This is a genomic window from Roseovarius sp. (genome assembly GCF_048262375.1).
GTDB lineage: Bacteria > Pseudomonadota > Alphaproteobacteria > Rhodobacterales > Rhodobacteraceae > Roseovarius.
In genome coordinates this window covers 1-53,099 of record NZ_JBLXFE010000012.1, presented here as the reverse complement: position 1 = coordinate 53,099, position 53,099 = coordinate 1, and the positions used below count along the sequence as shown (strand labels likewise).

At 63.1% G+C, this 53,099-nt stretch carries 69 protein-coding genes (1 of these 69 running past the window's edge); 38 read left to right on the top strand and 31 right to left on the bottom strand.

The features are described from left to right. The 5 genes in view from ACN0SW_RS13720 to ACN0SW_RS13700 are tightly spaced (at most 12 nt apart) and all read left to right on the top strand, a layout consistent with a single transcriptional unit that may run on beyond the window. A protein-coding gene (locus ACN0SW_RS13720; protein WP_417728494.1) for an acyl-CoA dehydrogenase family protein crosses the window boundary here: on the top strand, window positions 1-373 show its 3' portion. It extends 806 nt beyond the left edge of the window; only the last 373 of its 1,179 coding nucleotides appear in the window; its start codon lies beyond the left edge, outside the window; its stop codon occupies window positions 371-373. Further along, entirely contained in the window at window positions 370-1,122 is a 753-nt protein-coding gene (locus ACN0SW_RS13715; RefSeq protein WP_417728493.1) for an SDR family NAD(P)-dependent oxidoreductase, read from the top strand. The genes ACN0SW_RS13720 and ACN0SW_RS13715 overlap by 4 nt, the downstream gene beginning before the upstream one ends. Beyond that, the gene (locus ACN0SW_RS13710; RefSeq protein WP_417728492.1) at window positions 1,119-2,309 is read left to right on the top strand and encodes a CaiB/BaiF CoA transferase family protein; all 1,191 of its coding nucleotides are present in this window, start codon (window positions 1,119-1,121) and stop codon (window positions 2,307-2,309) included. Before ACN0SW_RS13715 ends, ACN0SW_RS13710 begins: the two co-directional genes overlap by 4 nt. Window positions 2,310-2,321: 12 nt before the next feature. Beyond that, a complete protein-coding gene (locus tag ACN0SW_RS13705) occupies window positions 2,322-3,941 on the top strand; it encodes an acyl-CoA synthetase (protein ID WP_417728491.1) in 1,620 nt (539 codons plus the stop codon). After that, complete coding sequence (locus ACN0SW_RS13700) at window positions 3,938-4,675, top strand: FadR/GntR family transcriptional regulator (protein ID WP_417728490.1); 738 nt, start codon at window positions 3,938-3,940, stop codon at window positions 4,673-4,675. The genes ACN0SW_RS13705 and ACN0SW_RS13700 overlap by 4 nt, the downstream gene beginning before the upstream one ends. A gap of 9 nt (window positions 4,676-4,684) precedes the next feature. On the opposite strand, the gene ACN0SW_RS13695 is transcribed toward ACN0SW_RS13700, so the two are convergent. Further along, a complete protein-coding gene (locus ACN0SW_RS13695) occupies window positions 4,685-5,680 on the bottom strand; it encodes an AraC family transcriptional regulator (protein WP_417728489.1) in 996 nt (331 codons plus the stop codon). Window positions 5,681-5,784: 104 nt separating this feature from the next. On the opposite strand from ACN0SW_RS13695, the gene ACN0SW_RS13690 reads away from it, so the two are divergent. The 5 genes from ACN0SW_RS13690 to ACN0SW_RS13670 all read left to right on the top strand — a co-directional run bounded on the left by ACN0SW_RS13690 (window position 5,785) and on the right by ACN0SW_RS13670 (window position 9,520). Further along, a complete protein-coding gene (locus ACN0SW_RS13690) occupies window positions 5,785-6,552 on the top strand; it encodes an SDR family NAD(P)-dependent oxidoreductase (protein WP_417728488.1) in 768 nt (255 codons plus the stop codon). An 8-nt stretch (window positions 6,553-6,560) separates the two neighbouring features. Continuing rightward, window positions 6,561-7,787, top strand: a complete 1,227-nt coding sequence (locus ACN0SW_RS13685) for an acetyl-CoA C-acetyltransferase (protein WP_417728487.1) — start codon at window positions 6,561-6,563, stop codon at window positions 7,785-7,787. After that, complete coding sequence (locus ACN0SW_RS13680) at window positions 7,784-8,671, top strand: enoyl-CoA hydratase/isomerase family protein (RefSeq protein WP_417728486.1); 888 nt, start codon at window positions 7,784-7,786, stop codon at window positions 8,669-8,671. Before ACN0SW_RS13685 ends, ACN0SW_RS13680 begins: the two co-directional genes overlap by 4 nt. Before the next feature lie 364 nt (window positions 8,672-9,035). Then, window positions 9,036-9,257: a helix-turn-helix domain-containing protein gene (locus tag ACN0SW_RS13675; RefSeq protein WP_067264667.1), complete on the top strand. Its 222-nt coding sequence runs from the start codon at window positions 9,036-9,038 to the stop codon at window positions 9,255-9,257. Window positions 9,258-9,322: 65 nt separating this feature from the next. After that, entirely contained in the window at window positions 9,323-9,520 is a 198-nt protein-coding gene (locus ACN0SW_RS13670) for a hypothetical protein (protein ID WP_417728485.1), read from the top strand. Here ACN0SW_RS13670 and ACN0SW_RS13665 read toward each other — a convergent pair. After that, complete coding sequence (locus ACN0SW_RS13665; protein WP_417728484.1) at window positions 9,517-10,095, bottom strand: hypothetical protein; 579 nt, start codon at window positions 10,093-10,095, stop codon at window positions 9,517-9,519. The genes ACN0SW_RS13670 and ACN0SW_RS13665 overlap by 4 nt on opposite strands. A 132-nt stretch (window positions 10,096-10,227) precedes the next feature. Between ACN0SW_RS13665 and ACN0SW_RS13660 the strand changes: the two genes are divergently transcribed. The 14 genes from ACN0SW_RS13660 (at window position 10,228) to virB11 (ending at window position 21,511) form a co-directional block, all read left to right on the top strand. Next, a complete protein-coding gene (locus ACN0SW_RS13660; RefSeq protein ID WP_008335576.1) occupies window positions 10,228-10,542 on the top strand; it encodes a hypothetical protein in 315 nt (104 codons plus the stop codon). 103 nt (window positions 10,543-10,645) lie between these two features. Beyond that, window positions 10,646-11,179, top strand: coding sequence for a lytic transglycosylase domain-containing protein (locus tag ACN0SW_RS13655; RefSeq protein WP_417728483.1), 534 nt, complete (start codon window positions 10,646-10,648; stop codon window positions 11,177-11,179). A gap of 16 nt (window positions 11,180-11,195) precedes the next feature. Continuing rightward, on the top strand, window positions 11,196-11,477 hold the full coding sequence (locus ACN0SW_RS13650; protein ID WP_417728482.1) for a TrbC/VirB2 family protein: 282 nt from the start codon (window positions 11,196-11,198) through the stop codon (window positions 11,475-11,477). Between the two features lie 15 nt (window positions 11,478-11,492). After that, window positions 11,493-11,771, top strand: coding sequence for a type IV secretion system protein VirB3 (locus ACN0SW_RS13645; protein WP_417728481.1), 279 nt, complete (start codon window positions 11,493-11,495; stop codon window positions 11,769-11,771). Continuing rightward, on the top strand, window positions 11,710-14,139 hold the full coding sequence (locus ACN0SW_RS13640; protein WP_417728480.1) for a type IV secretion system protein B4: 2,430 nt from the start codon (window positions 11,710-11,712) through the stop codon (window positions 14,137-14,139). The genes ACN0SW_RS13645 and ACN0SW_RS13640 overlap by 62 nt, the downstream gene beginning before the upstream one ends. Further along, window positions 14,136-14,345, top strand: coding sequence for a hypothetical protein (locus tag ACN0SW_RS13635; RefSeq protein WP_417728479.1), 210 nt, complete (start codon window positions 14,136-14,138; stop codon window positions 14,343-14,345). Before ACN0SW_RS13640 ends, ACN0SW_RS13635 begins: the two co-directional genes overlap by 4 nt. After that, the gene (locus ACN0SW_RS13630; RefSeq protein ID WP_417728478.1) at window positions 14,342-15,454 is read left to right on the top strand and encodes a transglycosylase SLT domain-containing protein; all 1,113 of its coding nucleotides are present in this window, start codon (window positions 14,342-14,344) and stop codon (window positions 15,452-15,454) included. Before ACN0SW_RS13635 ends, ACN0SW_RS13630 begins: the two co-directional genes overlap by 4 nt. Beyond that, window positions 15,451-16,218: a type IV secretion system protein gene (locus ACN0SW_RS13625; protein WP_417728477.1), complete on the top strand. Its 768-nt coding sequence runs from the start codon at window positions 15,451-15,453 to the stop codon at window positions 16,216-16,218. The genes ACN0SW_RS13630 and ACN0SW_RS13625 overlap by 4 nt, the downstream gene beginning before the upstream one ends. Before the next feature lie 2 nt (window positions 16,219-16,220). Then, window positions 16,221-16,652: a hypothetical protein gene (locus ACN0SW_RS13620; RefSeq protein ID WP_417728476.1), complete on the top strand. Its 432-nt coding sequence runs from the start codon at window positions 16,221-16,223 to the stop codon at window positions 16,650-16,652. Then, complete coding sequence (locus ACN0SW_RS13615; RefSeq protein ID WP_417728475.1) at window positions 16,653-17,666, top strand: type IV secretion system protein; 1,014 nt, start codon at window positions 16,653-16,655, stop codon at window positions 17,664-17,666. A gap of 17 nt (window positions 17,667-17,683) precedes the next feature. Further along, window positions 17,684-18,364: a virB8 family protein gene (locus ACN0SW_RS13610; protein ID WP_417728474.1), complete on the top strand. Its 681-nt coding sequence runs from the start codon at window positions 17,684-17,686 to the stop codon at window positions 18,362-18,364. 5 nt (window positions 18,365-18,369) lie between these two features. Further along, window positions 18,370-19,104 (top strand): TrbG/VirB9 family P-type conjugative transfer protein, encoded by a 735-nt coding sequence (locus ACN0SW_RS13605; RefSeq protein WP_417728473.1) that lies wholly within the window; start codon window positions 18,370-18,372, stop codon window positions 19,102-19,104. A 2-nt stretch (window positions 19,105-19,106) separates the two neighbouring features. Continuing rightward, a complete protein-coding gene (locus ACN0SW_RS13600) occupies window positions 19,107-20,531 on the top strand; it encodes a TrbI/VirB10 family protein (protein ID WP_417728472.1) in 1,425 nt (474 codons plus the stop codon). Beyond that, complete coding sequence (gene virB11, locus ACN0SW_RS13595) at window positions 20,528-21,511, top strand: P-type DNA transfer ATPase VirB11 (protein WP_417728471.1); 984 nt, start codon at window positions 20,528-20,530, stop codon at window positions 21,509-21,511. Before ACN0SW_RS13600 ends, virB11 begins: the two co-directional genes overlap by 4 nt. A 296-nt stretch (window positions 21,512-21,807) precedes the next feature. Here virB11 and ACN0SW_RS13590 read toward each other — a convergent pair whose 3' ends face one another. Together ACN0SW_RS13590 and ACN0SW_RS13585 are read right to left on the bottom strand one after the other, a co-directional pair. Further along, a complete protein-coding gene (locus ACN0SW_RS13590) occupies window positions 21,808-22,149 on the bottom strand; it encodes a YnfA family protein (RefSeq protein WP_417728470.1) in 342 nt (113 codons plus the stop codon). Beyond that, window positions 22,146-22,586, bottom strand: a complete 441-nt coding sequence (locus ACN0SW_RS13585; RefSeq protein WP_417728469.1) for a MerR family transcriptional regulator — start codon at window positions 22,584-22,586, stop codon at window positions 22,146-22,148. Before ACN0SW_RS13585 ends, ACN0SW_RS13590 begins: the two co-directional genes overlap by 4 nt. Window positions 22,587-22,678: 92 nt before the next feature. On the opposite strand from ACN0SW_RS13585, the gene ACN0SW_RS13580 reads away from it, so the two are divergent. Next, window positions 22,679-24,910: a heavy metal translocating P-type ATPase gene (locus tag ACN0SW_RS13580; protein WP_417728468.1), complete on the top strand. Its 2,232-nt coding sequence runs from the start codon at window positions 22,679-22,681 to the stop codon at window positions 24,908-24,910. A gap of 27 nt (window positions 24,911-24,937) precedes the next feature. Here ACN0SW_RS13580 and ACN0SW_RS13575 read toward each other — a convergent pair whose 3' ends face one another. The 19 genes from ACN0SW_RS13575 to ACN0SW_RS13485 all read right to left on the bottom strand — a co-directional run bounded on the left by ACN0SW_RS13575 (window position 24,938) and on the right by ACN0SW_RS13485 (window position 35,892). Further along, window positions 24,938-25,666 carry a cytochrome c biogenesis CcdA family protein gene (locus ACN0SW_RS13575; protein WP_417728467.1) on the bottom strand — a complete coding sequence of 243 codons (729 nt, stop codon included), beginning with the start codon at window positions 25,664-25,666 and terminating at the stop codon, window positions 24,938-24,940. Further along, on the bottom strand, window positions 25,659-26,159 hold the full coding sequence (locus ACN0SW_RS13570; RefSeq protein ID WP_417728466.1) for a hypothetical protein: 501 nt from the start codon (window positions 26,157-26,159) through the stop codon (window positions 25,659-25,661). Before ACN0SW_RS13570 ends, ACN0SW_RS13575 begins: the two co-directional genes overlap by 8 nt. Next, a complete protein-coding gene (locus tag ACN0SW_RS13565; RefSeq protein ID WP_417728465.1) occupies window positions 26,156-26,770 on the bottom strand; it encodes a peroxiredoxin family protein in 615 nt (204 codons plus the stop codon). The genes ACN0SW_RS13570 and ACN0SW_RS13565 overlap by 4 nt, the downstream gene beginning before the upstream one ends. Beyond that, on the bottom strand, window positions 26,767-27,207 hold the full coding sequence (locus ACN0SW_RS13560) for a copper chaperone PCu(A)C (protein WP_417728464.1): 441 nt from the start codon (window positions 27,205-27,207) through the stop codon (window positions 26,767-26,769). The genes ACN0SW_RS13565 and ACN0SW_RS13560 overlap by 4 nt, the downstream gene beginning before the upstream one ends. Then, a complete protein-coding gene (locus ACN0SW_RS13555) occupies window positions 27,207-27,866 on the bottom strand; it encodes an SCO family protein (RefSeq protein WP_417728463.1) in 660 nt (219 codons plus the stop codon). Before ACN0SW_RS13555 ends, ACN0SW_RS13560 begins: the two co-directional genes overlap by 1 nt. Before the next feature lie 29 nt (window positions 27,867-27,895). Beyond that, entirely contained in the window at window positions 27,896-28,120 is a 225-nt protein-coding gene (locus ACN0SW_RS13550) for a hypothetical protein (RefSeq protein WP_417728462.1), read from the bottom strand. A 53-nt stretch (window positions 28,121-28,173) separates the two neighbouring features. Beyond that, window positions 28,174-28,695 (bottom strand): TlpA family protein disulfide reductase, encoded by a 522-nt coding sequence (locus ACN0SW_RS13545; RefSeq protein ID WP_417728461.1) that lies wholly within the window; start codon window positions 28,693-28,695, stop codon window positions 28,174-28,176. Then, window positions 28,692-29,264 carry a DsbE family thiol:disulfide interchange protein gene (locus tag ACN0SW_RS13540; RefSeq protein WP_417728460.1) on the bottom strand — a complete coding sequence of 191 codons (573 nt, stop codon included), beginning with the start codon at window positions 29,262-29,264 and terminating at the stop codon, window positions 28,692-28,694. The genes ACN0SW_RS13545 and ACN0SW_RS13540 overlap by 4 nt, the downstream gene beginning before the upstream one ends. Next, window positions 29,261-29,743, bottom strand: a complete 483-nt coding sequence (locus ACN0SW_RS13535) for a c-type cytochrome (RefSeq protein WP_417728459.1) — start codon at window positions 29,741-29,743, stop codon at window positions 29,261-29,263. The genes ACN0SW_RS13540 and ACN0SW_RS13535 overlap by 4 nt, the downstream gene beginning before the upstream one ends. Then, complete coding sequence (locus tag ACN0SW_RS13530; RefSeq protein WP_417728458.1) at window positions 29,740-29,904, bottom strand: hypothetical protein; 165 nt, start codon at window positions 29,902-29,904, stop codon at window positions 29,740-29,742. The genes ACN0SW_RS13535 and ACN0SW_RS13530 overlap by 4 nt, the downstream gene beginning before the upstream one ends. Next, window positions 29,901-30,023: a hypothetical protein gene (locus ACN0SW_RS13525; RefSeq protein WP_417728457.1), complete on the bottom strand. Its 123-nt coding sequence runs from the start codon at window positions 30,021-30,023 to the stop codon at window positions 29,901-29,903. Before ACN0SW_RS13525 ends, ACN0SW_RS13530 begins: the two co-directional genes overlap by 4 nt. A gap of 13 nt (window positions 30,024-30,036) precedes the next feature. Then, window positions 30,037-30,456 (bottom strand): DUF411 domain-containing protein, encoded by a 420-nt coding sequence (locus ACN0SW_RS13520; protein WP_417728456.1) that lies wholly within the window; start codon window positions 30,454-30,456, stop codon window positions 30,037-30,039. Window positions 30,457-30,467: 11 nt separating this feature from the next. Next, complete coding sequence (locus ACN0SW_RS13515; protein WP_417728455.1) at window positions 30,468-31,403, bottom strand: WD40/YVTN/BNR-like repeat-containing protein; 936 nt, start codon at window positions 31,401-31,403, stop codon at window positions 30,468-30,470. Between the two features lie 13 nt (window positions 31,404-31,416). After that, a complete protein-coding gene (locus ACN0SW_RS13510; RefSeq protein WP_417728454.1) occupies window positions 31,417-32,865 on the bottom strand; it encodes a multicopper oxidase family protein in 1,449 nt (482 codons plus the stop codon). 135 nt (window positions 32,866-33,000) lie between these two features. Next, window positions 33,001-33,375, bottom strand: a complete 375-nt coding sequence (locus ACN0SW_RS13505; RefSeq protein WP_417728453.1) for a hypothetical protein — start codon at window positions 33,373-33,375, stop codon at window positions 33,001-33,003. Window positions 33,376-33,433: 58 nt separating this feature from the next. After that, a complete protein-coding gene (gene merA / locus ACN0SW_RS13500) occupies window positions 33,434-34,858 on the bottom strand; it encodes a mercury(II) reductase (protein ID WP_417728452.1) in 1,425 nt (474 codons plus the stop codon). A gap of 4 nt (window positions 34,859-34,862) precedes the next feature. Further along, entirely contained in the window at window positions 34,863-35,096 is a 234-nt protein-coding gene (gene merF / locus ACN0SW_RS13495) for a mercury resistance system transport protein MerF (protein WP_417728451.1), read from the bottom strand. Between the two features lie 4 nt (window positions 35,097-35,100). Beyond that, window positions 35,101-35,406, bottom strand: coding sequence for a heavy-metal-associated domain-containing protein (locus ACN0SW_RS13490; protein ID WP_417728450.1), 306 nt, complete (start codon window positions 35,404-35,406; stop codon window positions 35,101-35,103). Window positions 35,407-35,424: 18 nt separating this feature from the next. After that, window positions 35,425-35,892 (bottom strand): mercuric transporter MerT family protein, encoded by a 468-nt coding sequence (locus tag ACN0SW_RS13485; RefSeq protein ID WP_417728449.1) that lies wholly within the window; start codon window positions 35,890-35,892, stop codon window positions 35,425-35,427. Between ACN0SW_RS13485 and ACN0SW_RS13480 the strand changes: the two genes are divergently transcribed. Then, a complete protein-coding gene (locus tag ACN0SW_RS13480) occupies window positions 35,891-36,307 on the top strand; it encodes a MerR family transcriptional regulator (RefSeq protein ID WP_417728448.1) in 417 nt (138 codons plus the stop codon). The two genes, ACN0SW_RS13485 and ACN0SW_RS13480, sit on opposite strands and share 2 nt — an antisense overlap. 107 nt (window positions 36,308-36,414) lie before the next feature. Here ACN0SW_RS13480 and ACN0SW_RS13475 read toward each other — a convergent pair whose 3' ends face one another. The 6 genes from ACN0SW_RS13475 to ACN0SW_RS13450 form a co-directional block, all read right to left on the bottom strand. Then, window positions 36,415-37,032, bottom strand: coding sequence for a uracil-DNA glycosylase family protein (locus ACN0SW_RS13475; protein ID WP_417728447.1), 618 nt, complete (start codon window positions 37,030-37,032; stop codon window positions 36,415-36,417). Next, complete coding sequence (locus ACN0SW_RS13470; RefSeq protein ID WP_040181290.1) at window positions 37,013-37,402, bottom strand: VOC family protein; 390 nt, start codon at window positions 37,400-37,402, stop codon at window positions 37,013-37,015. Before ACN0SW_RS13470 ends, ACN0SW_RS13475 begins: the two co-directional genes overlap by 20 nt. Beyond that, a complete protein-coding gene (locus ACN0SW_RS13465) occupies window positions 37,399-37,914 on the bottom strand; it encodes a GNAT family N-acetyltransferase (protein WP_417728446.1) in 516 nt (171 codons plus the stop codon). The genes ACN0SW_RS13470 and ACN0SW_RS13465 overlap by 4 nt, the downstream gene beginning before the upstream one ends. Further along, window positions 37,911-38,603 carry a glutathione S-transferase family protein gene (locus tag ACN0SW_RS13460; RefSeq protein ID WP_040181286.1) on the bottom strand — a complete coding sequence of 231 codons (693 nt, stop codon included), beginning with the start codon at window positions 38,601-38,603 and terminating at the stop codon, window positions 37,911-37,913. Before ACN0SW_RS13460 ends, ACN0SW_RS13465 begins: the two co-directional genes overlap by 4 nt. Before the next feature lie 65 nt (window positions 38,604-38,668). Next, window positions 38,669-39,037 (bottom strand): cupredoxin domain-containing protein, encoded by a 369-nt coding sequence (locus tag ACN0SW_RS13455; protein ID WP_052465692.1) that lies wholly within the window; start codon window positions 39,035-39,037, stop codon window positions 38,669-38,671. Further along, complete coding sequence (locus tag ACN0SW_RS13450; protein ID WP_417728445.1) at window positions 39,025-39,552, bottom strand: DUF4142 domain-containing protein; 528 nt, start codon at window positions 39,550-39,552, stop codon at window positions 39,025-39,027. The genes ACN0SW_RS13455 and ACN0SW_RS13450 overlap by 13 nt, the downstream gene beginning before the upstream one ends. A gap of 140 nt (window positions 39,553-39,692) precedes the next feature. Between ACN0SW_RS13450 and ACN0SW_RS13445 the strand changes: the two genes are divergently transcribed. The 12 genes from ACN0SW_RS13445 (at window position 39,693) to ACN0SW_RS13390 (ending at window position 51,592) form a co-directional block, all read left to right on the top strand. Then, complete coding sequence (locus ACN0SW_RS13445) at window positions 39,693-40,649, top strand: AraC family transcriptional regulator (protein ID WP_417728539.1); 957 nt, start codon at window positions 39,693-39,695, stop codon at window positions 40,647-40,649. A gap of 130 nt (window positions 40,650-40,779) precedes the next feature. Next, complete coding sequence (locus tag ACN0SW_RS13440) at window positions 40,780-41,148, top strand: hypothetical protein (protein WP_417728538.1); 369 nt, start codon at window positions 40,780-40,782, stop codon at window positions 41,146-41,148. A gap of 29 nt (window positions 41,149-41,177) precedes the next feature. Further along, a complete protein-coding gene (locus ACN0SW_RS13435) occupies window positions 41,178-41,342 on the top strand; it encodes a hypothetical protein (RefSeq protein ID WP_417728444.1) in 165 nt (54 codons plus the stop codon). Window positions 41,343-41,666: 324 nt separating this feature from the next. Then, window positions 41,667-42,494 (top strand): type IV toxin-antitoxin system AbiEi family antitoxin domain-containing protein, encoded by an 828-nt coding sequence (locus ACN0SW_RS13430; RefSeq protein WP_417728443.1) that lies wholly within the window; start codon window positions 41,667-41,669, stop codon window positions 42,492-42,494. Next, window positions 42,491-43,354 (top strand): nucleotidyl transferase AbiEii/AbiGii toxin family protein, encoded by an 864-nt coding sequence (locus ACN0SW_RS13425; protein ID WP_417728442.1) that lies wholly within the window; start codon window positions 42,491-42,493, stop codon window positions 43,352-43,354. Before ACN0SW_RS13430 ends, ACN0SW_RS13425 begins: the two co-directional genes overlap by 4 nt. A gap of 75 nt (window positions 43,355-43,429) precedes the next feature. After that, the gene (locus ACN0SW_RS13420) at window positions 43,430-44,233 is read left to right on the top strand and encodes a hypothetical protein (protein WP_417728537.1); all 804 of its coding nucleotides are present in this window, start codon (window positions 43,430-43,432) and stop codon (window positions 44,231-44,233) included. Further along, on the top strand, window positions 44,223-44,771 hold the full coding sequence (locus ACN0SW_RS13415; RefSeq protein WP_226561624.1) for a hypothetical protein: 549 nt from the start codon (window positions 44,223-44,225) through the stop codon (window positions 44,769-44,771). The genes ACN0SW_RS13420 and ACN0SW_RS13415 overlap by 11 nt, the downstream gene beginning before the upstream one ends. Before the next feature lie 163 nt (window positions 44,772-44,934). Next, a complete protein-coding gene (locus ACN0SW_RS13410; protein WP_417728441.1) occupies window positions 44,935-48,171 on the top strand; it encodes a UvrD-helicase domain-containing protein in 3,237 nt (1,078 codons plus the stop codon). Window positions 48,172-48,240: 69 nt separating this feature from the next. Further along, complete coding sequence (locus ACN0SW_RS13405) at window positions 48,241-49,095, top strand: multiubiquitin domain-containing protein (RefSeq protein ID WP_417728440.1); 855 nt, start codon at window positions 48,241-48,243, stop codon at window positions 49,093-49,095. Continuing rightward, complete coding sequence (locus ACN0SW_RS13400) at window positions 49,095-50,486, top strand: ThiF family adenylyltransferase (protein ID WP_417728536.1); 1,392 nt, start codon at window positions 49,095-49,097, stop codon at window positions 50,484-50,486. Before ACN0SW_RS13405 ends, ACN0SW_RS13400 begins: the two co-directional genes overlap by 1 nt. Window position 50,487: 1 nt before the next feature. Then, window positions 50,488-50,880 carry a DUF6527 family protein gene (locus tag ACN0SW_RS13395; protein WP_417728439.1) on the top strand — a complete coding sequence of 131 codons (393 nt, stop codon included), beginning with the start codon at window positions 50,488-50,490 and terminating at the stop codon, window positions 50,878-50,880. 10 nt (window positions 50,881-50,890) lie between these two features. Further along, window positions 50,891-51,592, top strand: a complete 702-nt coding sequence (locus ACN0SW_RS13390; RefSeq protein ID WP_417728438.1) for a competence protein CoiA — start codon at window positions 50,891-50,893, stop codon at window positions 51,590-51,592. Between the two features lie 36 nt (window positions 51,593-51,628). Here the strand turns inward: ACN0SW_RS13390 and scpB are convergent, their stop codons facing one another. Together scpB and ACN0SW_RS13380 are read right to left on the bottom strand one after the other, a co-directional pair. Continuing rightward, a complete protein-coding gene (gene scpB, locus ACN0SW_RS13385; RefSeq protein ID WP_417728437.1) occupies window positions 51,629-52,249 on the bottom strand; it encodes an SMC-Scp complex subunit ScpB in 621 nt (206 codons plus the stop codon). Then, window positions 52,246-52,965 (bottom strand): DUF1403 family protein, encoded by a 720-nt coding sequence (locus tag ACN0SW_RS13380; protein WP_417728436.1) that lies wholly within the window; start codon window positions 52,963-52,965, stop codon window positions 52,246-52,248. The genes scpB and ACN0SW_RS13380 overlap by 4 nt, the downstream gene beginning before the upstream one ends. Window positions 52,966-53,099 lie beyond the last annotated feature (134 nt).

Sequence of the window (53,099 nt, the reverse complement as noted above, 5' to 3'; positions counted from 1 at the left end):
GGCCCATGCCGCGACCCGGCAGGCATTTGGCAAACCGCTTGGCGCGCACGAGGGGATCGGCTTTATGCTGGCGGACAATGCGATCGAGATGCGGGCCGCGCGGCTGTCGCTGCAACAGGCCGCATGGGTGCTCGACACCGGCGGCAAGGGCATAACCGAAAGTTCGATGGCCAAGGTGCAATGTTCCGAGGCGATCTGGAATATCGCCGACCGGGCCATTCAGATCCTTGGCGGTCTGGGCATAACGCGCGATTCCCCGGTCGAGCGGATCTTTCGCGAAGTGCGCGGCTTTCGCATCTATGACGGGCCGTCCGAGGTGCATCGTTGGTCATTGGCCCGTAAGTTAATGAAATCAGTGGAGGCGCAGGCATGAACGTTTTCGATCTTACGGGCCGCAACGCCGTGGTCACCGGCGCCAGCCGAGGCATTGGCCTGGCAATCGCGCGCGGGCTGATGGTCGCCGGGGCGCGGGTTATGATTACCGGCCGGACCGAAGAGAGCGTGGCGAAGGGCATCGCCGATCTTGGTTCCGGCGCGCTGGGTCACGCGGCAGACGTTTCGCGCGAGTCGGATGTCGCGCGGCTGGCGGCAGAAGCCGAGGCGGCGATGGGACCGGTGGATATTCTGGTTAACAATGCAGGGGTCAATCCCCATTACAAGCGCACCGAAGACACTGCGCTGGAGGAATGGGAGGCGATCCTCGATGTCAATCTGACGGGCGTTTTCCTTTGTACACGCGCCTTTGGGCGGGGAATGCTGGCGCGGGGCAGGGGCAGCATCGTCAATATCACCTCTATCGCCGCGCATGCCGGGCTGGCGCGGACCGGCGCCTATTGCGCCGCCAAGGCCGGTGTCGAAGCACTCAGCCGGTCGCTGGCCATGGATTGGGCAGGGCAGGGCGTGCGGGTCAACAACGTGGCGCCCGGTTATGTCGCGACCGACCTGACCGCCGGGCTTTCCGCGAATGACACGCTGCGCGGCCGGATCGAGACGCGGACGCCCGCCGGGCGGCTGGCCGAAGCAGACGAGATGGCGGGGGCGGTCATCTTTCTAGCCTCTGACGCGGCCAGCTATGTCACCGGCGCGACCCTCGCCGCCGATGGCGGCTGGACGGCGACATGACGCCGCCCTCCGGCCGCGCGCTAGAGGGTTTGCGCATCCTCGATCTGACCCGGCTACTGCCTGGCTCCTTTTGCACCCAGCTTCTGGCCGATATGGGAGCCGAGGTGATCAAGATCGAGGAACCCGGTCGAGGCGACTACAACCGCGAATTCGAACCGATCAACGTGAAGGAAAGCGGGTCTTTCCTTCTGCTGAACCGCAACAAGAAGAGCGTGACGCTGAACCTCAAGACCGACGAGGGTAAGGCGATCTTCCGCGACCTCGCCGCCGAAGCAGATGTGCTGGTCGAAGGATTCCGGCCGGGGGTGATGGCGCGGCTTGGGCTCGATTACGAGACGCTGAGCGCGGTTAATCCGCGGCTGGTCTATTGCGCGATCTCCGGTTTCGGACAGGACGGGCCCTATCGTCTGATGCCGGGGCACGATCTGAACTACCTGGCGCTGGCCGGGGGGCTGCGGCTCTTTGCGGATCGCGAGGGGCGCCCGATCGTGCCCGGCCTGTCGATTGCCGATGTGGGCGGCGGGTCGCAGATGGCCGCGACCGGTATCCTCGGCGCGCTTCTGGCACGCAACCGCACCGGAGCCGGCCAGTTCGTCGATATCTCGATGACCGACGGCGCCTTTTCCTGGCTCGCCTATCACGGCGCGGACTGGCTGTTCGCAGGCATCAATCCGCGTGGCGGTACCCGGCCGTTCCTCGGGCAAGCGCCCTGCTACAACGTCTATGAATGCGGGGATGAACGCTGGGTCGCTCTGGGGATCATCGAGGCGCATTTCTGGGAGCGGTTCTGCCGGGCGGTGGGGCTTGGGGATCTGATCGCAGATCAATGGCCAGAAGGGGTCGCCGCAAAGGCGCAGTTCAGTCGGCTGAACGCTCTCTTCCGAACCCGCGACCGCGATCAGTGGGTGGCGGATCTGGCCGGTGCGGACGTGCCGTTTTCGGCAATCTACGATGTCGGCGAGGCATTCGACGACCCCCAGATCCGCGCCCGGAACATGGTGCTCGAGGTCGAGCATCCGATTGAGGGGCGGATTCCGCAGCTCGGCTTTCCGATCAAGCTCTCCGGCACACCCTGCGACATCCGCACGCCGCCGCCGCTGCTGGGGGAACATACCGACGAGGTGTTGCGCGAGGCGGGCTATGACGCGGCGCGCATCGCCGATCTGGCGCGGCGCAACGTGACCTGAGGAGGCAGGAAAATGACAGTGAAGGAAAAGGGCGCAGAGACACCATTCGCGGATTTCGATTGGCAGATACCGCATCGCTTCAACTTTGCGACGGATGTGGTGGACCGATGGGCGGAAGAACGGGACGGGCCCTGCCTGATCTGGGAGGATGCGTCCGGCGCGCGCCGGGACTTCAGCTATGACGACATGTCGCGGCTGACAAAACGGGTCGGCCATGCGCTTCAGGCCGCCGGGATCTCCAAGGGCGACCGGGTGCTGGTGGTTCTGCCCCGAATCCCGGAATGGCAGATCGCAATGGTTGCGGCGCTGAGGATCGGTGCGGTTCCGATCCCCTGTATCGAGATGCTGACTGCGGCCGAGATCCGTTATCGCGCCGATCATTCCGGCGCTCAGGCGGTGATCTGTCGCGCAGGGCACGCGGACCGGATCGAGGCCGGTCTGGGCAGGGTGCCGCTGCGCTTCAGTGTCGGGCCGCGCGACGGCTGGGACGACATCACGGCGTTCTACGATCGGCCGGACGAGGCCGAGGATGCGCTTGTCATGGCCGAGGATCCGGTGCTGCTCTATTACACCTCCGGCTCTACCGGCTATCCCAAGGGTGTGCTGCATGCCGCGCGGGGTCTTTATGCTTGGCGCTATTCGGCGCGGCACTGGCTGGATGTGCGGCCGGGGGATCGAATCTGGTGTACGGCCGATACAGGCTGGTCCAAGGCCGGCACCTCGGTCCTGTTCGGCCCCTGGTCCGAAGGCGGCTGCGCCTTCATGTATGACGGCCCGTTCGACCCGGCCGAGCGGCTGAGTCTTCTGGCCCGTCACAAGATCACGATCTACTGTGCCCCAGCGACCGAGCTAAATCGTGTGGTACAGGAGGACGTTGCCGCCTACGACCTGACGGCACTGCGCCGCACGGTTTCGGCCGGTGAGGCGATGAACCCCATTGTGGCCGAGCAATGGCGCGCCGTCTCCGGTCTGAACGTCGCCGAGGCCTATGGCCAAACCGAAACGCTGATGACGGCGCTGACAGTGACGGGGATCGAGCCGCGCATCGGCTCGATGGGAATCAGCGCGCCGGGATCGACCCTGAGCATCGTGGATGACGCCGGGACAGAGCTGCCACCTGGCGAGGTGGGCCATGTGGCGCTGAAACTGCCCAATCCGCAGTTCATGTTGGGATATTGGAACGCGCCCGGCGCATTGTCCGGCGCGATCGTCGATGGCCCCGCTGGCCGGTGGTTCCTGACCGGCGATCTCGGCAGCCGGGATGCCGAAGGCTATTTCTGGTATTCCAGCAGGTCCGACGATGTCATCAATTCGGCTGGTTACCGAATTGGCCCGACCGAGGTTGAAAACGCCGTTCTGGAGCATGGCGCCGTTCTGGAATGCGCCGTTGTCGCCGCGCCGGACCCGAAACGGGGCGAGGTGGTCAAGGCCTTCATTGTGCTGAAAGACGGTGTCCTGGGCGACGATACGCTGGTGAAAGCGATTCAGGATCACGTCAAGCTCGTCGCTTCGCCCTACAAGTATCCGCGTCTTGTGGACTTCTGTTCCGAGTTACCCAAAGGTCCGACGGGAAAGATACTGCGACGTGCGTTGCGCGAACGCGAATGGTCGCGTCAGGAGCCTCAGTCATGATTGACAAATCCGTGTTTCAGCCCGTTCAGACGGAACCTGCCTATCGGCTTGCAGCGCGACAGATGCGGCAACAGATCTTGAGCGGAGAAATCAAAGTGGGCGATGCGCTGCCTTCCGAGCTCGCGCTGGCGGATCTGTTGAAGGTCAACAGGTCGACTTTACGCGAGGCAATCCGCCTCCTTGAAGAAAACGGAATGGTCGCGCGCAAGCCCGGCGGCAAAAAGCTTTTTGTTTCGGTGCCTAGGACCGAGGATCTGTCCGACCGGATGACCGGGGCGATGATCCTGCAAAAGATCTCGCTAAGTGACCTGTACCGCACCATGCTGGTGCTGGAACCTGCAATCGCGGCAGAGGCCGCACACCATGCGAATGAAACGCATTTGGCGCAGCTTGCGGCCAATATAGAGGCCAGCCGGGTGCCCGATCTGGAGCATGCTCAACTTGCTCAGCTCGACACCGAGTTCCACGACCTGATCGTTCAAGCCTCCGGCAATCGCGCAATGCTTCTGTGCAGACAGCCTTTCGGTGGCCTGTTCTACCCGGCTTTCGAGGCCGTTATTCGGCGGCTGAACGCGGGCGAGCGGTTGCAGGCCGCGCACAATGCGATTTTCGAAGCCATTCGCGATCGCGACCCCGAGACAGCCGAGTCCTGGATGCGCAAACATATTCAGGATTTTCGTCGCGGTTATGAGCTGGCCAATCTCGATATCGAAATGCCGATCTCAAACCTTTGATCCCGCCCGTCATGCACAGGCTGGCCGCTGTTCGGCCCGATATGCGGCAGGAGCTTTGCCCGTCCAGGCCCGAAAGGCACGAAAGAATGCTCTTGGTTCGGCGTAACCCAGATCGTCGGAAATCTCTGCGACCGTCAGTCGGCCTTCTTTCAGAAGCGCCGTTGCGCGCTCCTTTCGCAGCTCGGATTTGAGCGTGCGAAAGCTGGTTCCTTCGGCCTTCAGCCGCCGCCGCATGGTACTCGGAGAGACGCCCAGGTCCTCTGCGAGGTGATCGAAACTTCTCCAGTCATTGGCCGGATGCCCAGATAGAACCTGTTTGATCATTCCCGACATTCCGTCGTTGCTGCGATATTCGACAAGCAGGTTTCCGGGGGCGTGAGAAAGATAGCGTTTCAAAGCCGCCTCGGTCTGGTTGACGGGCAAACTCAGAGGCTCGGCGGAAAACACCACACGAGTCGCAGGCGCACCGAACTGAACAGGCGTTCCAAACAATCGCGAATATGCGCGTGATCCCATCGGAGCTTCGCAGCGAAAGGCGACTTGCGACAACTGGATTGGCCGCCGCGCCAGCCAGCTTATCGGCCCCAGCAACACGATCATAAGCGTCCGATAACAAAAGGCGGTCGCGGGCGCGCCCTTGTCAGAAAATACGATATGGGCCTGTCCATTCCTTACGGTCATCGTGCCATAGGGTGCCCCGACAATAACTTTCAAAAACCAAAGCGCGCGGCGAATGGCGGTGTCAAGGGTCCGTGCCCCCAGGATCGAATGGCACATCAGCGCAAAGCTTCCGGGACGCATCGGATGCTCGGTCATCCCGAGCATCTCATCCTGCATTTCCTGCGCCATAGAAAACCAAAAACGGCCATATTCCTGCAATGACATATGTGCGGGATCCAGACCTTCGCGTTTAAGAAACGCGGTTTCATCCAGTCGCGCAAACTGCAAACGGTCCAACGCTTCGGCTACGAAGATCGGATCAACCTGGGTGCTGAGTTTGTCCATGGGACCATCCTGACATTTTCAGTCACGAGATAGAACGAAAAGGTCATTGTTTGCCATAGTGTTCCTGCTTAATCGATAGCTCTGCTTAGTGGAGGAGAGAGCCGATGCATATCGGGGAAATGACCGTTCTGGTAACTGGCGCGAATTCCGGGCTGGGTGCCGGCGTCGTCGACCGATTGGCCTCTGAAGGCGCAAATGTGGTGGGATTGGATGTTACCACCGACAATGCGGACACATTCGACAAACGTTTCGACGGCAAGGTCCTGCTGCTGCAAGCCGATGTGACCTCGGGCGAGCAGGTAGCCAAGGTCGTGGCGACCGCGGAAAAGCAATTCGGCAGAGTAGACGGGCTGGTAAATTGCGCCGGCATTGCGCCTGGGCAAAAGATCATCGGGCGCGACGGCCCGCATGATTTGGAGCTGTTCGCCCGCGCCGTCGCCATCAATCTTGTCGGAACGTTCAACACCATGCGACTAGCGGCGGAAGTGATGTCAAGAAACAAGCCCGGCCCGGATGGTGAGCGTGGCGTGATCGTCAACACGGCTTCAGTCGCCGCCTATGAAGGCCAGATCGGACAAGCCGCCTATGCCGCCTCGAAAGGTGGTGTCGTCAGCCTGACATTGCCTGCCGCACGCGAACTGGCGCGATCCGGGATACGGGTGATGGCAATAGCGCCGGGTATCTTTGAGACACCCATGATGGGTTCGATGTCAAAGGAAATTCAGGACTCGCTTGGTGCGAAAGTGCCATTCCCGTCGCGCATGGGCAAGGCAGCGGAGTTTGCTGGCCTTGTGGCGGAGATATTCAGGAATCCGATGTTGAACGGAGAAGTCATTCGATTGGATGGCGCGCTGCGCATGACGGCAAAATAGGAGTTGGCATGACACAGATATACATTGTCGATGCAGTTCGCACACCTCGCGGCAAGGGCAAGGCGTCGGTTGGCGCGCTGGCCGAGGTCAGCCCGGTCGAACTTGCCACTGTTCCGCTCAAGGCATTGAAGGAACGAAACGGCCTCGACACAACCGCGGTCGGAGACGTGATCATGGGCTGCGTCGATCCCATTCAAGATCAGGGCGGCGACATTGCCCGGACCGCCGCTCTGGAAGCGGGATATGACGAGAGCGTTCCGGGCGTTCAGGTCAACCGCTTTTGCGCATCCGGACTAGAAGCCTGCGCCATCGCAACGGGAAAGCTGGCAAGCGGCGAAATTGAGCTTGCCGTCGCCGGTGGCGTCGAGATGATGTCGCGCATCCCGATGCTCTCATCCGGCATGCCGGTACTCGCGGATCCCGGTATTGCCATCCCTCGGAAATCCATCCCACAGGGCGTTTCGGCAGACCTGATCGCGACCTTGAGAGGCTACAGCCGCGACGACGTGGACGAACTCGCGGTGCAAAGCCAAAAACGCGCGGCAACGGCCTGGCAAGAAGGACGCTTCGATCGTGGTGTCGTGCCGGTAAAAGACCGAAACGGGCTGACGATCCTCGCGCGGGATGAAGCGGTCCGGCCCAATGCGGATATGCAGTCGCTTGGCGCGCTTGCACCGTCGTTTGACCGGTTCTCAAAGAAGATGGGGTATGACGCGATCGCCAAGCAGAAGTACCCAGAAATCGGCGAACTTCGCTATGTTCATCACGCTGGAAACTCTTCTCAGATCGTGGATGGTGCGGCCGCCTTGCTTCTGGGAACTGAGGCATCCTGCAAGAGACATGGGCTGAAGCCGCGGGCCCGTGTCCTTGGTCTGGCATCGATAGGATCGGAACCCACGATCATGCTGACCGGCCCAAAGGCAGCCTGCGACCGCGCGCTGAACCAGGCCGGGCTGGGATACCCGGATATCGACCTTTGGGAACTGAATGAGGCTTTTGCATCGGTGGTGCTCTATTTTGTCGAGGAAACCAGCGTCGATCTGGAGCGGATGAATGTCAACGGCGGCGCAATAGCGATGGGGCATCCGCTCGGCGCGACCGGGGCGATGATCCTCGGAACCTTGTTGGACGAACTGGAGCGCGCCGACAAGCAATTCGGCTGTGCAACGCTGTGCGCGGCCACGGGCCAAGCCATTGCCATGGTCATCGAACGGTCGACAGGAGGTGTATCGTGAACGCTGCGGTTTCCCTACACGTCGAGACCGATGGCATTGCAATCCTGAATTGGGATGACCGAAACGCGAAGGTGAATGTCTTCGACCCGGCATCCATCGATGGTTTTCTGAGCTGCGTCAGGACCATTGCATCCGACGAAAGCATTCGCGGCGTCATGATCACGTCCGGCAAGAAAACATTCCATGCAGGCGCTGACCTGAAGATGGTTTCCGGATTCTTTGACATGTCGGCAGAGGGCCTCTGGAACATCATGTCTGAGATCATGCATGGTTTCTACACCCTTGAAACCTGCGGCAAACCGGTGGCGGCGGTCATCAACGGACATTGCCTTGGAGGCGGGTTCGAGCTTGCGCTGGCGGCACATGCCCGCTTTGTCGCAGATGACCCAGACATCCGTATTGGATTGCCCGAGTCCAAACTGGGGCTCATGCCGGGCTTTGGTGGCACACAGCGCTTCACACGGCTTGCCCCTTGGGAGAAGGCGGTGCCATTGGTTGTCGAGGGCGCGACCTTCGATCCTGAAACGGCGCTCTCTCTTGGTTTCGCCAACGCCGTCGCGCCTCAAGAAAAGCTGGAACAGGAGGCAAGGGACTGGTTGTGCAATAATTCCGACGCCAAACAGCCTTGGCATGTAAAAGAGTACACGGCGCCCGGTACTACCCGTGAATTCGAGTATTATTTCCACAAGGTCAGCGCCGAACTTGCTGGGGGCGGTTCTGCTCAATATCCTTGGAAACCTTTGATTGCCGAAGCTATCTACCACGGCCTGCAAATTCCCATTGAGCCAGCCCTTAGATTGGAAATTCGGCGATTCATAGAAATGATCCGGAGCCCAGCTTCGATGAATACCTTTCACGCAAACGTTCTTCAAAAGACAAAGTAACAACACTTTAGGAGCATGCATCGTAGCTATAAATCACAAAGTAACAATCTTGGCCCATTGTGATCTATTTACATAATTTCTCTTATGCGCCTTTTGGCTTACCCCAAATTTCCCTGTAGAATTCGTCCTCTACAACCTCCCTGTGGACGACCGACTGGCGGCACCGGAATTGCCGGTGCCGCCCTTTTCCGAAAGAACAATTGAACGGCCCAAAATGTTTGCGAGACGGATCATCCCGTGACCTGCGTGTTGGCAGGTATCCAATTCCGGCGATCTCGCGCCGTTTCAGGATTTCTTAGCTGCACCTCCGAATGTAACATATATCGCGTGGCGATATTTCGCGCACCGTGTCCGTTTCACGGGCATGAACTTGCGGGACCGTGTAGCACTGAACATCCAAGACTTGAGACGCGCCCGCGGCCTCAGCCAGGAGGAGCTTGCTCATCGGGCCGATGTGAGCCGCGGCCATATGGGCAAGGTCGAGAACGCCAAGTTCGCGGCTTCCCTCGACCTTCTCGAACGCATCGCCAAGGCGCTCAATGTCGACCCCGAAGAACTCTTCGCGAAGCGCAAGTCCGTTTCCTGAAGCTTTGATCCCGCCACCCAACACGAAAGACAGAACGGCAAGAACAGTACGAGTGGCGCGGATACATGGCGAAGAGAAAGACAGGCTGGCCTTTCCAGGAAGGGTTTCTGAACGACGGGACGCAGAAGATTCACCTGTTCACCGATTACCGTTGGAATGATGGCTCGGTGAGCCGTCGTTGGCATGTCGATCCGGAACGCTTTGATGCTTGTCTGGCCGAGCTGCGCCCATTTTCCCTGACGCCCAGTGACAGCTCCGATTAGTAAGAAAACCACTCCGAATGGCCCATGTTGCCCTCAAAGTCACCGAACTCGACCATGATGCTGCGGGCATAAAAGTGCCATAAGCCTCCGCCCGACGGATAGGCGATCTCCTGCCCGCTTTCCGAGACGAATGTCGCGGGCCAGGGGGTGTGGGAGCCGTAGACCCGCTGGATGTAGCGGCAGGTCCGGTTCTCGCGATCGCAGGAACGGATCGACCAATCCCATTGTCGGGGTTCGTCGCGCGGCTCGTAGGAGCGCCCGGTGAACCAGATCACATGGGTCCGGTTCAGCCATTCGTATTCGGGCAGGTTGGTGTCGAGCTCGCCCTCCCCGCCGGGTCCACCCAGTTCAACCGGCACATGGGCAAAGGTGCAGACCCCGAAGGGCGGCAGGCTTGGCCAGGGCGTGATCCGACGAATCATCGTGCGATAGGCGCGGGCACAGACGGCGCTCGGGGGGAAACCACCCGCCATGCAGAGCATGATGGCGCAGTCGATGTCATAGGCCTGCGCCTTCTGTGGGGCCCCAAGAGCCCCAAACACCCCGATTATCGCCGCCATCGCCTGCCGTTTCATGTCACTCTCCCGCAAAAGTTGCGGCGACTATCGTGCAATTTGTATTTTTATGCAATATGTCGTATTGACACCATATGTCTTTATGGACTTAGTGTCGTGAAGTAGAAGGGCTCTCATGGGGAGAGTCCGAACATGCCGATAGCGCGCAACCAGATCCTGATCACCATCGATGGTGTCAAAGACTTGTCCGAGAAGGGCATCGCGTTCCGCTGCCGGTATGAACTCGTGGGGTTCACGGACGATGGCAAGCCGCGCTACCAGTGCATCTACCTGCGCGAGGGTGAGCCGGAAGCCATTCTGGTCTCGACCCGGATCACCCCGCACGGGCCCGAGCCGCGGTATTTCAACATATGGCCGGGGCTCTTCAAACATCATCTCGAGTTCGGTGACGGGCGCGATCTGCGCTTTGGTCCTGACTACAGCATCACCCTCGAGGAGCGCGGCTGACGTCATCGCCTTCGGCCGCGACGGCACGGCCCGGACCTCGGGCTGGACCTTTCATGGCGAACGACCTGCCTGGGCGGGGCTGGGTGATAGCGCTGAGGCCGGAGTGGTTCTTGCCTCGCTGGATGCCACACCGCCGTCCGGACGCGACGACATCCTCTCCCTGATCCGCACGACTGCTGACCGGCACCAGGGGAACCGTGCCCTGCGGCAGGTCGGCCTCGATGAGGACGATTGGTATGTCCTTTTCCAGGCCCTGGTCGAGGCGGAAAGCAGCTATAACCCGACCGCCGTGAGCCCCAAGGGTGCCTACGGCCTGGGCCAGCTGATGCCGGAAACGGCCCGCGCCCTCGGGGTCGACCCGCGCGATCCCTCCCAGAACCTCGATGGCGCGGCGCGCTACCTACTCGCACAGCTCGCCACGTTCAAGGACATCGACCTGGCGCTCGCGGCCTATAATGCAGGGCCGCACCGCGTGGTCGAATATTCCGGTGTGCCACCTTTTGCCGAGACCCGCGACTACATCGCGCGCATCCACCGGATCCGGTCCCGGCTGGCAGGCACACCTGTTTCCGCGCCAGACACCCGCGTCGCAGACGGCGTGCCTGCCCGCGCGCCGGTCCTCATCGATCTCCAGTAAAACAAGGGAACTTCGCATGCTCAGACATCGCCTCAGCCGCCTCTTGCCCGCCATCACAACCTTGGCGGCTTTCGCAACGCCCGCTTTCGCGCAGGACTTGTCACCAATCCAGACCATGCTGGAAACCGTCGAGGCCGCGCTGACCGGTCCCATCGGGATCGCGGTCGCCACACTCGCCGTGATCGGCACCGGTTTCATGTGCATGATGGGACGGCTGAACTGGGGCTGGTTCGCCTCGGTCATCATCGGGATCGTGCTGATCTTCTCGGCCGGCACAATCGTCGACGGCTTCTCCTGAGGTTGGAGATTAGAGTTGGCAGAACGATCCCCCCTCTTTCTGGGCCTCGCCCGTCCGCCCAAGTATCTGGGTCTCCCCGTCGGATACCTCGTGGTTCTGGCGACCGGGGTCGTTCTGCCGTTCATCTGGACGAAGTCGATGGTCTTCTTTCTGATCGGGATCATTGCCTATCCGATCCTCTGGTTCGTCGCCGACCGCGAGCCGCATTTCTTCGAGGTGCTGCGCGTCTCCTATGGCTCTGTGCGCGCGACGAAAAACCGGGCCCTGCACGGAGGCGACAGCTTTGGCACGTGATGCAGGCACCCTTTCCTCCTTCGGGACCGCCTTGCATCAAGCGGGCGGTGGGGAGTTCGCGCGGGAGAGCTATCTCGCCGAACACCTGCCGTATTTTGCCCTGGCCGATGACGATGTCATGGTGCTGCGCGAGGGCGATCTCCTCGCCACCCTGCGCCTCGACGGTCTGAACCCGATGACCAGCGAGGATGCCCGGCTCGACGCGCTCAAACGCGCGGTTGCCGCCATCGTTGCCCAAACTGGCAACGCCTTCGGCTTCTACATCCACCGGATCTCTGTGCCACAGGAGCTCGGCATACGCCCTATCGAAGGCGACAGCTTCGCCGCCGCGATCGATGCCCGCTGGCAGGCCCATGTCAAAGATCTGCGCCCGGCCAAGCGCCAGCTCTATCTCAGCGTCATCCGGCGCCCCGACATCTCGGCCCGCATTCCGCTCCTGCGCGCGTTGGCCCGCAAGGCCTGGGTCAAGGACCGCGCGACCCGGATGCAGGAGCTGAACGAGGTCATGGGCTTCTTCGAGGTGGCGCTTGCCTCGGCCAACCCTGTGCGGCTGACCCGCAAGGGCGGTGAATGGTTGGGCTACCTCAACACACTAAACGCGGGCAGCTTCTCTCCCATCGCCTTTGGGCAAAGTGCCCTGCCTCTTTCACATACCTTGAGCAATTGCCGCGCCACCTTTGATGGCGATGTCGTTACCCTGACCGACGCCGTGACAGGCCAGGCCAAATACGGCGCGCTCTTCTCGATGAAGACCTATCCGGCCCTCACGGATGTCACGTTGCTCGATGCGCTCGACTTGCCGCTCGACATCGTGCTGACGAACTCCTTCAGCCCGATCCCGAACAACATCATGGCCGAACGCATCCAGCGCATCATCCGACAGATGCAGGCTTCCGACGATGCCGCCGTCTCCCTGCGTGAACAATTGGGCCAGGCCGCCGATGACCAGGAGGCGGGGCGCATCGCCTTCGGGGACCATCACCTCTCCATCGCGATCTATGCGCCCGACCGCGACACGCTCGAGCGGGCCGCTGCCCAGATCAAGCGCGTCGGCCAGGAAATCATGTCGGTGATCGTGCGCGAGAACATGGCACTGAAAGCCACCTACTTCGCGCAATCCCCCGGCAACTTCGGCTACCGCGCCCGCAAGACGCCGATCTCCTCGATCAACTTCGCGGATTTCGCGGCCCTCCATGGCAGCGTCGAGGGGCGCGGCCCAGACCAGTCGCCATGGGGTCAGACCATCTCGGTCCTGCCCACGGTCGGCACCTCGGGCTATCGCTTCAATTTCCATGAGGCGGGCAGTGCGGGTAAGGAACCCACGGTCGGCCACACCCTCGTCTTGGGGCGCACCGGCACCGGCAAGACGCTGACCACCGCTTTCCTCGCAGCCCAAGCGCAACGGGTCGGCGCGCGGCTTTTCTTCTTCGACAAGGATCGCGGCCTCGAAATGGCGGTCCGCGCCCTTGGTGGCCGCTACAACGAAATCCGTGCCGGGGTGCCTTCGGGCTTGAACCCCCTCGATACCGAAATCGACGAACGTGGCCGCGCCTGGCTCTCGGATTGGCTTGCGACACTTCTGACAAGGAGTGGCACGCTTTCGGGCGAGCAATCCCGGCACATCCAAAGCGCGGTCTCGCAAAATGCCCATGCCGAGGGCTCGCTCAGACGCTTCGCGAGTTTCGAGACGCTGTTTCAATCACTCGATGACGATGGCGAGCTGCAGTCCCGCGTCGCCGAATGGGCCCCGGGCGGCCGCTACGGCTGGGTTTTCGACGAACAAGAGTACGGTGCCGGGCTTGAACTGGCCTCTGACATCATCGGTTTCGACATGACCGAGATCCTCGACATGACGACCGAGCGCATGGCGGTGCTCTCCTACATCTTCCGCCAGATCGAACGCGTGGTCGAGGATCGCCGTCCAACCATCATCGTCCTCGACGAGGCCTGGAAGCTCTTGGACGATCCGTATTTCGGAGCGCGGCTGGAGAACTGGCTGGTGACGCTTCGCAAGATGAACTGCGTCGTGATCATGATGACGCAATATCCGAGCCAATTGCGCGATAGCCGCGTCGGCAAGACCATCGTCGAGACGGTGCCGACCCAGATCCTCTTCCCGAACGACCGCGCCACCATCTCGGATTACGACTTCCTGCGCGTGAACGCCAAGGAGGCCGCCCTTCTCGTCCAGCCCACCATCGGCCAGCGCATCGCGCTCGTGCGCTCGGCGGGCGACAGCGTCTTCATCGATGCAGACCTCTCCGCGCTTGGCGACCTCCTTCCCATCCTTGGCGGCGGCGCCACCGGCGAGGCCCGCGTGCCCGCCGATTGGCGCGCCAATCCCGATTTCTGGAGACATGTACTATGAGCCTGAAACCGCTCCTCGCGCTTTGCGCCGCCGCAAGCCTTCTCACTGCTTGCGAGAAGTACACCGAGAAAACCTCGCCCTGCTTCGGTCGCAATGGCGAGCCGCAGGTCACGCGGTCCGCCCTCTCCTTCTCGACCATGGGCGCTCCGGTCCAGCAGGCTGCAAAGTCTGACTGCAGCTTCGAGCCCCTGCCGCGTCCGGAATGAGCCGTGCCGCGATCATATCCGCCGGGCTCTGCCTCGGCCTCGGTGCGCTGCCCGCGCTCGCCCAAGGCGTGCCGACGCAGGACAATTCCGCCATCGGCCGCGCGATCGCGCGGGTGACGGCGCTTGCCGAGGATCTGGGCGTCCAGCAGGACAAGGATCGGACCGAGTCTACGCTGGCCGATGTCCAGGCCGACCAGCTGCGCGTTCTCGAGGAGATGACCGCCGCGATCACCGGTCCCGGCTTCGATATCCGCGCGCTCGAAGGCAATGCGGATTTCGGGGTGGCGGCGGTCTATCCAAATACCGATGCAAGCCCCATGAACAGCCGCCTCTTCGGTGAGGGCCGCGAGACGGTCGAGATGATGATCGTCGAGGTTGCGGGCGAATTCGCAGGCGCGCCCGGTGTGGCCCGGGCCGGGCTCTCGGCCACCCAGTGGCGCTGCCTCTTCCAGGCCCTGATCAAGCAGGAAAGCCGATTCAACGTTGCCGCCGAAAGCCCGGTCGGGGCCTATGGGCTCACCCAGCTCATGCCCGGCACCGCCTCCGATCTCGGCGTCGACCGCTACGATGTGAAGGACAACCTCCGCGGCGGCGCGCGCTACATCACCGCCCAGCTGGGCCGCTTCGGCAATATCCCCCATGCGCTCGCGGCCTATAACGCGGGGCCGGGACGAGTGATCGAATACGGCGGCGTACCGCCCTTTGCAGAGACCCAAGGCTACGTTCGAAATATCTCGAAGTTCTACAACGAATACCTGGCCGTCGTGGGCGGTGCCGATGCGCTTGGCACGCTCTCGCCCTCGGACTTTGCGCTGGCTGAATATGCCAGCATCTCCGAGGCCGGCGTCTATTACGCCGCGGACAGTTCGGCCACCACCGAGCAGGTCATCAACCGCCTCCGCGCGATCATCCTGCAGATCGACGCCCAGCCCAATGCCAAGGCGGCCTGGGAGCTCAACACCTACGCCAAGGCCGAGATCGGCCGCATCCTCAACCTCCGCGTCCGGCTGATGGCCGCCAACCAGCAACGCGAGGCGGCCTATGCGCAGCACCTCGTCGCCGACCGGCTGGCCGAGCGCGACTTCTTGCAGATGGGAGTTCCCGAATGAGACAGCTTCTCCTGACCGTGGCTGCGGTCATCACACTCGGGCTTCCCTTGCCCGCCACGGCCCAAGGCGTGCCGACCTTCGATGGCTCGCAGCTTGGCCAGCTGGTGGCGCAGCTCGAGCACATGGCGGAAGATCTGAACGTCCAGATGCAGCAACTCGCCACCATGCGGCTGGAGTTGGAAACCCAACTGTCGCAGCTGACGAACCTCGAAGCGCAACTGACCTCCCTCATCGAGGGCAGCGGGCTCGGCGAACTCTTCGCCACGGTCGAAGAATTCCGTGCCCTGCGCGGCAAGCTGGTGGCCCCGCTCAATACCGCACAGTCGCTGGCGAGCGGCGATTTCCTGAGCGGCTTCAATCCCGGTGCGGAACTGTCGGCCTCCGTGGAGCGCGTGCTTTCAGGCAGCGGCTTCACTTCGGAGCGCCTGGGCACGCTCTCGGGCTCGGATCAGCCCGCCGACAACCGCATCGCCACCTCGGCCGGGGCCAGCGCCATGCTGTCGGTTGCCGCGCAAGAAAGCCACGAAGAGGCGGGGCAAAGCCTAGAGCGGCTCGAGACCATGGTCGGGCTGATCGACGATCAGGACGGGCTGAAGGCCGCTGTCGATCTCAATACCCGCGTCACCGCCGAGCTTGGCATCATCCTGACCCAGATCTGGCGGCTGGAAGCGGCCCAGGGCGTCAGCGCCGGCCAGCTTGGCGTCGTCGATGCCGCGACCCTCGCAGATGAACGCAAGTTCCGCTCGATGGCGGTGGATCCATGAGAATGACGACGCTTCTCAATATCCCAGACATTCGATCCCTTGGTCTCGCAGCGCTTATTATCGGCGCCCTGCCCTGTGCCGCACTGGCCCAGACTCCGAGCACGGAGCCGTCCGGTGACACGCCCTTCAACTCGATGGCCATCGCGCGGGACGCGGAGGATGCTTGCCGTGTCCCGAAACCGCCCTCCGATCTTGCCGACACCGCCTACCTGCGCAACGGCTACCGCGCGATCCTGCGGATCCTGATCGCCGAAGAGGCCCTCGCCTCGGAAACCTGCACCTGCCTGCTGGACGACTTTTCCTGGGATCAGGCGCTTGACGCCCTGCCCCGGTTCCAGACCTCTGACAACCCACGCCTGCCCTTCAAGGTGCTCGAGCTCTACGCGCAGGCCGACGCGCTCGAGGCGCAAATCGTCGAGGCCTGTGCGGAGTAAATGGGGGTCATTCGCGACATCCTGAGCCAGGTCGACGCCGCGGTGGATACCGTGGCGCAGGACGGCTTTGTCTCCTCGGCAGGCGCCGTCGGCGACGTCATCTCTGCCGGGGCCGCGCTCCTGGTCGTGCTCCTCGGGATCAACGCCGTGATGCAACTCCGTCCCCTGCCCTTCGGCACCGGCTTTGCTTTCGGCATGAAGATCGCCCTCGTGGGGATCTTCGCGCAGAGCTGGGACAATTTCAGCGTCATCTATGACATCGTCACGCGCGTGCCCGACTCCGTGGGCGCCTCGATCCTCGCGCTCACCGGCTCGGGCGACGAGGCCGGGGTCTATGAGAGCCTCGACAACATGGTCGCCCGCATCACCGCCTATGGCGACACGATCGGCGACCGCGCGGGCTGGGTCTTCGGCGCGGTCCTAGGCGCGATCTTCTTCGTCCTTTCCGCCGTTTTCGCCGCCGTCACCGCCGGGATCATCGCCTTCGCCCGCATCGTCTTCGCGCTGATGATCGTGATCGCCCCCTTCATGATCGTGACCTCACTTTTCAAACCGACCCAGTCGCTCTTCGAGGCATGGACCCGCGCCACCATCGGCTATGCGCTCATGCCGGTCGCCGCGGCAGGCGCCGCGGGCATCATCGTCGCCATCGCCGAGGCCATCGGGGACGCCTCCGCCGATCCGGGTGATGTCGAGACCGTCAGCCTCATCCTGCCTTTCCTCGTCATCCTGATCCTCAGCGCCGGGATCATGGCCTCGGTCCCCTACATCGCCTCCAACCTCACCGGCGTCGTGGGCATCGCCTCGAATGCCGTAGGGCTGACCGGCCTCGCGCGGCAGGGTTTCGTGAACACGCGTCAATACGGCACCGGCGCGACCTCGCGCCTCGTCACCGGCAAGTCCCCGCATGAGCTGAACCAGATGGCCAATGCGGGTGTGGTCAAGTCCGGTGAGCTGATCCGCCAAAGCCCGGGCGCGCTCCTCTCCGCCGCCAAGGCCTTCCGCAAACCCTGATGTGAAAGACGACCGACTTGAAGAAGTTTGTGACCAGTTCCCCCGCGCCCGACCGCGATGCTTTCGAGGCGGATTTCATCTACGGGCCAAGGCAGCGCGAGCGCTTCGCCTGGTTTGTCGCCGCTGCGGGCGTGCTGGTCGGCGTCGCCGGCATGGTCGCGGGGGCGAGCCTCTTTCCGCTCAAAACGACCGAGACCTTCGTGGTCGTGGTCGACAAGGAGACCGGCGAGATGGACCGCGTGGCCGCCGTCCAGGCGCTGACGCTGTCCGAAAGCGATGCCATCATCCAGGCCAATCTCGTGGCCTATGTCGACGATCGAGAAACCTATGACCTGACCGACGGCGAGCAACGCATCAACTCGGTGCTCGACCGCTCAGATGGCGACGCCGCCCGCACATTGCGCGATCTCTGGTCCTCGAGCAATGAGGATTACCCGATCACCGTCTATGGCCGCGACGCCAAGATCGAGGTGGTGATCAAGTCGGTGAACCAGATCGAGCGTGGCGTGGCCCAGGTCCGTTTCACCCGCACGCTGCGCCGTCCCCGCGACACCCGCACCGTGACCCGGTCTTACGTCGCGACCGTCGGCTACGACTTCCAACCTGAAACCCGCCAGCGCCTTCAGGACGTCTGGGCCAACCCCTTGGGCTTCGTGGTGACCTCCTACCGCGTCGACGCCGAGACCCTGGAGAACTGATCCCCATGAAATTCCTGCCATCGCTCCTCACCATGCTCCTCCTGGCGCTTGCCCTTCCTGTTGCCGCGTTTGCCGAGGCCACCCCCCAGGGCGGCCCGCTCGACATCCGCATCCGCACCGCCGTCTATAACGAGGATCAGGTCTACCGGATCGAGACTGATCTGAGGCATTCGACCACGATTCATTTCGGGGCGGGCGAGCGCTTCGAGGCGGTGATCGTCGGCGACACCGAGAGCTTCCAGGTCGATCCAATCCCCGAGCTCGGCAATGTGCTGACGATCAAACCACATGTGGCCAATGCCTCCACCAACATGACGGTGATCACCAACCGCCGCACCTATTCCTTCCATCTGCGTGAGGGCTCGATCCCGAACCGCACTGGCATGTTCTTCGAGGTCCGCTTCCGCTACCCCGACGAGGAACGCCGCGCGGCGGGTGCCACCCAGCCCAAAGGCTATGAGGCCCCGCGCAATTACAACTACCGCGTCTCTGGCGAGGGCGACTTCCGCCCCAGCCATATCTATGACGACGGGCGCTATACGTATTTCGTCTTCCCGGAGAACGGTCGCCAACCCGCCCTCTTCAAGGCCGATGACCAGGGCCGTGAGCGCACCGTCAACTGGACCCAACAAGGCAACACCGTCCGGGTGCTCGGGGTGAACACCTACTGGACGCTGCGCATCGGGGACGAGGCGATCTGTGCGATGCGCGACGAAAGCGCCATCTATGTGAGCAACTGACCATGGCCGATCAAACCCCTCCTGATCTCCAAGACCGCCTCGATCAATTCAACCAGCGCGGCAAATCCAAACGTCGCGGCAACAGCCTCGGGGTCGGTGCCCTCGCCGCCGCCCTCGCCCTTGGCGGCGCCGGGGTGGCGTATTTCCTGGCCACTGGTCTGCAGGAGGGTGACAGCGCGCTTGAGACTTCCGATGTCGAGACCTTCCAGGATCGCCGCCCCGGCACTGGCGGGCGGCTGGAGTTCCCGCCCGACGAGACCGAGCAACGGGTCAATGACGCGCTGATTGCCGTGGAGGAAGCGCTTGATGTGCCCGCCGCCCCTGCCCCGGAGGCAAGCGCCGAGGTGCTGGCCGAAATCGCCAAGCTCCGCGAGGCCCTCGCCGCCAGCCAGGCCGCCCGCAACTCGGAAATCCAGTCTGCCGTCGCCGACCTGCGCGCGGCCTTTGACGAGCAGAAGGCGGCGCTCGAGGCGACCCTGACAGCAAAGGAAACCGAGCTTGCCAACCTGCAGCGCCAGACCGAGACCCGCATCGAAGGGCTTCAAGCCATGCTCGATGCCGAACGGGCGCAGCGCGAGGGGCTTGAGGCCGAACTCGACCGCGAAGGGCTGATCGCCGATCAGCGCCTTCTCGAAGAGCGCCGCCGCCAGGAGGAGGAACAGCGTCAGCGCGAGGCTGAGCGGGTTGCCGAGGAGCTTCTGGCCGCGCAGATCAAATCGCCAGCGGTGGTCTACGCGGACGGTCCGCGTGGCGGCGTAAGTGGCGCGGCGGTGTCCGATCCTGCTGCCGCAGGCACCGGGGGGCCAGTCCTTTCGGGCAATGAGCAGTTCCTGCAAAGCGCGCGGCCACTCGAGGTGCAGGAGGCCGCCCGTCTCACCCATCCCGAACGCACTCTGACCCAAGGCTCGGTCATCCAGGCCGCGCTGCAGACCGCCATCAACAGCGACCTGCCCGGATCCGTCGTGGCAGTCGTCTCCGAGCCGGTTCCGGCATTTTCCGGGAACCAGATCCTGATCCCCCGGGGTTCCCGCCTTTTTGGCCAGTACCGCTCCGGGATCGAGATGCACCAGAAGCGCATTTTGATCGTCTGGACCCGCGTCCTGACCCCGGACGGCACATCGATGGAAATCGCCGCCGTGGGCGGAGATCAGCTCGGTCGCTCGGGCCTGACAGGTCTTGTCGACACCAAGTTCGCCGAGCGCTTCGGCGGCGCGGCGCTGATCTCTGTAATCGGGGCGGCACCGGCCGTGGCGGCGGAGAGTGCCAACAACGAAACCACAAGCATCGTCCTGGGCGATGTCGGCAGCGACCTGCAGGACGCGGTTGGATCGGTCATCGCCGATCAGGTCTCGATCGCGCCGACGATCTATGTCGATCAGGGGGCCGCGGTCACCGTGCTCGTGGATCGGGATGTGGTGATCTATTGACCGAGGCGGCCTCACCAGCGTCCTACCTCGAGCGTTATCTCGACCCGTTCCGCGACCTACTTAGGCGTGATGACGTGGTCGAGATCGCGATCAACCCGGACGGCAAGGTCTGGCTCGAAGTGGCGGGCGACGCCACCATGCGCCACGAAGGTCAGACCGTGGACCGGACCACCGCGCTCAACATGGCCCAGACCATCGTAGGCGATGCCAAGGCGCGCGTCTCTGAAAAGAACCCGCTCGTGTCCGGCAAGGTGGAATATGCCGGTCGACCCCTCCGGGTCCAGGTCGCCGTGCCGCCTGCCATCGATCGCGGCGCCTCGATCACCATCCGCCTCTTCGCCTCGGGCAGCGTCCGGGACTACGCCCCGGCTTATCTCTTCGGCAAGGCCGTCTCGCTCGATGCGCTCCGCGCCGAGAAGATGAAAAACATCGCCAGTCTCGCCGAGGAGAACCTCGAGGCGGCGCTGCGGACTCTGGTCGAGGCCCGGCTCAACGTCCTGATCAGCGGCGGCACCTCAACCGGCAAGACCACCTTCGCTCGCCACCTTCTGACGCATGTGAGCGAGCACGAGCGACTGATCACCATCGAGGACGCCTTCGAACTCTTCCCCGGCCAGCCCAACACCGTCGCCCTCCTGGCCGACCGGGGTGCTGGGTCGCAACGCAGCGCCAACGCCCTCCTGCAGGCCTCCCTCCGCATGCGCCCCGACCGGATTATCGTCGGTGAGTTGCGCGGTGCCGAGGCCCTGACCTATCTCGAAGCGATCAACACCGGTCACGGTGGGTCGGTTTCGACGATCCACGCCGAAACCGCAGAACTCGCTATCGACCGGCTGGCAATTATGGTGCTGCAGGCCGGGACACCGCTGACCTTCGCCGAGGTGCGGGAGTACATCCGCAAGTCCATCGATGTGATCGTGCAGCTCGGGCGGGCCGAGGGGAAGCGGGGGATTACGGAGTTCTATCTGCCGGGAAGGTGAATTCGGCAGACTGCACACGAAGCGCGCACAGACCCAGACTAGGCCTCTGAACTTCCGAAGGAATACTTCCGATCCTCCAAAGCCGGCTTCTACCCTGCTGCTTTTTAACCTGACGAGTGAATGCCGAAGGGATCAGGGCCGATATCCAACTTCTCCGCACTAAGGCATTGAGTTGAATGGACATGCAAGACCGCTACGCTGAAAGGACTAAAGTTCGTCCGCAAAGATTGGCCCTATCGTGATGTCGGCAACGATGAGCGGCAGTCGGCTGCCTTGATCTTGGAGAGCACCCCTGATCATCCACCAGCCACCCTCGGCGCCAACAGGATGACGGCCGCACCGATGAGGCAGATTGCGGCACCTGTCAGGTCCCAAGTATCCGGGCGCTGCTGCTCGATGAGCCACAGCCAGAGGAGCGAGGCTGCGATATAGACCCCGCCATAAGCTGCGTAGGCCCGCCCCGCGAAATCGGAGGGGGCAAGGGTCAGGAGCCAAGCGAAGACGGCCAGGCTCAGGAGGCCGGGGACCAGCCAGAGCACGCTCGCCCCTTGCCGCATCCAGGCCCAGACCGCAAAGCAGCCCGCAATCTCAGCCAGAGCGGCACCGATGTAGATGGCGAGGGTGCCGGGTGCGTTCACGATGCTCCCTCGCTCTCCGGATGCCGGTGATCGGTTGCGCATAGCGAATGGTCGCCCAGAACTTCAATGACCCGGCAATCGGCGATCCGACCGCCTGCACATTGCACGACCATGCGCTCAAGTTCGGCTTTCAGCGCAGTCAGGCGCGCAAGGCGGCTTTCAACCTCGGCCAGTTGCGCCCTGGCGATGACATCGGCGGCTGCGCAGGATTGATCGGGTCTGTCAGAGAGACTCAGAAGATCTCGGATAGCGTCCAGCGGAAAACCGAGCTCCCGCGCATGGCGGATGAAGGCTAGCCGATCCAGTGCCGACTGCCCATAGAGCCGCTGGTTCCCGGCACTGCGATCTGGCTCCGGCAGGAGCCCGATCTGCTCGTAGTAGCGGATCGTCGGAACCTTCACGCCGGCCGCTTCGCCCAATTTTCCGATGGTGAGCATCAGATTTCCTCTTGAAGCTATAGCTACTAGAGACCTTAGGTTCCCGACTCAGGGAATACAATGTTGCCCGCTGGGCGGGGTGGAAGGGCGTGATGACGGCGAACGACAGTGCAACCTACGAATGGACGGTTTCCGGGATGGACTGTGCGTCGTGCGCCGGCAAGGTCCGGGGTGCGGTCGAACGCCTGCCTGGCGTGAGCGACGTCGACGTGGCGCTGATGACCGAGCGGATCCGGCTGACGCTGGACGAGGCGCAGACCCCGCGCGACCAGGTTGAGGCGACCATCAAGCGGCTCGGCTACGGGATCGCGACGAAAGGATCGAGCCCCGATCGGAAAGGCTTCGTGCTGCCGGACGATGAGCAAGCGTCCCGTGCGGACGGCTCGCGAGATGCCGCAGGACTCGAGCCCGACGCTGGATCGACAGGGCCCGAGAGCGGTCCCGGTCCCGGTTCGCGTTGGTATCAGACCGCGAAGGGCAGACTGGTGATCGGCACCGGTCTCCTCCTCGCGGCGGCATGGGCCGTGAAACTGTTCGCTTCCCAGGACGTGGCAACTTGTGCGTTCGTCCTCGCCACGCTCATCGGCGTCGCCCCTATCGCACGTCGCGCCGTGGCGTCCGCCAGAGCGGGCATGCCGTTCACAATCGAGATGCTGATGACCATCGCCGCCACCGGCGCGCTCGTCATCAATGCTGCGGAGGAAGCGGCGCTCGTCGTCTTCCTCTTCGCCGTCGGGGAGGTTCTGGAAGGCGTCGCGGCAAACAAGGCCCGCGACGGAATCCGGGCGCTCACTCGCCTTGTGCCGAAGACTGCTCTTCTAGAAGTCGCCGGCAGGACACGAGTGATACCGGCCGACCAGCTGCAGGTGGACCAGATCGTTCTCGTGCGCCCGGGGGACCGGATCCCTGCGGACGGCGAGGTCATCGAGGGCACTTCGCGCGTCGATGAGAGCGCCGTCACGGGCGAGAGCGTGCCGAAGCTGAAGGAACCTGGCGCCCCCGTCTTTGCCGGCTCCATCAATTCCGAGGCGGCGCTGCGTGTCCGGGTCACCAATTCGGCCGAGGACAACACCATTGCCCGCATCATCCGTCTGGTCGAGGAAGCGGAAAGCGCCCGGGCCCCGACCGAGCGCTTCATCGACCGTTTCAGCCGCATCTACATGCCGGCCGTCGTCGGAGTTGCGGTGCTGGTGGCGATCGTCCCGCCCCTCGCGTTCGAGCAAGGCTGGGACACGTGGATCTACCGCGCGCTCGCGCTTCTCCTGATCGGTTGTCCCTGCGCGCTGGTGATATCGGTGCCGGCTTCCATCGCCTCTGCGCTTTCTTCCGGCGCGCGTCGCGGGCTGCTGATGAAGGGAGGCGCCGTGATCGAGGCAGCGGCGGCCACCACACATGTCGCATTCGACAAGACTGGAACCCTGACCCACGGACGGCCGCGCGTCACGGACGTGGTGCCGATCTCGGGATCGGAGGGGGAGGTGCTGGCGCTGGCTGCCGCCGTCGAAACGGGGTCGAACCATCCTTTGGCGGAGGCGATCCTGTCCCGCGCAGAAACTGCGCAAGTTCCGTCCCTGTCCGCGACCGCCGCCAAAGCGCTTCCAGGCAAAGGGGCCGAGGCCGTCGTTGAGGGTGAACCCGCCTGGGTGGGCTCTCCACGGTTCGCCGAGGAGCGCGGTGTGCTGGACGACAGCACGCGCAGGGCGGTGGTCGGCATGGAGGATGAAGGCAAGACAGTCGTCGCGGTCTTCCGCCGGAGCAAGCTCGTCGGACTCGTTGCGCTCCGGGATGAACCCCGGGAGGATGCCGCCCGCGCGGTGCAGCAACTCAAGGCGCTTGGCATCGCGTCTGTGATGCTGACCGGCGACAACCGGCGCACGGCGGCAGCCATTTCCGCTGGGCTGGGCATCGAGCATCGCGCCGAACTGATGCCTGAAGACAAGGTCGCGGCGATCCGCGAGATGACGGCCACGGGCCATATCATGATGGTGGGCGACGGCATCAACGATGCCCCTGCGCTCGCCACCGCCCACATTGGCGTGGCCATGGGCTCGGGAACGGATGTCGCGCTCGAAACCGCGGACGCTGCGATCCTGCGCAATCGGGTGACCGATGTGGCCGGCAAGATTCGGCTTGCTCGCGCAGCCATGGTGAACATCAGGCAGAACGTGGCGATCGCGCTCGGCCTCAAGGCGGTGTTTCTTGTGACGACGATCCTCGGCATCACCGGACTCTGGATCGCCATCCTTGCTGATACCGGTGCGACGGTCCTTGTCACGCTGAACGCGCTGCGGCTTCTCGCTTTCAACCCCGAACAGTCGGGCTGAGACAGCAACCCCGAGCCGAATGCTTGCTCAGCCAATTCGTCCAAGCACGGGAAAGGTGTCAAGTATCCAATAGGACAGCGCACTCAGCCGCCCGGTCATCATCGCCACTCCCATCAGAACCATGACTGCGCCCGCGCCCTGGTGCAGCCGGCGCCCGATCCGCCCCACGCCCCGCAATCGGCCGGCGAGCCTGTCGGTGAAACCCGCCACGATCAGGAACGGCACGCCCAGTCCCACGGAGTAGATCGCGAGCAGCGCGACGCCCTGGCCGACCGTTGCGCTCGCCGCGCTGGCGGTCAGGATCGCGCCGAGTATGGGGCCGATACACGGGGTCCAGCCGAAACCGAAGGCGAGCCCCAGCACATAGGATGCGGCGGGCCTGCCGCCGGGAATGTCGAGATGGAAGCGCAGATCCCGCTGCATGGCGCCGATCCGCGCCGCGCCGATCATGAAGAGCCCGAACAGGATCACGATGCCGCCGCCGACGAGATTGAGCTCGTAGCGCCACTGCAGCAGCGCTTGTCCGAGGGCCGTCGCGGACGCGCCGAGGATCATGAATATGGTCGAGAAGCCGAGGACGAAGCAGAAGCTGAGCCAAAGCGTCTGTGACCGGCCGGACGCTACGCCGCCTGTCGCCGTCCTTCCGGCGATGTAGGACACGTAGCCCGGCACCAGCGGCAGGACGCAGGGCGATGCGAAGGAGATCGCCCCAGCCAGCAGAGCCGCAGTCATTCCGAAAAGCGACAGGTCAGCCATGCGCGACCTCCACATAATCGCGCCGCCACGGCCGGACTCCGGTGGCCCAGCAATAGCCGACGACCGGGATGACGATCCATTGCAGGATCGGGCTCAGCCCCGCGTCGATCACTGGGATCACCGGCATCATCTCGCGATAGGCCCAGGCCTCGCGCAGCTCGGTGTTCAGCCACTCGCTGAAGATCGTGTAGGCGACGCCGAAGATCACCACGCCCCCAAGCACGCGGTGCCAGCGAATGCGGGGCCAATCCGCGCTGCCGAACACGCAGAGCGACAGCATGATCGTGCTGAGCGTGATCAGTATGTCGCCGCCCGTGCAGTGGACCGCCGCAAAGACCAGTTCGCCCGGGGTCCCGGTGAGCCAGATCGTGTAGAGCGGCAGGTGCGCGAACTCCCAGAACAGATGCGCAATGGCGGCGAAGGCAAAGTACCGGCGTAACGCACCGAGCCAGTCCCGTCCCGGCGCCGCGCCGGTCTCCAGCCCCGCTGTCATCGGAACGCCCTGAACAGTCGGTCCAGCAGTCCGGGTTCAGGCGGCGGCGCGTTGGTCAGGCCGTTGATGTAGAGCACCAGGTTGATACGTCTGAACTCCGCTCCATGGAAAATGCCGGCATGACGCCCGCCCCGACCGATGACATGGACCATGGGCGCATCCGCGCCGCGAGCGGAGAGCGCCGCGAAGGCCCCTGTGGCTGCCTCCAACGTTTCGTCGGCGAGATTGACGGAACGCCAGTTCCCGGCCTCCTCGTCCGGATCGGACGCCGCGTCGCCGCCCACGGTCAGGAACTGGACCATGTCGCGCATCGGCGTGACGTTCACCGCTTCGCGAACCTCCTGCAGAAGCGTCTGCTGATCCGTACAGGGCGCGCCGCACCCATCGGGCCGGAAGCTGAGCACGACGATCTGATCGGCAAGCCCCGACAGGTGGATGGTGGCGCCATCCGCCCCGATGAGCGCCAGCGGCGGCATGCGGCGGGAGTCCGTGGGCTCGAAGGCCGGCTCCTTTTCCGCCATCACTTCGTCGAGACGGTCGCCGGGGTGGTGCGCGGCGGCCGGTGCGGCGCCCGCGAAGAGCAGCAGGGCGACAAGGGCAGGCAGCCTCATGGCTCCACCCCCGGTCCGGACGCTGCAACTCCCAGCACGGGCACCTCCACGGTGATCGCGCCCGCTTGCTCGAAGGTCAGCGTCAGCCAAAACGAGGCGCCTTCATCGAGCTTGCCCGCGAGCCCCATCAACATCAGATGCATCCCGCCGGGGGCAAATCGAACCGTCTGTCCTGCCTCCAGATCGAGCGCCTCGAGATGGATCATGCGCGTGACTGAATCTGCATCTGTCTCGGAGGCGTGGATCATCACGTGATCCGCAACCGGCGTCATCGCGTACAGCAGTCGGTCGTCCGCATCGCTGCGAAGAGTGAGGTAGGCCGCCCCCGGGCGGGACGCGAGAATGCTGGCCCGCGCCCAGGGGTCGCTGACTGAAACATCCGCCAGCGCGGTTGCGGGAAATGCGGCGATCCACGCCGCGGCAAGAAAAAGCTTCATCAGGATCTCTCGTCCCTCTCGATCTCGATACGCATGATAATCTCGTCGGCGAGCCCCTCCGGCGGCTGATCGCCTTCCCGGTAAACGGAGTCGAAGACGCCGTCGGGGCGCATCAGGTAGATGTAGCCGGAATGCGCCATCAGATAGCCGTCGGGCGCGGTTGCGCCCTCGGATCGCTCGTACCAGACGCGGAAATTGTCGGCCGCCTCGGCGACCTGCGCCTCGGTTCCCGTGAGGCCGATCAGTCGCGGATGGAACGCGGCGACATACTCCGCCATCGCCTCGACGGTGTCGCGCGCCGGGTCGACGGTGACGAAGATCGGCGCCACCCGATCTGCCTGCGGTCCAAGAATGTCCATCACGCTGGCCATGTAGGCGAGCGTGGTCGGACAGATGTCGGGACAGAATGTGAAGCCGAAGAACACCAATTGCCACCGCCCCTCGTACGTTTCGGGCGTCACCGAGCGCCCTGCATGATCGGTCAGGGTATAGGCGTTGACGATCGCGGCCTCGCCCGTAACGTAGGGTGCCGGCAGGTCGGGTGGGGTGAAGGCGCGCCAGAGAGCGGCGCCGCCGAAAGCCAGGGCGGATCCGGCAACGGCCGCCCAGAGCAGGCGCCGGATGCGTCGCAAGCCATCGGAGTTGGAAGTGGTGTTCATCGGATCGGGTCCTTCTGGTGGGGCTTGGATCAGTCCCGTGCGCCGTCCGGACCGGCGTCCGAACTCTTCTGGGCGGCGCAGGCCTTCGAACCACCCATCATGCAGAGCCCCAGCCCGCACATGACGGCGCAAGGCGCAACGGCGAGGATCAGGGGGGCGGCGCCGATCGCGGCCACCCAGCCCCAGTTGAGCCACAGCCCCGCGACGATCAGCGCCATCACGGCGAGGATGAGGCCGCGGCGCCCGAACGGCATGGAGAAACCTCCCGGTCGAGCGGCGCCTTGGTCATAGGATGTGTCAGGCATGGTCATCTGTTCCTTTCAGCGATGATGGTCTGGAATTGTTCGATCGCCTCCGCGCTGTCCCATTCGGCGGGTCCCGTCAGGCGGCCGCGTTCGCGCCCCTGCCGGTCGATCAGCAAGGTCGTGGGCAGTCCGATGACGGCGAAGGCGAGCATCGCGCGGATGTCCTCGGCGAGGTACTGGCCCAGATGTCGGATGCCGATTTCGTCGTAGAAGCGCTGCACCGGCCCAAGCCCCGCACGGTCGATGGACAGGGGCAGGACGTGGAAATCGTCGCCACCAAGCTGCGCCTGCAGACGGTCGAGCGTCGGCATCTCCTCGCGGCACGGCGCGCACCAGGTCGCCCAGATGTTCAGCAGGACCACGCGGCCCCGGAAATCCGCCAGCGTCAGGTCGCGCCCGTCGGCATCCACGAAGGGCGGCGAGAGCATCTCGCGCGGGGTCTCGTGCAGCGGCATCAAGGGTCGAGCGGCAGCGGGCGTTGCAGCAAAGGCCAGCGCACCGGCCAACAGGTCGCGCCGCCTCATGATCCGTCCTCCGCCTGCAACCTGCGCACGACGGGCAGGATCTCTTCGTCCAGCGCGCGGCGATCGAAGGGCCCGACATGTTTGTAGGCGATCCGTCCATCGCCATCGATCACGAAGGTTTCCGGCAGGCCGTAGACGCCCCAGTCGATGGAAATACGCCCGTTCCGGTCGGCGCCGATACGGGCGTAGGGATCGCCGAGTACACGCAGAAAGGCCAGTGCGGCCTCGGGTGGATCCCTGTGGTTGATGCCATAGATCGGGACGGTTCCGGTTTCGGCCAGATCGACCAACAGGGGCATCTCCACACGGCAGGGCACGCACCAGGATGCCCAGACATTGACGATGGACACCCCGCCCGCGAGGTCGGAGGTGGCAAGGCCGTCATCACGGCCGTCTATCGGCGGCAGGTTGAAATCCGGCACCGGCCGGCCGATCAGCGTCGAGGGCAGCCGGTCGTCATTGTTAAATAGCCCCCAGTAGAAGGCGGCGCCGAGACCGGCAAAGACAATCACGGGCAACAACGCTAGAGGCGAGACCCGGCGCACGCCCCGCTCCGTACCGACTGTCATGATCCGTCCCCGTCGTTGACTGTCACTTCGGCCTGAAACCCGCGCTCGCGCTCGGGCCAGGTGCTCTTGATGTATGCAAGCACTGCGACTATTTCGGCATCGGACAGGATGCCCTCGAAGGCGGGCATATCGCTTTCATAGCCTGGCACGACGGCGCCGAGCCCAAGTTTCGTGATTGTGAAAAGGGGCCGGTCGGCATGGTGCCATGTGTGGCCGCTCGCATCGTTCGGCGGCGCGGGCATCCGGCCATTTTCATTCCGCCTGCGCCAATCCGGCTGCCCTTCCAGGTTCGCCCCGTGGCAGGAGGCGCAATTGGCCCCATAAAGGTCTCGCCCAAGGGCCACCTGTTCGGCCGTCACCGGCGTACCCAGAAAGGTCAACCCTTCAGGGATGTTCTGCCCTTCGGCCGCCATGACCCAGGCGGCCAAGCCCGCGACCAGAGCGAGGATGCCCCCGGACAACAGTCCAACGCGCCTCATGCCGGACTCCGCAAGTATTTGATCAGGGCCGCCGCCGCGAGGATCAGCACCGCAATCAGCAGCAAGAAGACGAGCCCGCCACCCAGCATCATGCCCGTCATGGGGCCACCCATCATCTCTCCCATAAAGCCCGTTCCCGGGCCGTCTACAGTTCCGTTCATGTCGAACTCCTTATGTGCTTCAGGATTGCCCGGACCACGAGGCAAAGTGCTGCCACGGCCAGAATGGGACCGAGCGTCATCGCGAGGATCGCAAGCGAGGTCCCCAATGTGTCAGCCATCAGGCCCGCGCCGTCATTCATCGGAAAAGACCGCCACGCCCTCCGGACCGAAGGCATAGGTGCGCAGGGTGCCCGTCTTGGCAGCAGCCATGCCAGGGGCATTGCCGGGCATGCCGGGCAACGTGATCCCCGTGATGGCAGGGCGTTCCTCAAGCAGGCGTTCGATGATCTCGGACGGGACAAGACCGCTGACAACATAGCCGTCGATCATGGCAAGGTGGCAGCCGATCCCGCGCTCGGGCACGCCCATCTCGACGGACCGGCGGTCGAAATTGCGATCGTCGATCACGGTGACCTCAAAGCCCTCGTTCCGAAGGTATTCGGCATAGGCGTCGCAGCAACCGCAGCCGGGATCGCGCCAGATGGTGACGGGCTCGGCGGCGAAGGCCGGGGTGGCAAGGGCGAGGAAAGTGGTCAGAGCAAGACGTTTCATGTTTGGTCCTTTCAGGTGGTGGAGAGCGCGGCCCAGGCGGTGCCGCGATCATGGCTAAGGAGCACGCCGTTCACGGTGGCGGCAGCGATCCTGTTCGGGTCCGTCGGGTGAATGGCAAGCACGGATGCGGCAATGTTCGAAACCCGCGACCAGGTCACCCCGCCATCGGTGGAGGCCCAAAGGCCTGAGGGCAGCGCGGCGACAAGTCGTTCCGGGGCAGCCATAGCCGAGGCGAGAGCCAGTACCGGATCGCCCTCGGGCAGCGGGGCCTCGGGCGCGGGCGGCGTGCCCGCGACCAGCGCATCCATTGCGTCGCCCGCCACCACGTCCTGCCAGCGGCAGAAGCAGTCGGGCACGCGGGTCAGGCCGCGCTCGGTGCCGGCGTAGATCCAGATGCCGCCCATGCCTGAGGCGAGATTGACAGAGGCGAGCGTAAGCACCTCGCGCTCGGCTTCGGCGATCCAGGGGCGGTCCATCACGAAGCTCCAGCTTTCGCCCGCGTCCTCGCTGCGCCACAGCCCGTCGCCCGCAACGGCGGCGTAGAGCGTGTCCGGGGCGCCCGCCGCGATGGCGAGCGCGGCGACCTGCGCCTGCGGCAGTCCTCCCGAGGCAGCGCGCCAAGTCCGGCCGCCATCGTCGGACCGGTCGAGCCCGCCGCCGTCCAAAGCCGCGAACAGCCGCCCGGTCCGCGCGGGGTGACAGGCGAGCGCGCGGATATGGGCGCGTGGCGTGGCCAAGGTTGCGGAGGCGCCGCCTGACAGGTCGTGCCGCCACAGCTGCGCGCCCGCAACGACGAGCGCATCGCCGTCGAAGGCCAGTGCGGGGGCCACAATGCCCTGGGCCCGTGCCCGCAGCGCTGGCAACAGCACGGCGGCGGCCACACCGCCAAGCATGGCAAGCACGTGGCGCCGTCCGAGCGGATTTGCAGCTGGATTGTTCATGTTCATTATCTCGTCCTCGTCATGCCACACGGAACACCCCCATCATGCCACCGGCTTGGTGCTCGAGGATGTGGCAGTGGAACATCCAGTCGCCGGGATTGTCGGCGACGAAGGCGATCTCGACCCGTTCGCGCGGGGCTATCAGCACCGTGTCTTGCCATTCGCGATGCGCCGTGGGCGTCCCGTTGCGGCTGAGCACGCGGAAGGAATGGCCGTGCAGGTGGATCGGGTGATGGAACGCGGTGGCGTTGGTCATGGCGATGACGTGAGAAGCATCGCGCTCCAGCGTCAGCATCGGGTCGAGGATATGCCCTTCGGCCGCCACGCCATTGACGAACCAGATGCTGCCGTCGTGCATCCGGCCCATCATGCCGCCGCCCATCATGCTTTCCCGGCTTTCAATTCCCATCTGCCGCTCGACCATCCCGCCCATCATGCCGCCGGTGAAGGTCACCTCGTGGCGGCGGGCGCGGGCGATGTCGGGCTCGGGCAGCGGGTTCGGGGCCAGCGCCATGTCCCAGTCGGGCGGCGAGTCGCGCAGTGGCGTCTCGGCGTAAGCCAGATCGACCACGCCGAAATTCTGGTCCGAGAAGAACCGGTCGGTGATCGTCACCGTTTCGCCTGGCGTTCCGGCCATGTCGAGCATCAGATCGACCCGCATCGCCGGGCCGATCACCACCCATCCACGCGGGTCTAGTGGCGCATGCGGCGTGACCGGCTGGCCGTCGAGCGCGATCACCTGCGGCGCGAGATCGCCGAAATCCAGCGCGAAGATGCGGGCATTGGCGGCGTTGATCAGGCGCAGCCGGATCCGCTCGCCTGTCCGCACCGGCACGGCGTCGGGGATGCGACCGTTGATCGTCACCGTATTGCCGAGCCGCCCGGCATGGCTCATGTCGTGGAACCCGCCGAAATCGGCCGCGATGGCGGCGTCCTGCGTCAGTCGCCAGTCGTCGAGCACCCAGACCAGTTCGCGGTCTGCGCGCGGCGGGGTCTCTTCCTCGACGATCAGCGCGCCGTAGAGCCCGCGGCCCACCTGCTCGAAGCTGCGCTGGTGCGGATGATACCAGAACGTCCCGGCATCGAGGGCATCGAACTCGTAGGTAAAGGTCTCGCCCGGCGCGATCGGGGCCTGGGTCAGATGCGGTACGCCGTCCATGGCATTGGGCACCCGCAGCCCGTGCCAGTGCACGGTTGTGTCCTCGTCCAGCGCGTTCTCGACCGCGATGCGCAGCCGGTCGCCCTGCCGCACCCGGATCTCGGGGCCCGGAACAGCGCCGCCATAGCACCAGATGTCAGTCTCGCCCCAGGGTTCGGGAACAAGCCGCGCCCGTCCCGGCGCGGCGCGCAGGGAGAAGGGTTTCGGAGTGTCCGCCCAGGCGGGACGCAGGGAAGCTGCTGCACCGGCCGCGGCGCCACCGGCCAGAAAGCCACGACGCGACAGCGCCGGTGTGGATATCGATTTCATGTGTCTGTCTCATCTGAATCTTGCCGAAAGGCGCGCCATTGGCGCGAGAACTGCGCGTCTCGATGCGCCAGTCAGCGCATCGGTCGCGGGCAGACCGTGAGCAGCGCGCCCTTTTGGCGCCTGCCAACCGTCTGATCAGATGAGGGTTCGAGGTGGGAAAGGGTCTGGAGGCGCTTGTAGCCCACGCGGGAGCGTCATGCCGAGAGGCCATTCCCGCATCGGAATGGCGATTGTAAATTGCGCAGCAGCCGTCCCTTTTACCATGGCAAAAACCGGTGCCGTGCAAATCAGGTCGCAACTTGCAGTCGTGTCGCTGTCGCCGCCCTCAGGGCAGCCCTGGCACTCGGGCATCGACATCGCGCCGCCGTCCGCCATTGCCATATCCAACGCCATCGCGTTCGCGCTCACCGCATGCACGATTGTGCTCGCGGCAAACACCACAAGAAACATTACGGCAATGAGTGAGGCGAATTTACGCATTCTCAATGAATTACTGCCGGGTTCATCCAATGTCCATTCACGAAATAGTGCCGAAGTCCACGGTCGCAATCGACACCGGAAATCGGCTTCATCCCGCACAACACGACAGCTTCGCGACATCCTTGTCGAAAGTCTGTGCGGCGAGTTTCAGTCCCTCGACCGTGGTCAGATAGGGAAAGATCGTCTCGCCGAGCGCCTTCGTCGTCATGCCGACCTTCAGTGCCATCACGAGCGTCTGGACACTGTCGGCTCCCTCCGGCGCCATGATCACGCCGCCTAGGAGACGGTCGGTCGCCCGGTCCGCGACGAGCTTGATCAGGCCGCGCGTGTCGCGGGCGGCGAGCGCGCGGGGTACGTTGTCGAGGGTCAGCACACTGGTCTTGACGTCATGACCCGCCGCGCGCGCTTGGCGTTCGGTCAAACCGACGCCGGCGACCTGCGGATCGGTGAACACCACCCAGGGCATTGCGGCGTTGTCATAGCGCTCCGCCCCGCCCAGAACGGCGTTGCGGGACGCGAGCTTGGCGCCATAGGCGGCCATGTAGACGAACTGGTCGCGGTCGGTCATATCGCCCGCCGCGAAGATGCCGGCCTTCGTAGTCTGCATGTCATCGCCAACCCGGATCGCACCGCGCGCGTCGGTCTCGACGCCCATCTCCGCGAGGCCCAGCCCCTCGGTGTTGGGCGCGCGTCCCGTCGTCAGGACGAGGCCGTCGGCCGTCAGGTCGCGCTCCGCGCCATTCACCGTCACGGTCAGCACAGCACGGTCTCCGTCGCGCCGCGCGGCGTGATAGGTTGCGCCGTCAAGAACCGTGACGCTCTCGGCGCGCAAGACCTCGGTGAGCGCTTCGGACACCTCCGGCTCGAAGCGCGGCAACAGGCGCGAGCGGCAGACGATGGCAACCCGCGTGCCCATCCGCGCCATCATCTGCGCCAGCTCCACGCCGATATAGCCGCCGCCGAGAAAGATCAGGCTCTCGGGCAACCGGTCCCGCTCCAGCAGCGACGTGCTGTCGAGCGTTGGGACGTCCCGGATCCCAGGGATGTCGGGCACGGCGGGTCGGCCACCGGTCGCGACGATCACCTTGGGAGCCGTGATCCTGCGCCCGCCGACCTCGACCCCGCCGAGGACGAGACGCGCCGGACCCTCGTCGAGATAGGTCACACCGCCGTAGCCCGGCAGCAGATCGGCGTACTTCTTCTGGCGCAGTGTCGCGACAAGATCGTCCTTGGCCGCAATCAGCGCCGACCAGTCGGCGACCTGCGCCTCGCCGTTCAGGCCCGGGAACCGATGTGCTGTCTGCGCACCGTGCAGGGCTTCCGCGGCCCGGATCATCGTCTTGGAGGGCACGCAGCCCACGTTCACGCAGGTCCCGCCGATGGTGCCATGGCCGATCAGCGCGACGCGCTGGCCTCCCTCGGCGGCGGTGATCGCGGCCGAGAACCCGGCCGATCCGGCGCCGATCACGGCAAGGTCGAAATCGCCCCTTGGCGCGCAGCAATCATCTTTCATCAAGTCATCCATCCGTTCGAGTGGTCTGGCGCCGCTGCCGTCTCCTGACCGCGTACACGGTCAGCGCCACGAAAAATGCGAGAGCGGGGAGCAGAACGTAGTCGAGCCAACCCAGCCAGGCCGACAGGCCCACGGCGCCGAAAAGCACGACGAGCACCGGCGTGAAGCAGCAGAGCGCCGCGATGACGGTGCCGACGATCCCTGTCGCGATCAACTTGCGGTCGGTCTCCTCGGTCATCCCGTTAGCTCGCAACGCGAGCCGGATAGCCTGCATTGGCCGACGCGGTCGCGATGGTGTCGGCGCTGGTCGCGGTGGTGTCGAAGATGACCGTTGCGGTGCGCGCCTCGAAGTCGATCTCGACGGCACGCACGCCCGCGACGCCCTCCATCGCACGCTTCACGGTGACCGGACACAGCGCGCAGGTCATGTTGTCCACCGCGAAGGTGACGGTCTGCTCGGCGGCGACGGTCTGCGCGGCAACAGGGATTGCCGTGATCGGCGCAACGGCAGTCAGGCCGAACAAGGCGAGTGCAAGGATCTTCTTCATGTGGATGTCCTTTCGGCGTCAGTAGAGAAGCGGGGCCCACCAGTCGATGGTGAGTGCTGCGACAACGAGGGTCAGGGAGGCCCAGAGCGCGGTCTTGGTGATCCGCGCCGAGGCTGGCCTTGCGCAGTAGGAGCCGGGTTCGCAGACGGTCGGCTTGCGGAAATACACCTGCCGGAAGCCGGCCCCGATGAAGCCGAGCGCGATCACGGCAAAGATCGGCTTGTAGGGCTCCAGCGCTGTGAGGTTGCCGATCCAGGCCCCCGAAATGCCGAGGGTCAGCAGCACCAAAGGCCCGACACAGCAGGCCGAGGCGAGGAAGGCACCCAGCACACCGCCCGCCGCGAGCCAGCCCTTTCGGGCGGGGCGATCCGCGCCCGTGCTGTCCGTTCTGTCGTCTGTCAGCGCCATGTCGCGCACCTCTCGTCTGTGGTTGAGGAGTGGTGTAGGGTCTGTAGTAACTACAGGCTCAAGAGGAAACTTGCCCATGACCGATCACAAGCGCGAGAGCGGAATCACACGCGGAGAACTGGCCCAGGCGACCGGCTGCAACATCGAGACAATCCGTTATTACGAGAAGACCGGCCTGCTGCCCGACCCGCCCCGTACCGACGCTGGCTACAGGATCTATTCCGCCGCGCACGCCACGCGCCTGCGCTTCATCCTGCGCGCCCGCGAACTCGGGTTCTCGATGGAGGACATTCGCGGGCTGATGGGGCTCGAAGACGGCGCAGCGCCGACCTGCGCCGAGGTCAAGGAGCGGACGGAGCGCCACCTTGCGGACGTGCGGGCGAAGATCGCAGACCTCAGGCGGATAGAGAAAGTGCTCTCAGTGACGGCGGCTCAATGCTCTGGAGAGGATTTCCCGGAATGCCCGGTTCTGGAAACGCTCGAAGGCTCGTGACTGCGCCGGGATCTGCCACGTGGGACTCAGCCACCGTCGACACACGCCCGCGCCTGGTCGCGCACGGCCCGTTTGACCCTTGCGTTACAACCGGACGCACGCGCCTGTCATGTCGGTGGATCACCGATGAGTTCTACGACGCGCGTCTGGAGCACGGGCAGCACGTCTACTTCGAACCAGGCATTGCGCCGGAACCAACCTGCGTTGCGCGGGCTTGGGTGGGGCAGCAGGATCACCTCGGGCCAGCGCGCACGCCAGTCCCGCATCGCATTCCCAAGCGACAGCTTCATGGTTTCAGGCAGGTGCCATGCTTGCGCATAGCGTCCGATCACCACGGTGAGGCGCACATTAGTAAGAGCGTCGAGCAATGGCTGCCGCCAGCGGAGCGCGCATTCGGGGCGCGGAGGCAGGTCGCCCGATCGTCCGTTTCCGGGATAGCAAAACCCCATAGGCAGGATGGCAACCTTCGCAGGATCCCGAAAGGTGGCCGCGTCGAGGCCGAGCCAATGTCTCAGCCGCACCCCTGAAGCGTCATCGAATGGGCGCCTGGCCAGATGCGTCCGCCGCCCCGGTGCCTGGCCCGCGATCAGAATGCGCGCGCTGTCGCCGATCTGGACGAGTGGACGCGGCCCGAGGGGCAGGTCCGCGCATGCCGTGCAGGCGGCGACTTGCGTGCGCAGCCGCTCGATCTCGGCTGGGCCGCGATCAGGCGCCGAATCCGCCATGGACCAGTTCGATCTTGTTGCCCCAGGGGTCGCGCAGATAGGCGGCGAAGACGCCGGGCATCGGATAGGCGGCACGCACACCCGGAGCTCCCTCGTCGATTGCCCCGGCGTCGAGGCCCGCGGCATGGGCCCTTGCGACCGCCTCGCGATCCGGCGCTGCGAAGGCGACGTGAGCGCCGTTGCCCGCCGAGGCAGGTCCGCCATCGAAGGGGCGCAGCAGCAGAAAGGCGACGCGGTCGCGGCCGAAGGCGGCGAAGCCCTCTCCCTCGGCCAGACAGCGGATGCCGAGTTCATCCAGAACACGGCTGTAGAAGGCGCGCGCCGCAGGCACGTGGGGAACGCCGAGGCTGAGATGGTCGATGGTCGTCACAGGTTGTCTCCTTTGGGCATGTCGTCCGTCGAAGGGGTGTCGAGGCGGAATTTCAGGAATGTCGCGCCGGAGTGGTAATGCCGACCGGCAGACTGTGCTCCCATCCGGTGCAGCGCACCGAGGTTGCGGCGCGAGGGCGGCAGGAGGAAGGTGACGAAGGGAATGCGCGGATCGGCCCGCGCGAAGTCGAGCGCCGCCCGCGTGATCCGCTGGCCAAGCCCGAAATCCCGCGGCCGCAGCACGAGGCCGAAGTCCCATTCCGCGCCTTCCTTCTGGAACCCGCCCCAGCCGACATAGCGGCCATCGGCCAGAAAGGCCCAGTGGCCGAGACCGTCGCGCGCCCAGGCCGCCTCCTTGGCCGCCACGAAGGCCCGCGCCTCGGCCTCGCCCCAGGCGCCCGTCAGCAGCGGCATGTGTTCGCGCAGGCGCGGGTCGGACATGTGCGCCAGCAGTTCGGCCAGCGGCACCTCGGTCAGCCGCGCGAAGCGGAGGGCGGGGACGACGCCGGTCACGCTGTTTGCCGCAGCGCGATGCGGGGGTGCTCCATCAACCGGGACAGCGCGCTGTCTTTCCGGCGCAGGAAGTCGGCAAGCCTGTCGTCATGGTCGGGCGCGACTGCGGTCCGCACCGACGGCCGCTCGGCAAGTTCGCGACGCCAGGCCTGCATCCAGGTCAGACCATCTAAGACGCCGAAATCGCCGATCCGGTCGAAGGTGTCGAAGTAGCGGAATACAGGCGCGAAGACCGCATCGACCAGGCTGAAATGGTCGTCGGCGAACCAGGGGCCGGGGCCAAGCTGGCCCTCCATCACCCGGAACCGCGCGTGGAGCGCCGCAGCCTTCCGCTCGAGCGTCCCGGACTCGGGGGCGGTGTAGAAACCGGCGATGTCGTTCAGGCATTCCGAGCCGAAGCCGATCCAGGCGCGGTGCCGCGCGCGTTCGACTGGGTCGGCGGGGTGGAGCGGGTTGGGCTGCGTCTCCTCAAGGAATTCCAGGATCGCGGCGGATTCGAACAGCGCCGCCTGGCCGACCTTCAGGATCGGCGTCCGCCCGAGCGGCGACAGCGCGAGGAACCAGCCGGGCTTGTTCGCCAGATCGACGGTGATGCGATCATGCGGCACGCCCTTTTCGTCCAGCGCGATGGCGATGCGCTGGACGTAGGGGCAAAGTGCATGGCTGACGAGGGTGATGGCAGGTGACATGGTAAGCTCTCCTGGGAATGGTGCGGGCCGGCCGAAGGGGATTGGAACAGGGCAGCCCGCGCGCGTCATGCGCCGGACCGGGTCCGGACGGTGACGGTTCCTTTCATGTGGGGATGATGGGCGCAGAAGTAGGGATAGTCGCCGGGCGCGTCGAAGGTGATGCGTGCGCGGCCGTCGCGCTCGAGCGTGCCGGTGTCCCAGGCGCCGTCCTCGGCCGTGGCGGTGTGCGGGGCAAAGTCGGTGTTGGTCCAGGTGATGCTGTCCCCGACCAGCAGTTCGACCTGCGCGGGATCAAAGGCGAAGCGGGCAATGCCCACCTCGACCTCGTGCGTGCCGTCATGGGCCCGCGCAAGCCCCGGCAGCCCGGCCAGGGACAGGGCCGCGCCCAGCCCCCGGCCGAACCCGCGCCGGGTCAGGGGCGTCAGCCCGCGCACGTCAGCCCCGCGACCATGTTCTCCGCGTGCTGCTCATGCGCGCGGAAGGTCACCAGCGCATCCTCGAGCAGCGCCTTCAGCGGTTCCACCGTGACGGCGGGGATGAAGCTTTCGGCGACGGTCTGGTTGACGATCTGGTGATAGCCCAGTTCGTTCGTCGCATAGGCACAGTCGAAGGCGTTGCCGTTCAGCGCCATCAATTCGGCGCGCTTGGCCGCCGCGCCCTCGACAAGCGCCTGCGAAAGCGCGTTGTCCTGCGGCGTCACCTTCAGTTCGACGATCAGCGCGCCGGCCGCCTCGTTCACCGCCGTATGGTCGCGGATCATCGTCTGGGCGAAGTCGCGCACCGCGTCGTTCTCGGAAACCGCCAGCGCGAGATGCGCATACCGGATGTCGATGCCGCCGGCGGTATAGGCGGTGTGGGCGATCTCGAGGTCGTTCATCGGCTCATCCGCCAGAGCGGCGAAGCCAGTCGTGGCGAGGGCGAATCCAATGGCAAGGGTCAAGGTCTTCATGGGAGTGTCTCCGGGTTGGTGGTTTGAATGTCACCGATTTGCCCGAGATCATCCGGCGTTTGAATGCCGGAAAGTCCGGAATTCATGCGAGATCGTCCTATGAGCTGGACGTGCCTGAAATTGCTGATAAACTCTTGGCCATGTTGGACCTGCTCAGTGACATCCTCACCCGCCTTTCGCTTCGTGGTACGCTTTACTTCCGCACGAGCTTCACGGAGCCTTGGGGCGTCCGCGTGCCCGCCTTCCGCGACGTGGCACGTTTCCACTTTGCCCATCGGGGCGAGGCGCTGGTGCGTGTCGCGGGGGTGCCGGTCCCCGTGCACCTGGCGCAGGGCGACCTGATCGTGATTCCGCACGGGACAGCCCATGTCCTGTGCTGCCGTCACACCGGGCCCGACGAGGCCCTGCCGCTGGACGACGTGCTGTCCCGGTCCGGATTTCCGGGACACGGAACACTCGTTTGGGGCGGCGACGAGAGCCCGCGCGATACCCAGTTGATCTGCGGGCACTTCGCGCTGGCCGAAGGGTCCCGGCACCTGCTGTTCGACCGCCTGCCCCCGTTCATCCACCTGCGCGGCTACGGAGATGAGGCGGGCCCCTGGCTCGAAGCCACGCTCAAGGTCATCGGGGCCGAGGCCGGCGGCGCGCGTCTTGGCGGTGATCTGATCGCGCTGAAGATGTCCGAGGCGATCTTCGCCCAGGCGATCCGCGCCCATATCGAGGCGGAGCACGAGACCGACTGTGGCGTGGCCGGTTTTGCCGACCCCCATCTTGCAAGGGCACTGACCGCCTTTCACCGCGCGCCGACAGCCGACTGGACGGTCGCGAGCCTCGCCCGCGAGGCGGGGCTGTCGCGGACGGGCTTTGCCGAGCGGTTCTCGGATCGACTGGGCGTGACACCGATGGCCTATGTGACCTCCTGGCGGATGCAGATCGCGCGCGAGGCGCTCGCAGCGCGGGGGCTCTCGGTCGCCGAAGCGGCCGAAGTCTCGGGCTATGCCTCGGAATCCGCGTTCAGCCGGGTCTTCAAGAAAGAGATCGGCATAACGCCCGCCGCCTTCCGGCAGTCTGGCTTCGCGCCTCACGAGGCAGCTTAGAACTTCGTCCGGGTTCTCGGACGATCTGCAATGCATTTCGGACAATCTGAAATTCATCGTCCGCACTGTTACCCTTAGGTTGGAGAATGCGACGGCGGAGTTCGTCGTTTGATTTCCAACCGAAAGGACCCTGCACATGCGCTTTGTCACCAAGACGATCCATGCCTGGCTCGACTATCCCGTCGCGCTGGCCCTCATCACCCTGCCGTTCCTGCTCGGGCTCGGCACCTCCAACCCGCTCGCCCTCACGATCTCGCCGGTCGTGGGCGTCGCAGCGTTGCTGCTGACCGTGTTCACCGACCACCACCTCGGCGTGATCCGCGTGCTGCCCTACAAGCTGCACCTCGCCGTCGATCTGGCGGTCGGCGTCCTGTTCCTGATCCTGCCCTTCGCGCTCGGCTTTTCCGGGCTCGATGCCGCCTACTACTGGCTGAACGGCGCCGCCGTGGTCGCGGTCATCGGACTCTCGAAACCCGAAACCGCGATGGTCGCGGCCTGATCCCTCTGCATATCGAAAGGACCTATCCAATGGCTCGTATCACCCAGATTGCCGACGCCGCCGCCACCCCCGAGGCCGCCGCACTCTTCACCGCCATCAAGGGCAAGATCGGCATGGTTCCGAACCTCTACCGCGTCGCCGCGAACCAGCCCGCGGTGCTGACCGGGCTTCTCGGCCTTGGGGAACCTAGGTGAATGTCGGCTGTAACAAGTAGACGCATTATCCTTCGCCATTAGAATTCATGAATGCAAACGGTTACAAATTCTGCGATCTTTCGCCACCCAGTTCCAGTGATAATCACCCCTCAAAGCAGTGATTCTCCGGACGACGCAGGGAGCTGACTGTCTTGCCCATCTTCTTCTAGGTGTCGGTCCAGGCAGCTCCCTGAAGGTCACTTGGCTTTAGTTGTTGATGCAACCATGCTAGAGATTCCGCTTTAGGCGCGGATATTTGAGCACGTATTGCTTGGGGCCGGCAAATCATGTAAGACTTTCCGTACAAAGCGCGGACATACAAACATGGTTCATGATCAGCGATCTGCCCTATCTAGCTACATCACCGAACTGCTGTCGGCTGGCCGATCCGTGTTCACGGCTGACGAAGCAGAGAGTGCCCTCAACGTGAGCCACGGCGCATTCCTGGACGCTGCAGAACGGCTACAACGTCGTAAGACCTTGTTGAGCCCTCGGCAGGGTTTCTACGTTGCCGTCCCTCCGCAGTATGCAACGTGGGGAGCACCACCACCATCCTGGTACATCGACGCTCTCATGGGACACGAGGGACAAAACTACTATGTCGGCCTCCTCAAGGCTGCAGAGCTTCACGGCGCGACCCACCAGGCCGTTATGGAATTCCAGGTCGTGACGTCAAAGCGGTTTCCGAAAATTCGAGCCGGTCGTAATCTGATTGTCTTCTACTATCGCAAAGACATTTCGGAAGTCGCCGAAGGCGTAGAAAAGCGCAAAACGGACACTGGCACTATGCGGCTTTCGTCACCGGCTCTGACCGCTCTCGACCTCCTCCGCTACCCCCAAGCATCTGCCGGCATCGACAATGTTGCCACGGTGCTCTCGGATCTCGGTCCGAAAATTAACGAAGCGCAACTGGCTCACCTATCCCGAACCGTAGAGCGGCCAGTGGTGCAGCGGCTAGGATACTTGCTGGACTGGCTTGGTCATGGCGCCAAGGCAGAAGCAATGCATCATGTACTGTTGGCTCGCAGCCATAGCAACTGGACTGAGCTTGACCGTGCAGAAGCACGAGATCCAGACTTCGCGGTCGATCCAATCGATCGCAATCCTCGTTGGCGTGTCATCATTCGCCGCAATCCGGAGGTCGATGAATGATCCCGTCGCAGAACATAGTCGCGTGGGGAGCAATTGCGCCATGGGCCGAGCAACGTCAGATCGAACAGGATCTGATCATCAGTCGTGCGCTTGTCGACATCTTCTCCGATGATATGCTTCGAAAGGAGTTGCGCTTTCGCGGGGGAACAGCTCTCAACAAGCTGCACTTCCCGAAGCCGCTTCGCTATTCCGAGGACATCGATCTAGTCCGTACAACCAACGGCCCCATCGGGCCCATCCTCGATCAGCTTCGCGTCGTTCTAGAACCGTGGCTAGGACAGGCCAAATTTGACCAGAGCCCCGTTGCGCCAAAGTTCCTCTTCAGAGTTGAGGCGGAGGATGGGAGTGGGGTACTCATACGCCTCAAACTTGAAATCAACACACGCGAGATTGACGCCTTTGATGGTGCGCGAGAGTTGCCGTTCGAGATTGAAAATCCATGGTTCGCAGGGCGCACTACGATCCCGACCTTCACCAGGGAAGAAATGTTGGCGACCAAGTTTCGGGCCCTGCTACAACGCGACAAGGGGCGAGATCTCTACGATCTGGCCCATGGCCTCGTGGTTTTCGAGGGGATCGACTTGAACAGGCTGGTCGAGATGTTTCTGAACTACCTTGCATTATCGGAGCAGAAGATCTCGCGTGCACAAGCGCAGCAACGCATGTTTGCCAAGATGGCGAACCCTCGGCTTCTGTTAGACATGCGCCCCCTGCTTCCCGCGGCAGAAGCCGAGAGTCTGACAGAGAAATCAACCTTTGGTGCGATCCAACGCATATTCGCCGATTTGGTGGACCAGTTGCCAGGTGACCCTTGGGCGCGCACCGAAGAGATGAAAGAGCGGTTCGAGATTGACTGGTAGTTACGATGGTGGAAACTCACCACAACAAAAGAGAAAAAAGGCAACAATCTGAATTGAGGCGAGTATTTGAACAAAATGAACATCGAGCCACTACGAAAGCGCAAAGGTAGCGGCGAGCTATACACGCGACGCCCCCCGACAATCGACTTCATCGAGGAAAGTCTTCGCTGGCCCTTCGATGACCTGTTAGCGAGGGCTGCCATACGGGATCGAAGGCACGACGACTATGTACCGTCGGAAGTGCTCGTCTATCACCTGCGTCAGACAAAGTCAGACAACACCGATGGTCGATTTGTTGCCATCTACAATGTCCTGCGAGATCGCGTTGAAGCAGCCTGTCCACGGGCGAACCGCAACGTCGGCGACAAAATCTACGAAGATGCACGTATTGCTCAAATCCGAGATGCGACGATCGACCATGTGACCGAGCTGATGTTCAAAGACCGGCAGGACTATGATGAGCAACTCGATATCTACGAGGTCGTCTTCGACAAGGCGGTTCGTTTGGCTCGCATCACCAAACTCCGCAAGGTGAACCTCAAGGAGAACGCCAACGAAGAGGTAGAGGATGCCGTCACCGGCGAGGTGCGGGCCACCGTGGAAGAGGCGCTGGAGCGCTATAAGAAGGCCGGGCTCACAACCGATGAAGATCTCGATTACCGGATTCACCTGCGTCGCGCGATTGATGCTTTACCGGAGATCGAACGAGAGGTGATTGATTTGATGCTTGCAGATATTCCGATCGAAACAACGAAAGATGGCGAACCGTCAATGACGGATCTTCTGGGCTGCGTTGAGAAGACGGTCCGAAATCGCCGAGATCGCGCCTATGCGAAAATCAGGCAAGCGCTGGAGTTGGAGTTCGACCATGACGAATAGAGACGACGTCCTCAGCGACTTCACCGTGGAAGACGAAATTTCGCCCGCAGTGTTAAAGACATATCTTCAGCGCTACCCCGAGTACGCTCACGACCTCTTGGCGCTTTTCAACGAGTTATCAATGAGCGAGTTGGAGGTGGCCAAGGCGAGCCTACCTTTCGAGACCAAGGCGATGAACGCTGAGACCTTACGGGTCCAGCATGTCCAGCAATCGCTGTTTGGCGGCGGTGTGAGGGAACTTGCGCGGGACCTCGGTCTTCCCCGAACCTTCTTCACAGGCCTGAACGCAAGAGTTGTACATCTAGCATCGATGCCCACTGGGCTATTGAAGGCTCTGGCGACAAGGCTCGATGTGCATATTCAAGATGTGATCAGCGGCATTCAGCAGGGAGACGGACATGCTGTTGCTATGAAATCCGATGGCAAGCCTGGCGATGAGACGCCAATCGAATTTTCGGACTATGTCGATCTGGCCGACCTCACCGAGGAGGAGCAGCGTGCACTGCAGTCGTTGCTTGCAGAAAATGGATCGGATTGAAACCATAAGAGCACGCGCGGCTGTTCTTCACGCGCAATGCAGGAGTAGAGGCAGCGACCCCACTGATCCTTACGATTTCGCGTTATGCGAAGCGAAAAGTCGCGGCCTAGAGGTCAGAAAACGCCCTGCAGGTCATCCGCAACTCAAAGGTGGCCGGGCCCTTTTGCACAAGACCACCGGAACGATTCTTCATGAAGACACAGGAAATGCATTCCTCGATGCATTCCTGGTTGCCCACGAGGTCGGACATGACGAGTTCGGGGGCGAAATGGAAATACCGCCAACAATGGCAGTCGATCCTGCCCGCTCCGCTGATCCTTCATCGGTTGGCGCTGACCGCGTGGTCGACTATAGCAACCGCGCGCGCCAGGAAGTTCAGATGGACCTCTTTGCGCGTGAGTTTCTGTTTCCTCGCACATTGGCGTGGACCTGGCATATCGATGAGGGCTTGAGCGCAAGTGCCATCAGCGAGCGGCTTGGCGCTCCCTACCCAATGGTGGCTGTTCAACTATTCGATGCGCTCTTGCTTCCACCGAGCGAAGAGGGTGACGACACTGTGTCAACGCCAAAGCCTTTGAATGACGAGCAAAGACGTGCGGCGGAACATAGCGGAAAGGCTTTGCTTCTGAAGGCCGGGCCGGGAACCGGCAAGACGCAAACGCTCGTCGGTCGGCTGTCGGTTCTGAAGAATCGGGGCGTTGACCCGGAAGGCATCCTGCTTCTGACCTTCTCAAACAAGGCGGCCGGCGAAATGACGGATCGCGCCATGGTGGCCTGGCCCGAAGCTGCTGGCTCCGCTTGGATCGGAACGTTTCACTCCTTTGGACTTGATATACTGCGCCGGTTCCATGATCGCACAGGTTTGCCATCTGACCCACGGTTGATCGACGCCACCGAAGCCATTGCACTTTTGGAAGACGAGTTTCCGCGGTTGAGACTGACACATTTCAACGACCTTTATGATCCGACCGACAATTTGCGGTCCATTCTCTCGGCCATCTCACGCGCAAAAGACGAAGTCGTCGATCATCACCATTATCGTGCGCTCTCACAGAAGATGGCCGACATAGCGCTAACCGAAGAAGATCGGACTGCGGCAGAGAAATGTCTCGAAATCGCTTCGGTTTACGACCTATATGAGCAACTGAAGGCTGATCTAGGTGCGGTCGATTTCGGTGATCTCGTCGCTCGCCCAACGGCGCTGGTCGAGTCGGACGAGGCTGTCCGCGCGCAGCTGCGGGACCGATATGAGCATATTCTCGTAGACGAGTATCAGGACGTAAACCGCGCGAGCGTACGACTTTTGCGTGCGCTGAAGCCTGACGGCGAAAACCTATGGGTCGTGGGTGATGCGAAGCAATCCATCTATCGTTTCCGTGGTGCATCCTCGTACAATATCGGTCGGTTCGAGACTGATGATTTTCCAGGTGGGACATCGCTGCAACTCGGTACGAACTACCGCTCATGCCAGGAAATCTGCGATACGTTCAGCGAGTTTGCGAAAACGCGCATGGAAGCGCCGGACTTCGAGGCAAATGCATTTAAGGGCACAAACGGCGTGGCGCCGTCGTTCGTTTCAGTCGAGTCGAGGGATCATGAAATCGACGAGGTCGCCGCACGCATAACCGCTTCCCTTTCCAACTCGATCTCTTTTCGAGATCAGGCAGTCATCTGTAAGGGAAATGCACGGTTGGCAGAAATTGCTTCGGGCCTGGAGGCACGTGGAATACCGATTCTGTTCCTCGGCCCTTTGTTCGATCGGCCAGAAATCAAGGAAGCATTGTCACTGCTGTCGCTCGTGATTGATCCGCGAGCGATGGGATTGACCTGCATCGCCTCAATGGCACCGTTTCGGATGCCAATCGAGGATGTCGCCCAAGCCGTTGAGACGATCCGTGGCGCTGACAAGCCTCTCCCACTCGATTGGCGGACTGTTCTCGAAGCGACTCCGGGATTGTCGGAAGAGGGCCGACTTTCGCTCAAAGCGCTAACAGACGCCTTCGAAGGGATCGAACCAACGTCCACGGCCTGGCGGGTGGTCACGAAGATCTACCTCGACCGAACCCGCCTGGCAGCCGATATCGCGACCGAGGCTCGGAAAGGCAACGCCAACCCCGCGCTTGCGCTCTGGCAGTTCCAGAATTTTCTGCGGTCGGCTCTGCCAGAAAAATCGGGCTACCCGATACGGGACCTTCTGGAGCACATCCGGCGGCTTGTGATCCTCTCGGACGAGCGCGATCTGCGCGATCTTCCAAGTGCCGCTCAGAGCTTGGATGCCGTCCGCCTGATGACGATCCACGGGAGTAAGGGCCTCGAGTTCAAGGTGCTTCACCTTCCGTCTTTGACGAGCAGTTCAATCCCCCGAACAGCCAATCAGAGCCGTGGCCTCGCACCGCCTGATGGGATGATCGAGGGTGCGCCATTTATCGGCAGCGAAGCTATCAAGGCGGGGCATGACGAGGAACAGCGTTGCCTGTTCTTTGTGGCGTTGTCCCGAGCTGAAGAGCAGCTGACGCTCTACGCACCAAACAAGCAGTCCAATGGTCGGCGGCAGAGCAGATCCAGCTTCATCGACGACATTTCTGGCAAGCTCTGTGAAACATCGCCGATGTCCGCTCCAGCTGACGTTTTGGCCGCCGACGAATACTTCAAGTTGGAAGTCGACGGGATTGCCCGAGTGTCGCCCTCTCAACTTGCCACCTACGACAAGTGCCCCCGTCGCTTCTTCTTCGCACATGTGTTGCAGGTCGGTGGTCGTCGCATGGAGTCCGCCCCCATGCGCATGCACAATGCCGTTCAGGCCGTTGTCGATGAGCTAACGAGACGCCTCAGTGATGTGACGGACCAGCGAGAGTTGCAGGCGATCATGGACACCGCGTGGACTGCCCATGGACCGATTGAACACGGCTACGCCTCGGAGTATCGTCAAATCTCCGGCGAATTGCTGCAGTTTTTCCTCCGGCTGAGGCAGGGCGAGACCCGGCGCGTGCCGCAATCCCTTTCACTCCGGTTCGGCGATGCGGAAGTCGTGGTGACAGCTCACGAGGAGATCGACACGGGAAACACCACGGTGTTCCGACGCATTCGCACGGGGCGCAAGACAAGCACCGCGGTGACCGCGCTTGATGCGGCTGCGTTTCAAATAGCCGCCGATGGCCGCGGCGAAGCCGAGTTCGTCTATTTGACCGGTGGATCGCAAGATCGGTTGTCGATGAAGAGTACGCAACTCGGGAACAAGAAGGCAAAAATCGCAGACGCTGCGATTGCCATCATCGAGGGCCGCTTTCCGCCAAACCGCAGCGACAGATGTGCCCGGTGCCCCTACTTTTTCATTTGTAACCCGCCGCCGTCAGGCACCCTGAGAAAAAAGATCGGATCCGGCTTACCGGATTCTTCCTGACGCCGCGATTGTCCTTGTGAAGGCGCGGACATGGTGTCCGTGACCTATACCAACACAAGGAAATCAAACATGAAACCGCAAGGAAACCTTCCTCGCTTTTCGGTTCTCATCGCCGATGAGAGCCTCAACTTCAACAAATATGACTTCGACGATCCCAAGGTCTTGGGGCGCCAGCTTATCGAGGCCACCGGCGGGCATCCCGTCTACGAGCATGTTGCCATCGCGATCCTGCCCAACGGCGATTTTGAAGACATCCGGCTCGACGAAAGCTTTGATCTGCGTGGTCGTGGTGTGGAGAAGGTGCTGGTCGCCCGTTCTGACCGGAGCTTCAAGTTCAAGATCGACGACGCCGATCTCGAGTGGCCTCGGGCCTGCGTCAGCGGCTTCGTGCTGCGCAAACTGGCCAAGTTGCCGCCGAACTACAACCTTTGGCAGGAAATCCCGGGACAGCACGACAAGAAGATCGCCGATACGGATGTGATCAACCTGGCGGACGCCGGGGTTGAGCGGTTCGTGTCTTTGATCGATCAAACGACGGAGGGGGATGCCCTTCCGTCGAAAGACCAGATCTATCTTTCTGGTCACGGCTACGAGTTCGAAGTGGTGACGGAAGGTGGCAACACAGGGATCATCCTGAAGAACCTGCCGCTGCAGGACGGCAAATTCAATCACACGGCGGCAGATGTTCTGATTCTGCTTCCCAGGGGATATCCGGACTGCCCGCCTGACATGTTCTACGTCGCGCCGAAGCTGACTTTGGCAGGTACCGGGCAAGTGCCAAAGGCCTGTACCGTTGAGCACCACTTCGGTGGTCGCGTATGGCAGCGGTGGTCTCGGCACAACAATGCATGGCGCCCAGGCGTTGACGGGCTTCAGACCATGGTCGCCCGCGTGCAGAATGCATTGGCGGAGGCCCGGGCGTGATGGAGGCAGCAGATCTCATCCTGCTGGACCCGCACGAGGCGCAGATTCGGTCCCTGCTGACGGCAGGGGCCGGGTCGGAGCGCTCCGCCTACATGCTCTTTGGCATTGCCGATATCGAAGTCGATCCATGGACACATCAACCGCGGCGCCGGCTGGTTTCGCACCATTTCCTTGCGATCGGCAGTGACGAGCTTGTGTCAGCGTCAACGCGGCACGTCACATGGCAGACCGATGGCTTCATGCACCTCCTGAACAAGGCTAAGGAGATGAGTCTCCTTCCTGCGCTGGTTCATACCCATCCCAAAGGCCAGGCTAAGTTCTCTGAGCAGGACGACCGCAACGAAGCCGAGCTGGCCCGCACCGCTCTTCTGAAAGGGACGCCAGGGTTGATCAGCGTCGTTATCGCCGGCAATGGCGATATCGCTGCACGGATTTGGACGCAGTCGGACAAAGCAGATGACATCGGTCGGATCCTCCATGTCGGACCGCGCATGCGTATCTCAGGCCTGAAGGGAACGTCGGCCGATTTTCTGGATCGTCAGGTCCGGCTCTTCGGGAAGGAAGCCTCGCGTCAAATTGCTGGGTTCCGATGTGGGATTGCTGGTGGCGGCGCCACCGGAAGTGCTGTTTTGCCCCTGCTCTTGCGGCTTGGAGTGCAGGAGGCCGTCCAATTCGACAAGGACAATGTGGACGAGACAAATCTCAACCGCCTTCATGGCGCGCGGCGCTCCGATGTCGATGCCGAATTGCTGAAGACCGCTATTCACAAGCGAACCGTAAAGGAATCCGGGCTCGGTATGACACTGGTGAGTGTGGATGCCTGGGCCGGAGACCCGCAATCCTGGGATGCGCTGAAAGCGTGCGATGTGATCTTTTGTTGCACAGATGACCACGCCGGACGGTTGTTTCTCAATCGCTTCGCGCGGTTCTACGGCATCCCCGTTATCGATGTGGGGCTTGCCATGCAGCGGCGCACCGACACAGCATATGATCTCTTCGCCCGTGTTTCGACACTTGTGCCTGGGCATCCATGCCTACTTTGCGGCGGCTACGTCGATCCGCGGCGGGCACGTGAAGAAGCTATTAGGCGCGATGACCCTGACGCTTATGCGCGACTGAAAGAAGAAGCCTATGTTTTGGGCGAAGGCGATCCATCTCCGGCAGTGGTCACCTTTACGACCGAAGCGGCGGCGATGGCGGTCAATGAGTGGCTGGCCGGCGTAACCGGGCTCGCTGGAGCGGCCGGTATGGTGCCCACGCGCATGCGGCGCTTTCATGCCAGAGACGAACGTAGGCCCCTTGTTGAAGTCCGATCTGGCTGCCCATGTTGCGACGTGGCACAGACGCTTGGTCGGGGCGATGTGCAACCTTTTCTGGACATGGTGACCTGACATGAAACAAGCCATGTCACGTCTTCTTCGGAGAATGGGTTTATTGCCATTTGACTTCCTGACGACCCGGGCACCGTCCTTGCAAGACCGAACGGCGCTTCTACCGGAAACGCTTGCCGTCGTGGAAAGTGGGAACGTAAAGAAATGGGCATGCCTCAGATGTCCCGGCGGCTGCGGAGAAGTCATCACACTATCATTGAACCCCAATCAGCGGCCTCGTTGGGGTATCTCTGAAGATTTTTGGTCGCGGCCAACGGTGCATCCCTCTGTCCATCAAACGAATGAGTGCGGATGCCATTTCTGGATCAAAAAAGGACAGGTGAATTGGTGTCGCGGCGGTCGCCCGAAAAGACCAGCCAAGGATCCAGTTCGCGATAAGCGGACACCGACTTGAGGATAGTGCCATGCGGTTCGCAGTAAATGAATATCAGCGTGTCGAAGCGACACCGGGCGCAAAGGGCCGATGCCCCGGTTGTGGCGCAGAAGTGATCGCCAGGTGTGGAACCCGGAAGGTCTGGCACTGGGCCCATAAGGGCCGCCGTCACTGTGATCATTGGTGGGAGAACGAGACGCAGTGGCACCGGGATTGGAAGAACCACTTCCCGATAGACTGGCAGGAAGTGGCTGCGAAGGACGATGAGGGAGAACTGCACATTGCGGACGTCAAAACACCCAAGGGTTTGGTCGTCGAATTCCAACACTCATACCTAAGGCCAGAGGAAGCAAAGAAGCGGACCGAATTTCATCAACCGATGTTCTGGGTCGTCGATGGAACGCGGCGCCAGACCGATCGGAAGCAGTTTCAGTCGGCCATCAAAGATGGTGTAAAGCATCCAACCAAGGACGGGGTCGTGCACCAACTCTGGATCTTCGATTCGCGATTGCTGAAAGAATGGGTTCATGTCGGCGTCATTGTCGCCTTCGACTTCGGAGAGGATGTTGTCTGGCTTCTCAGGCGTATCAAAGGTGATTGGATCTATGGCTTTGAATACCCGAAGGCAAAGCTAGTCCAACACATTTCGGAAAACTCCGCGATTCCCGATGTGTTATTCGGCGAGCCCACCCGGCAAAAAGTGCGCTTTCGCCGCCGCCGTGCGAGGTTTTGATTTGCGCTTCTTAACAGTCTCTCTCGGAACGGAGCACTAGGTCTCGGCACTCGCGTTCGCGTCAAAGTCGAGCTCCAGCTCCGGCAAGTCCCGCAGACTCTGCAGATCGAATGTCACCAGGAACGTCTCGGTAGTCACGAAGGTATGCGGGGCCCCGGGTCGCGGCGATCGTGGCCCATTGGCGATCAGGTCCTTGTAGCGCAACCGGGCCAGCAGATCGCGACTGACCTCTTTGCCGAAGATGTCGGCCAGGCCCGCCCGGTCGATGGGCTGGTGATAGGCGACGGCGCAGAGCACCCCAATTTCCATCTCGGTGAAGGCGACCGGTTGCTCTCCGAGATCGGCGGCCGCCTTGATCGCGTCGGCAAACTGCGTCCGCGTGCGGAACATCCAGCCGCCAGCCACTAGGGCCAGTTCGTAGGGGCGTCCAACTAGTTCGGCCTGGATGTCGTCGATCAGCATCTCGACCGAAGCCCCCTGCCCCACCACGCGCGCCAGGTCCTCACGGCTGACCGGGGAGGCGCTGGCGAACAGCACCGCTTCGATCCGCCCCATCCATTCGCGCCAGCGCAGCTCCTGCGGCAGGTCGTCGAGCTCCCGGTCAAAGACGGCGCCACCCTCCTCCGCCGGTTTCCGCTTCCGGGTCGCGACCGTCATGATGCGATCCCGTAGAGTCGGAAGGTCGGCCGCCCGGTCAGTTCTCGCGCGACACCCAGCTCGACCAGCCGATCGCAGAACCGCCGCGCGGCGCGATCGGTCATGGAGATCGAGGTCCCGCGAATACGCTGCGACAGCATCGACGCCGGGGCTACCGCATCTTCGGTCAGGAACAGCTCGACCGCCGCGTCCGACCCTTTGGCCCGCAGCTTCGGCGCAACGGCGCGAAGGGCCTCGGCGCGTCGGGCCAGATCACGCGCCACCCGGATCGACTCTTCGATAGCCTCGAGGATCCGCACCTCGACTGCGAGATCGGCCCCCTGCCCTTCTACGGTCAGGTCGCGCAGAACCGCCTTTGTCAAACGCTGCGCAGTCACGGACAGCACCTGCTTCCAGTTCAGCGCCCACGCTAGGACGACGTCCGAGAGCAGGCAGGCGGTGCGCTCTGCCCGGTCGTCGACTTTGAGCACGGCGCGCAGGGCGGCGACGCAACCCGACAACGGACTATGGGTCCGTGCGCGCTCCAATCCCACGTCGAGCCAAGCGCCCACCTCGCCCGCGAACTCCGCACCAACGAAGTCGGCGATCTCGCCCGTCCGGCCTGCACGGAGCCGGACGCCTTCGCGCCAGAACGCCAACAGATCACCATCCGGACCCCGTGCTTCGCCTGGCGGCGTCAGATGGAATGCGTCGCGGATGTCCGCCTCTCGCGCCAACTGTCACTGTACCCTAATTAATCAGATTCTGCGGATTGGAAGCGTTTTCGGCAGATTCTGTACCCTTAATTGCAATATATCCACAGGGCGCTGCGTCAGTGGCTGACACAGCTTTGGCGCTTCCAGATTGCATC

Bases quoted from the DNA above. Each gene is read 5' to 3' on its own strand.
- ACN0SW_RS13715 (WP_417728493.1), top strand. From the start codon at position 370: ATGAACGTTTTCGATCTTACGGGCCGCAACGCCGTGGTCACCGGCGCC.
- ACN0SW_RS13710 (WP_417728492.1), top strand. From the start codon at position 1,119: ATGACGCCGCCCTCCGGCCGCGCGCTAGAGGGTTTGCGCATCCTCGAT.
- ACN0SW_RS13705 (WP_417728491.1), top strand. From the start codon at position 2,322: ATGACAGTGAAGGAAAAGGGCGCAGAGACACCATTCGCGGATTTCGAT.
- ACN0SW_RS13700 (WP_417728490.1), top strand. From the start codon at position 3,938: ATGATTGACAAATCCGTGTTTCAGCCCGTTCAGACGGAACCTGCCTAT.
- ACN0SW_RS13695 (WP_417728489.1), bottom strand. From the start codon at position 5,680: ATGGACAAACTCAGCACCCAGGTTGATCCGATCTTCGTAGCCGAAGCG.
- ACN0SW_RS13690 (WP_417728488.1), top strand. From the start codon at position 5,785: ATGCATATCGGGGAAATGACCGTTCTGGTAACTGGCGCGAATTCCGGG.
- ACN0SW_RS13685 (WP_417728487.1), top strand. From the start codon at position 6,561: ATGACACAGATATACATTGTCGATGCAGTTCGCACACCTCGCGGCAAG.
- ACN0SW_RS13675 (WP_067264667.1), top strand. From the start codon at position 9,036: ATGAACTTGCGGGACCGTGTAGCACTGAACATCCAAGACTTGAGACGC.
- ACN0SW_RS13670 (WP_417728485.1), top strand. From the start codon at position 9,323: ATGGCGAAGAGAAAGACAGGCTGGCCTTTCCAGGAAGGGTTTCTGAAC.
- ACN0SW_RS13665 (WP_417728484.1), bottom strand. From the start codon at position 10,095: ATGAAACGGCAGGCGATGGCGGCGATAATCGGGGTGTTTGGGGCTCTT.
- ACN0SW_RS13660 (WP_008335576.1), top strand. From the start codon at position 10,228: ATGCCGATAGCGCGCAACCAGATCCTGATCACCATCGATGGTGTCAAA.
- ACN0SW_RS13650 (WP_417728482.1), top strand. From the start codon at position 11,196: ATGCTCAGACATCGCCTCAGCCGCCTCTTGCCCGCCATCACAACCTTG.
- ACN0SW_RS13640 (WP_417728480.1), top strand. From the start codon at position 11,710: ATGGCTCTGTGCGCGCGACGAAAAACCGGGCCCTGCACGGAGGCGACA.
- ACN0SW_RS13635 (WP_417728479.1), top strand. From the start codon at position 14,136: ATGAGCCTGAAACCGCTCCTCGCGCTTTGCGCCGCCGCAAGCCTTCTC.
- ACN0SW_RS13630 (WP_417728478.1), top strand. From the start codon at position 14,342: ATGAGCCGTGCCGCGATCATATCCGCCGGGCTCTGCCTCGGCCTCGGT.
- ACN0SW_RS13625 (WP_417728477.1), top strand. From the start codon at position 15,451: ATGAGACAGCTTCTCCTGACCGTGGCTGCGGTCATCACACTCGGGCTT.
- ACN0SW_RS13620 (WP_417728476.1), top strand. From the start codon at position 16,221: ATGACGACGCTTCTCAATATCCCAGACATTCGATCCCTTGGTCTCGCA.
- ACN0SW_RS13615 (WP_417728475.1), top strand. From the start codon at position 16,653: ATGGGGGTCATTCGCGACATCCTGAGCCAGGTCGACGCCGCGGTGGAT.
- ACN0SW_RS13605 (WP_417728473.1), top strand. From the start codon at position 18,370: ATGAAATTCCTGCCATCGCTCCTCACCATGCTCCTCCTGGCGCTTGCC.
- ACN0SW_RS13600 (WP_417728472.1), top strand. From the start codon at position 19,107: ATGGCCGATCAAACCCCTCCTGATCTCCAAGACCGCCTCGATCAATTC.
- ACN0SW_RS13585 (WP_417728469.1), bottom strand. From the start codon at position 22,586: ATGCTCACCATCGGAAAATTGGGCGAAGCGGCCGGCGTGAAGGTTCCG.
- ACN0SW_RS13580 (WP_417728468.1), top strand. From the start codon at position 22,679: ATGACGGCGAACGACAGTGCAACCTACGAATGGACGGTTTCCGGGATG.
- ACN0SW_RS13575 (WP_417728467.1), bottom strand. From the start codon at position 25,666: ATGGCTGACCTGTCGCTTTTCGGAATGACTGCGGCTCTGCTGGCTGGG.
- ACN0SW_RS13570 (WP_417728466.1), bottom strand. From the start codon at position 26,159: ATGACAGCGGGGCTGGAGACCGGCGCGGCGCCGGGACGGGACTGGCTC.
- ACN0SW_RS13565 (WP_417728465.1), bottom strand. From the start codon at position 26,770: ATGAGGCTGCCTGCCCTTGTCGCCCTGCTGCTCTTCGCGGGCGCCGCA.
- ACN0SW_RS13560 (WP_417728464.1), bottom strand. From the start codon at position 27,207: ATGAAGCTTTTTCTTGCCGCGGCGTGGATCGCCGCATTTCCCGCAACC.
- ACN0SW_RS13555 (WP_417728463.1), bottom strand. From the start codon at position 27,866: ATGAACACCACTTCCAACTCCGATGGCTTGCGACGCATCCGGCGCCTG.
- ACN0SW_RS13550 (WP_417728462.1), bottom strand. From the start codon at position 28,120: ATGCCGTTCGGGCGCCGCGGCCTCATCCTCGCCGTGATGGCGCTGATC.
- ACN0SW_RS13545 (WP_417728461.1), bottom strand. From the start codon at position 28,695: ATGAGGCGGCGCGACCTGTTGGCCGGTGCGCTGGCCTTTGCTGCAACG.
- ACN0SW_RS13540 (WP_417728460.1), bottom strand. From the start codon at position 29,264: ATGACAGTCGGTACGGAGCGGGGCGTGCGCCGGGTCTCGCCTCTAGCG.
- ACN0SW_RS13535 (WP_417728459.1), bottom strand. From the start codon at position 29,743: ATGAGGCGCGTTGGACTGTTGTCCGGGGGCATCCTCGCTCTGGTCGCG.
- ACN0SW_RS13530 (WP_417728458.1), bottom strand. From the start codon at position 29,904: ATGAACGGAACTGTAGACGGCCCGGGAACGGGCTTTATGGGAGAGATG.
- ACN0SW_RS13525 (WP_417728457.1), bottom strand. From the start codon at position 30,023: ATGGCTGACACATTGGGGACCTCGCTTGCGATCCTCGCGATGACGCTC.
- ACN0SW_RS13520 (WP_417728456.1), bottom strand. From the start codon at position 30,456: ATGAAACGTCTTGCTCTGACCACTTTCCTCGCCCTTGCCACCCCGGCC.
- ACN0SW_RS13515 (WP_417728455.1), bottom strand. From the start codon at position 31,403: ATGAACATGAACAATCCAGCTGCAAATCCGCTCGGACGGCGCCACGTG.
- ACN0SW_RS13510 (WP_417728454.1), bottom strand. From the start codon at position 32,865: ATGAAATCGATATCCACACCGGCGCTGTCGCGTCGTGGCTTTCTGGCC.
- merA (WP_417728452.1), bottom strand. From the start codon at position 34,858: ATGAAAGATGATTGCTGCGCGCCAAGGGGCGATTTCGACCTTGCCGTG.
- merF (WP_417728451.1), bottom strand. From the start codon at position 35,096: ATGACCGAGGAGACCGACCGCAAGTTGATCGCGACAGGGATCGTCGGC.
- ACN0SW_RS13490 (WP_417728450.1), bottom strand. From the start codon at position 35,406: ATGAAGAAGATCCTTGCACTCGCCTTGTTCGGCCTGACTGCCGTTGCG.
- ACN0SW_RS13480 (WP_417728448.1), top strand. From the start codon at position 35,891: ATGACCGATCACAAGCGCGAGAGCGGAATCACACGCGGAGAACTGGCC.
- ACN0SW_RS13485 (WP_417728449.1), bottom strand. From the start codon at position 35,892: ATGGGCAAGTTTCCTCTTGAGCCTGTAGTTACTACAGACCCTACACCA.
- ACN0SW_RS13475 (WP_417728447.1), bottom strand. From the start codon at position 37,032: ATGGCGGATTCGGCGCCTGATCGCGGCCCAGCCGAGATCGAGCGGCTG.
- ACN0SW_RS13460 (WP_040181286.1), bottom strand. From the start codon at position 38,603: ATGTCACCTGCCATCACCCTCGTCAGCCATGCACTTTGCCCCTACGTC.
- ACN0SW_RS13450 (WP_417728445.1), bottom strand. From the start codon at position 39,552: ATGAAGACCTTGACCCTTGCCATTGGATTCGCCCTCGCCACGACTGGC.
- ACN0SW_RS13445 (WP_417728539.1), top strand. From the start codon at position 39,693: ATGTTGGACCTGCTCAGTGACATCCTCACCCGCCTTTCGCTTCGTGGT.
- ACN0SW_RS13435 (WP_417728444.1), top strand. From the start codon at position 41,178: ATGGCTCGTATCACCCAGATTGCCGACGCCGCCGCCACCCCCGAGGCC.
- ACN0SW_RS13430 (WP_417728443.1), top strand. From the start codon at position 41,667: ATGGTTCATGATCAGCGATCTGCCCTATCTAGCTACATCACCGAACTG.
- ACN0SW_RS13425 (WP_417728442.1), top strand. From the start codon at position 42,491: ATGATCCCGTCGCAGAACATAGTCGCGTGGGGAGCAATTGCGCCATGG.
- ACN0SW_RS13420 (WP_417728537.1), top strand. From the start codon at position 43,430: ATGAACATCGAGCCACTACGAAAGCGCAAAGGTAGCGGCGAGCTATAC.
- ACN0SW_RS13415 (WP_226561624.1), top strand. From the start codon at position 44,223: ATGACGAATAGAGACGACGTCCTCAGCGACTTCACCGTGGAAGACGAA.
- ACN0SW_RS13405 (WP_417728440.1), top strand. From the start codon at position 48,241: ATGAAACCGCAAGGAAACCTTCCTCGCTTTTCGGTTCTCATCGCCGAT.
- ACN0SW_RS13400 (WP_417728536.1), top strand. From the start codon at position 49,095: ATGGAGGCAGCAGATCTCATCCTGCTGGACCCGCACGAGGCGCAGATT.
- ACN0SW_RS13395 (WP_417728439.1), top strand. From the start codon at position 50,488: ATGAAACAAGCCATGTCACGTCTTCTTCGGAGAATGGGTTTATTGCCA.
- ACN0SW_RS13390 (WP_417728438.1), top strand. From the start codon at position 50,891: ATGCGGTTCGCAGTAAATGAATATCAGCGTGTCGAAGCGACACCGGGC.
- scpB (WP_417728437.1), bottom strand. From the start codon at position 52,249: ATGACGGTCGCGACCCGGAAGCGGAAACCGGCGGAGGAGGGTGGCGCC.